Here is a 53,727-nt window from a genome sequence, read left to right on the forward strand (position 1 = left end):
TGCGACTGCCAGAACGTTGCTTTGTTTGTGCGCGCCGTCCATGTAACGAACTATAGGAGAGTCATCGGCGCGTTAGATTAGCCTTATCCGGATGGATTGTTCAATATTTTTGAATTTATGGGCAGGCGGCGCAGCGCGGTGCGGACACCGCTTCGGCGGTGGGGGTGCCATTAGGGCGCGGCTATGGACAGGCGCATGTAGCGCGGTCCGATGCTTCAAGCAACCCTGAACAAGCCGTATCTACGATGTAGATACAGGATTTGACGTCCGAGGCTGGCGTATCTACAATGGATATACGCTAACGGAGCCTGTTATGGAACTGTCGATTCAGAAGTGGGGCAACAGCGCGGCTGTGCGTTTGCCCGCTACGTTGCTTGAACAACTCAAGGTTGCTCTGGGCGACAAGCTCGCCGTCGACGTGCGCCCAGAGGGGATCATGCTCAAGCCGGCGCGGCACAGGTATGCGCTTGATGAGCTGGTTGCGCAGTGCGATCCCAATGCGCCGCTGCCCGCAGATCTGACCTCGTGGAACAACCTCGAGCCGGTCGGACGTGAAGCATGGTGAGGCGCGTCAAGTTTGATCGGGGTGACATCGTGCGGGTGAACCTGAACCCGACTGCGGGCCGCGAACAGCAGGGTGATTTCCGCCCTGCGCTTGTGCTGTCACCCGCCGCGTTCAACGCGCTCGGCGTCGCGCTGGTTGCACCGATCACGCAGGGGGGGGACTTCGCCCGTTTCGCCGGCTTCGCCGTGCCGCTGTCCGGTTCCGGTACCGAGACCCAGGGGGTCGCACTGGTGAACATGGTTCGCACGCTGGATCTTGAAGCGCGTGGCGCAAGGAAGGTCGAGCGGGCGCCGGCCGAAGTGGTAGACGACGCGCTGGCCCGTTTGCAAACGATCTTGGACTGATTGGGAGAGGACATCGGCGCGAGCGCCAACTTGGTATCAACTTCCCCAAACAAGGACGCATTGAATCCATCAGCTTGCAATCCGTAATGGCCTTCCTGACGCAACTCGCGCCCGAGTGCTAAAGGTCTTTGTCCTCATCCGTGGCGCCAAAGCGTGGCGGATAGAGCGGATAGCGCAGCGCCGCGTACACCAGCGCGACGGTGGCGATGGCGGTGATCCAGTCGATCAGGTCTTTCATGGCATTCCCTGGCTCATCCCTGGTTTGCTAGCGCCGGACCAGTCCAAGCAGCGCGTGGCTGCCGTCCTGCGCGGCGGTGGATGTGCGGCCGCTGCCCCAGCCTATTGCTGCGCGGTAGCTGCCGGCGTGGCGGGGCTGCGCGGTGGCTGCGTTGTCCGCCGGCTGACAGGCGTCGGCCAGCGGCGCCACGAAGAGTGCGTCTTCGGGGCAGTACAGCTCGCACATGAAGCAGGTCTGGCAGTCCTGCTGGCGCGCGATCGCTGGCGGCTGTCCGGGCACGATGGCGAAGACATTGGTGGGGCATACGCGCACACAGATATTGCAGCCGGTGCAGCGCGTGCTGTTGAGCAGTTCGATCATGCGGCTGCCTTCCAGGTGGTGCCAGCGATGTTCTCGCGCGCGGTCCAGACCTCGTCCAGCCCGCCGCTGATCACCCGGTGGCGCTGGCTTGCATCCTGGCCCGGATGATCGATGCGCCGGTGCATGCCGCGCGTCTCGGTGCGCGCCAGCGCGCTGCGGTACATCCAGCGCGCGGTGGCGAGCATGGCGATGGCCTCGCGTGTGCGCAAGGCATGCTCTGCGCCGGGTAGCGCAGCGGCGTCGCCCCATTGCCGCCACAGCGCATCGAGTCGCGCCAGTGAATCGGTGAGCGCCTCGCCATGGCGGAACCAGTTGCGCGCGTAGGGAAACACTTCGGCTTGCACGGCGCTGACGAGTGCCGGTGCGTCGGGCTCGGCCGGGGTCGCCTGCACGTGCGCCGGGTTGCCGTAGCCGGCGCTGTACAGGGTTTGCCCGGCGGTGAGGCGCGCATCCTGCGCGAAGGCGGCCGCACCCTGGCCGGCCCACCAGCCGGACGACATCGCCCATGCGGCGTTGTGGCTGCCGCCGCCGGTAAAGCCGCCGCAGATCAGCTCGCGCGTGGCGGCGTCGCCGGCTGCGTACAGGCCGGGCACGCTGGTGGCGCATTGCGCGTCCAGGATGCGCAGGCCGCCGGTGCCGCGCACCGTGCCTTCCAGCCGCAAGGTCACCGGGAAGCGTTGCGTGAAGGGGTCGACGCCAAGGCGGTCGAAGGGCAGGAAATAGTTTGGCTGGGCGCTGCGCATCCACGCACGCACCTTGACGTCCGCGCGGTCCAGCCGTGCGTACACCGCTTGCGTTTGCAGCGTGCGGGCAATCACGCTGCGGCCCTGCGCGGAGCCCGCGCCTTCCAGCACCTGGCCTCGTGCGTCATAGAAGGTCGCCCATTGGTAGAACAGCGATTTGGTCACCGACGAGAACGCGGGCCCAAGGCCATACGCATTGGAGAACTCCATGCCGGACAGGTCGGCGCCGGCCTGGGCCGCCATCAGGTAACCGTCGCCGGTCAGCACGTTGCAGCCCAGTGCGCGGCTGAGGAAGGCGCAGCCCCCGGTGGCGATCACCACCGCGCTGGCGCGCAGCGTCCACTCGCCCGGCTGGTCCGCGCGGGGCTGGCGGTGCAGGCCCCGTGCGCCGCGCACCGCGCCGCCGGCATCCACCAGCAGGGCCAGCGCCGGGCTGTGGTCGAGAATGCGCACGCCCGCCGCCTTGGCGCGCCGGCGCATCAGCCGCATGTACTCCGGCCCTTGCAGGGAGATGCGCTGCGCCTGGCCGGAGGCGTCTTGCGGAAATGGGTAGCCCCATTCGGCAAGTTGTTCGAGTCCCGCGTAGGTGCGGTCCAGCACCCGGTCCATCCAGGCCGGCTCGGCCAGTTCGCCGCCAAGTGTGTAGCGGCTGGCCTTGGCCGCCGCGCGCGCGGCAGGGTCAGGTGCAACGTGCCAGATGGCGGTGCCGGCTGCCGCCGTCGCGCCCGAGGTGCCGCAGAAACCCTTGTCGGCCAGCACGACGCGCGCGCCGCTTTCGGCAGCGGCAATGGCTGCCCAGGTGCCGGCAGGGCCGCCGCCGATGACCAGCACATCGGTCTGTGGCGCGGGCGTCCTGGCGCGGTACTCGGTTCCGATGGATGGCATGCGGCGATTCCTCCCGGCAGTGGAAATTGGCAATTGGCAATGGGCATATCGAATGATCGAATGACAGTAGCCAACTGGCGCGGGCCGCGCAACGAAGCTTTGGTGCAATCCATATGCGCTCGCCGCAGCGGCGGCGAGCGCGGCAATGCGTGCCGGTGGCAACGAGTTCAATCGGTAAGGTCAGTACTGACGGTCAGCGCTTCCCACTGGTTGATTTCATCCTGCAATGCCTTGAGCTTCTCGCGAACGAAGCCGAGCGCATCGGTGCCCAGCAGAAGATGCACCGGCGGCCGGTCCGACGCTACCACCTTGAGGATCGCCTGCGCGGCCTTGCGGGGATCTCCCGGCTGCTTGCCGGATCTTGCCGCACGCGCGGCGCTCAGCGGTTCCAGCGTTGCCGCGTAGTCCTCGATCGTGCGCACCGTGCGTTGCAGGGAGCGGCCTGCCCAGTCCGTGCGAAAGGCGCCTGGCTCGATCGCGGTCACCTTGATGCCGAAGGGACGCACTTCCTTGGAAAGTGCCTCGTTGATGCCTTCCAGCGCGAACTTGCTTGCGTTGTAGATGCCCACGCCGGGAAACGTCATGAGGCCGCCCATCGACGTGACGTTCAGGATGTGGCCGCTGCGCCGCTCGCGCATGAAGGGCAGCACGGCCTGGATCACGCCGATCGCGCCGAACACATTCACGTCGAACTGCGCACGGATGTCCGTGGGCGTGGCTTCCTCGATGCTGCCCTCGTAACCGTACCCCGCGTTGTTGACCAGCACGTCGATCGGGCCAACCTCGCGCTCGATCTGCGCGACCACGCGCGGGATGTCCGGGCCGGACCGCACGTCGAGCACGTAGCCGAAAGACTGCCCCGGGGACATCGCGGAGAAGGCCGCGCGCTGCGCTTGCTGGCGCAGCGTGCCGGCGACCTTGTCGCCCTGCGCGATCGCGACCTCGGCCAGCGCGCGCCCAAAACCCGTGCTTACGCCCGTAATGAACCAGGTTTTCATCATTTCTCCAGGAGAATCGTCAGGGGGAGCCGCCGTCCTCGGCGGCTCGGTACAACGGAGTATGGACGTTGCCGACCCTGTGAAGAAGGAAGATAATCGGCAAGGACTTTGCAATAAATTTGCATAATGAATCCAGCTGAATTCCAGGCCCTTTCGGTCTTTGCCCGCGTAGCGCAGGAGCAAAGCTTCAGCGCCGCCGCGCGCGCGCTGGGTATCCCGGTGACGTCCGTCAGCTATACGGTCAGGCGCATCGAAGAGCGCCTGGGAGCCCGCCTGCTTAACCGGACGACGCGCAGCGTCAGCCTGACGGAGGCCGGAGCGCGGTTCCTGACGAGGATCTCGCCGCTCCTGCAGGAACTCGAGCTCGCCATGCGCGATGCTTCCAGATCCTCCAGCGAGTCAATGGGCACGCTGCGCCTGAACGTGCCCCCGAGCGCCATCCCGCTGGTGATCCAGCCCATCCTGAAAGCGTTCCTGACGGCCTACCCCGACATCAATGTCGAGGTCATTGCGGATAACAGCCTGGTGGACATTGTCGGCAAGGGTTTCGATGCCGGCATCCGCTACGACAATGTGCTGGGCGAGGACATGGTGATCGTGCCACTCGTCACGCAGATGCGCTTTTGCGTGGTCGCGTCTCCGGCGTACCTGAAAGACAAGGCAAAGCCACGGCACCCGCGAGATCTGCTCAAGCATCAATGCGTGAACTACAGGAGCGCCGATACCGGCGCGTTGTATCGCTGGGAGTTCGAGAAAGCCGGTGAATCCATGCAGATCGCCGTGGCCGGGCGCATCGCGACCAATGACAACGGCTTGCTGCTGCAGTCCGCCCTGGACGGGTTCGGCTTTGCCTACCTGCAATACCGTAACGCCGAGCCGCATTTGCGGGCTGGCGCGCTGGTGAACGTGCTGGACGCGTGGATACCGCGCACGGGGCTCTACCTCTACTACTACAACCGGACGGGGATGCCGAAGAAGCTGCGCGTCTTTATCGATTTTGCCAGGATGGCGCTGGCGGATAGCAGGTAACGGGAACGCCGCCATCAGTGCCAGGCCAGCGTTACTGGCATTGCCATGCGGTGCGGGCGGCAATGGACAAGGGCGCTGGCTCGCGGCCGTGATGCGATTTACGCTGACATAGCCTGCCGCAGTGCCAGGAAGGTGCCATCCGGCTGGTAGAAGATGACCGCGTCCACGATGTCTGGCGAGGGACGGCGAAACGCGACCCGATACCCCTGGAGGCCTTCCAGGTCAAAGGTCCGCCCGTCAAATGGCCGCAATGGCCAACTCTGCTGCCCGCCGATGCGCAGCGATAGCTGGCCCGCCGCATCGAGCGTGACGCTGATCTCCTGCACGCTGTGCATGAAGCTGCCAGCGCAGAGGGCGCGGAACGCCGGGTCGAGCACGTCGCCGCCTGCCGCGCGGCGAAATACGATATCCGCCACCATCGGCTCCAAAGGCGCGCAGATCCGGTCGATGTTGCCTTCCCGGTCATAGCCGAAGCTCAGTGCGAGATTGTCGGGATGGATCTCGGCCGGCTTGTCGGGGGTGGTGAACACATCGTAGTGGCGGTGTTCGAGCTGGCCCGACATGCCGCGCCAGCGCCATGCCAGAGCGTTGTTCTCTTTGGTGATGCCGATCCGCCCGTAAGCCGGGTGTTCGTACTCGCCCGCATAGTCGTCAAGCGGATGGCTCGGCGCGGTGCCGGTCCGGCGCAATTCGCTGCGCGCCTGCTGGTCGACCTTCTGCTGGGCAAGCGCCTGGCGGCGCATGGTGCGGAACCGGTCGAACCAGTCGATCGGCTTGTGGCCGCAAAGCTGATCGAGCGCGGTGTAGGTCAGCAGTTCGGTGACGGCACTTGGGGCGCGATTGGTCAGCACCGCGACGCCGATCCGGCGTTCCGGCAGCATCGCCATTGAGTTGGCCCAGCCGACCCAGCTGCCGGTGTGGGAGACCTTCCGTTCGCCGCGATAGTGTTCCAGCGACAGGCCGAGCCCGTAGTGGAACTCACCCACCTCTTTGAACACGGAGCGGCCCACGTGCACGCGCGGGGTCATCATTTGCCGGATGATGTCTGCCGACAGCAGCGGCTTGCCATCCACGGAGCCTTCATCGATCAGCAAGCGCATCCACTTCGCCAGGTCCGACACGCAGGCATTGAGCCCGCCGGCGGGAAGAGCCCGGATAGGTGTCAGCATTGCACGCTGGCTTTCGTCGCCTTGCATGATGTGCGGATGCGCATGGTTCGGCGCGGCGGCGAGCGCTTCGATGGATAGCCCGAAGTGCGCGAAGCCCAGCGCACGGAGCAGGCGCTCGGTGGTGAAATCCTCCCAGCGCTGCCCGCTGATGCGCTCCGCGATATGCCCGGCCACGAGATACCCCAGGTTCTGGTACTGGTAGGCCTCGCGCACGTCCCGGCTCGGCTCCAGATGGCGCAAGGCCGCCAGGATCTGCGCCATGGACAGGTCGCCCGGCGAGTGGATCCAGTCGTGGCGCGGGACGCCGCTGTGATGGCAAAGCAAGTCCCGCACGGTCACGCGCTCGGTCGCAACCGCATCGTGCAGCCGAAACTCCGGTATGTAATCGCGCACGGGCCGGGTCCAGTCGAGCTTGCGCTCGTCCACCAGCAGGCCAAGCCCGGCGGTGGTGAAAGACTTGGTGAGCGAGCACAGCAGGAACTGGGTGTCCGCCGTCACGGGCGCCGGCGCTTGCGTGTCGCGCACGCCATAACCTTTTACCAGCACCGTTTCACCACCCCGGATCACGGCGAGCGCAAGGCCCGGCACCTTCCATTCTTGCATCGACGCCTGAACGAGATCATCGAAATCACTGAGCATGGTGCGGGGTCCTTGTCTCTGCAACGGCGGCTTACTGGAAGTCGGCGCGGCTTGCGTTGCGCGTTGCGCGCCGGATCGCCAGCGGGAATCGCAGCGTGCGCCAGACGTTAGCACCGCCCCAGCAATCTGCTATCGCCACCAAGGAGGGTGTGTTGTGGCCGCGCGACGGGCAGGCCGCAGCGCAATCCCGCACGGTTCCCGGCCGGATTGATTTACCGCCAGGATCGCGCTACGATATTTTGAACGTCGTTCAATAATATTCATCGTTCATTTATATGGATGAGATGGCCGCCCCCGACATGCCGGGCCGCCGCGCCCGAAAGCGCGCGCAAACGCTGGATCTCCTTGCCCGGACCGCCATGGGCCTGTTCGAGGCGCAGGGGTATGACGCCGTGACGATGGAGCAGATCGCGACCGGGGCCGACGTTGCCAAGGGAACGCTCTACAACCATTTCCCAACCAAGGAATCCGTGCTGGCGCACTGGATCCACATGCAATTGGCCGCCGATCTGGCGCATCTGCAGCCCGAGGTCGAACAGCAGGCAGGCTTCCGGCCGGCGATCTCGCTGCTGCTCGATGCCTCGGCCGCCTGGTGCGAGGCGCATCGCGCCTACCTTTCGCCCTACCTTCGCTTTCGTTTCCTCAGCCTGGAAGCTGCGCCACCGCCGGACGAGGCCGTGCAGGCCAGCGACATGACCGATGTGTTCGGGCTGCTGATCGCCCTGGGCCAGCGCTCGGGTGAACTGCGGGACGATCTCGATGCGGCGCATCTGGCGTCGCTCTTCCATCACCTCTATCTCGGCGCGCTGATGCGCTGGCTGACCTTGCCGGGGCGCACGCTGCGCGAGGAGTTAGCGGTGGTGGTGACACTGTTCGTGGAGGGAAGCGCCCGACCGCTGGCGCCGCGTGCAAGGAGCCGCAAGACACCGTGAAATTCATCGTCGCAACCTACGGCACGGAGGGCGACGCCCGCCCGCTGGCTGCACTGTGCCGCGCATTGATGGATGCTGGCCACCAGGCTCGGCTACTTGCCGACGACGCAACGCTTGGCACGGCCAAGGTCCTTGGTGTTCCGACAACCGCGCTGGCGGGGGACATCAAGGGCGCGTTGCAGCCGGAGCTTGCGATCGCCGGCGTGGTGGCGCGCAATCGCGGCTTCACCAGCACGGCGAGCGCGCTGGCGCGCATTGCCAATGCCAATGCCGAGGCATGGCTGCGGGAGATCGTGGCGGCGGCGGGCGAAGGCTGCGATGCCATCCTGGTCTCGGGCCTGGCGGCTTTTGCCGGCTTGTCGGCTGCCGAGCATCTGGGCGTGAGGGCGATCGGCACCGGGCTGATCCCGATCACGCCGACGGCGGGCTTCGCCTCGCCGTTCCTGGCGCAGGCGCGGCTGCCGGGCTGGCTGAATCGCACGAGCCACCACTTCGTCAACGGGATGCTGTGGCGGGCGTTTCGCAAGCAGACCAATGCCGCGCGCGCGGCCGTATGCGGGCTGCCGCCGCGGCGGCAGCTGTGGACCCGGCATCCGATGCTATACGGGGTTTCGCCCAGCCTGTTGCCCGGGCCGGCGGACTGGCCGGGCAATGCGCGTGTCTGCGGCCAATGGATCGCGCCGTCACCGGACTGGACCGCGCCGCAGCCGCTTGCGGATTTCCTCGCCGCGGGGGAGCCGCCGATGTACTTCGGTTTCGGGAGCATGGCCGGGTTTGACCGGCAGAAGATGCTGGACGCCGTGATCACGGCGTGCGCAGGACGGCGGGCGCTGTTCTATCCCGGGTGGAGCGGGGTGGACACCGCCGGGCTGCCGGCGAATGTGCATGTGGTTGGCGACACGCCGCACGACTGGCTGTTTCCCCGGACATCGCTCGTTGTCCATCACGGCGGCTCCGGCACGACCCATTGCGCCGCGCGGGCGGGCGTGCCATCGGTGGTGGTGCCGTTCGCGGGTGACCAGTTCTTCTGGGCGGACCGGCTCAGGCTGGCGGGCGTCGCCGGTGAAGCCGTGAACGGAAAGCACCTGCAAGCTTCGGCACTCGCGCGCGCCATCGCGTTCGCTCAAGGCGCCGAGGCCCGTTCGCGGGCGCGCGAGCTCGGCGCCAGGATGGCGGGCGAAAACGGCCTGGCCGATGCGGTCTCGGCCATCGAGGCCATGATGCGGGATGGCACCTGATGTTACTGGGGTCCGCGGGTGGCCAGGTATCGGGGTTTTTCCGTGTCCGCTAATTTCCGGATCGCTGGCGGGCACGACTAGAATGGATTGTCCGGAGCGAGGCGCTTCGCACTGAAGTGCCCGCCACGCCCCACATCGCTCACGTCGCTCACGCCGTTCACACCAGAGGAGCCGCCCATGTCCCTGCCTCATCTAGCTTCCGGCCAGGTGGCCAGCGTGCTGCCGCTAGGCGAGCGTCTCAGCAAGACGCCCACGACCGCCTTCTTCAAGGAAAGCCGCCTGGAGGTCATGCGCCTGGTGCTGACCGCCGGCAAGCATATGCCGGCCCATGCGGTAGCCGGGCCCATCACGGTGCAGTGCCTGGAAGGGGAGGTCGATATCGGCGTGGAGGGGGCGCACCGGCTGTTGCGCCAGGGCGACCTGATCTATCTGGAGTCCAACGTGATGCACGACGTGACGGCGATCAGCAACGCGTCGCTGCTGGTGACGCTGGTGCTGCTCTAGCGCAAACGCTCAATGCCTGGCCGGGCGCGCGTGCAATAACCAGAGGACTTCAAAATCCTCCGGCGCCATCGTTGCGCCGTCGAACTCCGGGTCTGCGTTGATCTCGGCCAGCGCCGGCACGGGTACCAGCCCGAGGTTCGTGCTCCCGGTGGCCGCATCGGCGCACGCGAAACCTACGGTTCCATCCCGGAAGAATTCCAGCTTCCGGGTTTCGAAGCGCTCGCCGTCAAGCTCCGACACGAGCCGAACCGGCTCGGAGGGAAGCTCGTGCCGCCAGATGACGTCGATGTATTCCATCTGGGTCTCCCCTCAAGCCGCGTGTCGCCAAACAAAAACCTAGTCCTTGGATAGCTCGCAGAACCGCAGGCGGTTGCCAAACGGATCCGCGACTTGCAACTGCCGTCCCCAGCCCACCACGTCGATGCCCGGTTTTGCATAGCGATACTGCCTGGCATCCAGTTCGCGATGCAGGGCATCGATGTCCTCCACGGGGACGAACACCGTTGAACCTGGCGTGGCGTCTCCATGGTGCTCGCTCAGGTGCAGCGTCAGGCCGGATCGCCTCACCTGGGCGTAGAGCGGAAATTCCTCACCGAAACGATGCTCCCAATCGAGGGAAAAGCCAAGATAGTCTAGATAGAATTCCTTGGCCTTCTCGACCGAGAAGATCCGGATGATGGGGATGGCGGGGGACAGGTTCATGGCATTGTGCCCGCGGCTTACGCTTCGACCAGGTTGGGAATCTCCACGGCAGGATTGACGTCGGCCGCATAGTCCACGCCGTCGATGCCGAACCCGAACAGGCGCAGGAACTCCGCCTTGTAGCCCGCAAAATCGGTGAGCGCGTAGATATTGTCGTTGGTGACCTGGTCCCACAACTGCGTCACGCGGGCCTGGACATCCGGGCTGAGTTCCTTCTCATCCGTGCGCAGGCGGCCTTCCGTATCCTGGCGTGGCGACTGGCTGTACAGGCAGTCCTGGTAGAGCGAGTAGACCTGCTCGATGCAGCCTTCGTGGGTGCCGGTTTCCTTCATGACCTTGAACAGCAGCGACAGGTACAGGGGCATCACCGGGATGGCGGAGCTGGCCTGGGTCACCACGGCCTTGAGCACCGCGACGCGGGCGTCGCCGCCGGTGGCGGCCAGCTTGCCGCGCAGGTCCAGCACCTTCTGGTCCAGGTCTTTCTTGGCGGCGCCGATGGAGCCGTTCCAGTAGATGTCGTGGGTGACCTTCTCGCCCAGGTAGGTGAACGCCGTGGTCTTTGCGTTGTTGGCGAGCACGCCGGCGGCGAGCAGGGCGTCGATCCACATTTGCCAGTCTTCGCCGCCCATCACGGCGACCGTGTGATCGATCTCTTCCTGCGTTGCCGGTTGCAGGGCGATTTCCTTGATCACCTCTTTGTCGGTGTCCAGGCCGCGCTGCCGGATTTCCTTGCCAATGGGCTTGAGCGTGGAATTGAAGATTTCCCCCGTCTTCGGGTGCTTTCGCCGCGGCGCAGCAAGGCTGTAGACGACCAGGTCGACCTGGCCAAGATCACGCTTGATGATGTCGATGGTTTGCTGCTTGATCTCGTCGGAAAAGCCGTCGCCATTGATGCTCATGGCATAGCGGCCTTCGGCCGTTGCCGCCTTGTGAAACGCCGCCGTGTTGTACCAGCCTGCGGTGCCAGGCTTGCTCTCGGTGCCGGCGCGTTCGAAGAACACGCCGAGCGTGTCGGCGCCGCAGCCGAACGTTGCCGTGATGCGAGCGGCAAGCCCATAGCCCGTGGAGGCGCCGATGACGAGGACCTTCTTGGGTCCGTTGGCAACCGGGCCGTTCGCTTTCACATAGGCGATCTGCTGGTTGACGTTGGCTTCGCAGCCGGCGGGGTGGGCGGTGACACACATAAAGCCGCGCACGCGGGGTCCGATGATCATGGTGGGTTCCTTGCAATTTTGGTGGATTGTAATGGAACCCTGGCCTGCGGCATGCGCCAGCTTGCATTGCCGCCTGTATCAATCGTCCCGCGTCAGCACCTCCAGCAACTCGATCTCGAAGACCAGGTTCGAGTTCGGTTTGATATGGGCGCCGACCTGGCGTTCGCCATAGGCAAGGTGAGCTGGCACATGGAGCTTGCGCTTGCCGCCGACTTTCATGCCCATCAGCCCCAGGTCCCAGCCCTTGATCACGCGCCCGGTGCCGATCACGCACTGGAAGGGCTTGCCGCGATCGTAGGAAGAGTCGAACCTGGTGCCGTCCTCCAGGTAGCCGCTGTACTGGGTGGTGATCAAGGCGCCTTTGACCACGGCCTTGCCGTCGCCGAGTTGCATGTCTTCAACCTGTAGTTCGTTGCTCATCCGCTGCTCTTCTTTCATGGTCATGGGTGCATTGACCGAGGAAGCAGAGTTTACATCCCGTGGCAGTGCCACCAGAAGGGGCGCGGGCGGATTTCTGCAATCGGGCCGGCTATCGCTGCTCGGGAGGAAGCCCGCGAATGGCGGCTGCAAACTGCGCATGCGTGGCCGGATCCACCGGCCGGTGCTTGGTTTTCGTGCTCGCCGGATCGTTGCCCAGGAAGTTGTTGCCCTTCCAGTTGCGCGCCGGCCGGATCGGCCTTGGCATGAAGCCGCCCCCACAATTTGGGCAGACATTGCCCAGGACATCGTCCACGCATGACGCGCAGAATGTGCATTCATAGCTACAGATGCGCGCTTCCAGCGACGCCGGCGGAAGCGCCTCGTTGCAATGCTCGCAGCTTGGCCTGAGTTCCAGCATGTTCAGTCTCCTCCGCTATGGCATGTCATATCAGTAAATTCCCTGCCATACTAATCACAAGGGAATATCGCGGCAATTCGAAAATATGACAGGTATGATAAAAATCATGCCATCCGAAGACGAACGATCGGGGGCAACGATGAAGCGCATCTTCCTTGTGCTGCCGCCGCAGGTGCACATGCTGGATCTTGGCGGGCCGATGCAGGTGCTGGGCTCCGTGGCCGCGCTCGGGATCTCGCCACTGGCGCTTCACTGTGTCGGGCCGCTGCAGGCGCTGACAAGCTTTCAAGGCCTAGCCTTGAGCGGGGTACAGGCCTTGCCGGCACGGCTGGCGCCCGGCGACGTGGTGATCGTGGTTGGTTTCAAGCTCGAGCTCAGCGCGCTGTCCACGCCGGAGTACCGGAAGATCGTTGACTGGCTCCAGGCCGTGGTGCAGTCCCGCCTTGGCGAGGTGACGCTGGCCAGCGTCTGCACCGGGGCATTCCTGCTTGGCGCGGCCGGCCTGCTCGACGGGCGCAGCTGCACGACCCACCACGAGCACCTGGCGCGGTTGCAGCAACGCCATCCGCACGCCCGGGTGCTGGCCGGCCGGGTGCTGGTCGAAGATGGCGCGCTGATCACCTCGGCCGGTGTGACGGCGGGCATCGACCTCGCGCTGCACCTTATCCGGCACGCGTTCGGTGCCCCGGCCGCGATCCAGGTCGCGCGCGAGAACGTCGTGCCGTTCCGCAGGCTGGGCCAGGATCCGGCGCTCGATGCGCAGCTGCGCTACCGCGATCATCATCATCCGGTCATCCACGCCGTGCAGGATTTCCTGACCAGGCAGCCTGCCTGCGAATTGTCGTACAGCGAGCTGGCCGGCCGCTTCGCGCTGAGCTATCGGCATCTGGCGCGGCTGTTCCAGCAGGAGTGCGGCGTCACGCTCAAGCAGTACCAGCAGCAATTGCGGCTGGATCTGGCACGCAGGTTGCTGAAGGACAGCGACTGGGCAGTCGAGCTGGTTGCGCAGCGCTGCGGCTTTGCCAGCCCGCAGGCGTTGCGCGCCGCGTGGCGGCAGGAAGAGGCCGTGCCGCCGTCGCGCTGGCGGTCACAGGCTTGAACGCTTCAGCGGCGCCTAATGCGGGATCGCCGCATAGAGTGCCTTGACGGCGTTGGCGAATGCCGCCGGAGATTCGGCCGGCCGGCGCTGGGTCGAGCCGGCGGACGTGGCGTTGGCGCTGGTGGGCCGCGGCGCGGTGTCGGGGCTCGACGAGAACTTGACGATGGTCAGCGCCTTCTTCGGGTTGATGTAGATCTTCTGGCCAAAGCGCCCGCTTGCCTCGATCGATCCGTCGCCATCGTTGACCTGGTACCAGTAGTCGCGGTAGGCGTAGTTGGCTCTGCCGGCTGCCAGGTTCCCGGTGGCAAACAGCGCCTGGTTGTCATTGGGCTTCAGCGCGAGGCGAACGGCTTTGCCGGCGATAGCGCCCGGGTTCTCGCCCGAGCTGGCCTTGCGAATCGCTTCGGCAAAGCGGGCAGCATCGCGCAGCGTGCTGTTCATGCCGCCACTGGCCATTTCCGTGCCGAGCTGGTCGACCTGGATATAGGCATCGTCCTCGGCAAAGCGGGACCAGATGCGCTGCGCAACCAGCTCGCTCCACGATTGGCCGGTGATCCTGCGCAGCGCCCAGGCAAGTGCCTCCGGGGAACCGTTCTGGTAGTACCAGACATTGGTCCCGGCAGCTGGCTGCGGGACCTGGGCGGCCTTCAGGAAGTCGTAGATATTGTCGGGCGCGCCGTCGCGGCGCGCAATCAGGCCAACGGCGCCAAACAGGCCCAGATCGGGCGGCAGGCTTGCCGGGTAGCTGACGGCCACCTCCATGTCCAGGTTCTTCTGGATCGTGGCTTCGCCGAACGGGTTGCCGGCCAGCTCCGGCACGTAGCTGGCCAGCTTCGCGTTGGGGTCCAGCTTGCCTTCGTCGATCAGCATGGCGGCAAGCAAGCCGGTGATCGACTTGGTCATCGAAGCCCAGATATGAGGCTGCCGGGGACCAAAGGAATCGAAGTAGCGCTCGTAGATGACTTGTCCCTTGTGCAGGACGATAAAGCCGTCGGTGTACGTATCGTGCAGGTAGCTCGACAATTTGACCTGTTGCCCCTCGAGGTCGAACGTCACATCGTCAAGGCGCGCAACCGGCGCAGCCGGCAACGCGTGCGGCGACGCGGCGCGCGTGATGCCGGCGGTGGGCGAGGTCTCCCGCGCATGGCGGAACGCCCATCGCAGGTTGGGGAGCTGGAACGCGTTCGCCTTGGTCACGCGCTTGTCCGGCGCGGGTGGAAAGCCCTGCATGATGCCAAGCCTGACCGGGTCGGTGGTCTCGGGCGGGTTTGGCGTTTGCGCGCCAGCCAGGGGGGATGCGGATGCGAGCATCGCGGCGATGGCGATCGATGCGCCGTAACGCGCCGCGCTGGCGCCATGCCTGCTTCCAGGATGCATGCCTGTCTCCATGTTCTATCGTTTGGCCTGAATTGCTACCCGTTGTGTTCGCCAAGCGCGGGAACGTGATCGTCGCTTGCTGGCAGCCCAAGGGAAAACTTGACCGGGAAGCTCAGCGCGACGGCGTTCTCCGCGGGCACCTCGCGCACCATGTTTCGCGCCTTGACGTGCGGGTCCGCGAATAGCTCCTGCGCGCTGAGCGCGGGAGAGAACGGCAGGTCGAAGGGCGCGAAGACTTCCGTCCAGTGCGCAAGGGACCGCGACCGGAAGATCCCGTTGAGCAGGCCGTTCACTTCCGGCTTGTGCTGCTGGCGGCCGGGCCGCGACGTGAACCGGGCATCGAGCAGCGCTGGAAAGTCCGCACCGATCGCCTCGCACAGGTTGAGCCAGAACTTGTTTTCCAGGATGCCCATGGCGAGATGGCGGCCATCGCTGGTCTCGAAGATATCGTTGTCCGGCATGACGGTTGGCGATTCGTGCGGGCGATCCTCGTACCCGCGCGCGGCCCAGGCGCCATGCGCGGTCCACGACAGGATGGCATCATGGATCGATACATCAAGATGCTGGCCACGTCCATGCTGCCGCGCGCTCATGACCGCCACGGCCAGCGCCAGCGCTGCATAGCCCGAGGCCGCGTAGTCGGAAACGCGCACGCGCGGCCGGGACACCTTGTCGTCCACCTGCACCGGCACGGACCAGTAACCTGCCAGCGCGAGATAGTTCAGGTCATGGCCGGCATGGTCCGCATACGGGCCGGTCTGGCCGAACCCGGACACGGAACACAGCACGATGGCCGGGTTCACTTGCGCGAGTGCGTCATAGCCCAGGCCAAGGCGCTGCATCACGCCGGGCCGGAAGCCTTCGACCACGGCGTCCGCCTCGGTCACCAGGCGCAGGAATGCCGCGCGGCCCTCGTCGGATTTCAGGTCGAGCGCGACGGATTGCTTGCCGCGATTGAACTGCGCGAACACGGCAGGCCCGAGCTGGCGGGCGGTGTCGCCCGTGCCCGGCTGCTCCACCTTGATCACGTCCGCACCCAGTTGCATGAGCAGGGTCGTGGCGTGCGGGCCGGGCAGGAGCTGGCTGAGATCGATGATCTTGACGTCCTTCAGGCAGGACCACTCGGGTTTCATTGCCGGCTCCCGGTACTTTAGCTGACGTCGCCGTTCATGCCGATCGAGTGGATCAGCTTGCCGTAGCGGGCGGTATCCGCAGCCACCATGCCGTTGAACTGCGACGGCGAAGCACTGCGGCGCAATTCCCCCGCGTTGGCCTTCAACTGCGCATCCAGGCGCCCGCTGGCCTGCAGCTCCGTGACCGCGGCAAAGAGCCGCTGGGTGAGTTCGGCGGGCAGGTGCGCGGGCGCGAACAGGCCGCTCCAGTTGTCCAGCACCAGGCCGGGGGGCAGGACCTCGGCAAGCGTCGGCACCTCCGGGAAATAGACGGAGCGTGTGGATGACGACACCGCCAGTGCCCGCACCTGGCCATTGCGCAGGTACTGGGTCGCCGTGCCCAGCACAGGCATGCCGAACTGGGTCTGGCCGCTGAGCATGGCGGTGATGATCTCCGTCGCGCCCTTGTAGGGGATGTGCACGGCATCGGTGCCCGTCTGGTGCAGCAAGGCCTCCACCGCCAGATGCGCGATGCTGCCTTTGCCGCCCGAGCCGTAGTTGAGCTTGCCGGGCGCGCGCTTGAGCGCGGCGATCAGGTCGCCGGCGGTCTTGTATGGCGCGTCCGCAGGCACGATGAGCGCGGTAGGGCCGCCGGAAATCGCCGCGATGGCGGTGAAATCGTGCGCGGGATCGTACGGCATGTTTCGGTACAGATGCACGTTGATCACATGCGTGTTCGCGAGAATGCCCAGCGTGTAGCCGTCCGCGGCGGCGCGCTTCAAGGCGCTCGCGCCGATCACGCCGCCCGCGCCGGGCATGTTCTCAACGACCAGCGGCTGGCCAAGCGTGCGGCCCAGTTCGGCCGACAGCGTGCGTGCGATGTTATCCGGCGCGCTGCCCGCCAGGAACGGGACGATCAGGCGCACGGGACGATTGGGATAGGGCGCGGCGGCGCGCACCGGCGTGAGCATGCTGCTAAGTGCGGCAGCGCCCGCGGTGGCGAGCCAGGTTCGGCGTTTCATAGAGGTGTCTCCAGTTCTTGGCTGCGCAGTTTGCCTGCGTCGGTCTGATCAACCGCTGCCGGCTCAGGCTTTCGCCTGCATGGGTTCGAGAATCGCGCGGGCGATGGTATTGCGCTGGATCTCGCTGGTGCCGGTGAAAATCCGGAACATGCGCAGCTTGCGGAAAGCCTGCTCCACCGGATGTCCTCGCGTCACGCCCACATTGCCGTGGATCTGTACGGCTTTGTCGGCTACCTCGAAGCAGCGCTCGGAGATGAACAGCTTGCATGCCGCGGCCTTCACCCGAAGATCCGCGCCACTGTCCGCCAGCGCGGCGGTTTGCGCGATCATGCTCTCGCAAGCCCACAGCGCGGCGGCCATGTCCGCCAGCATGTGCTGGATGGCCTGGAAGCGCGCAATGGGCCCGCCGAACTGGCGGCGCTGGCCGGCGTACTCCAGCGAGGACGCATAGGCCTTGGTGGCCAGGCCCAGCATGGTGGGGCAGTGCAGCAGCCGGTTGACGTTGATGCGCGACATGCCGAGCTTGAAGCCGTTGCCTTCGCCGCCAAAGATATTGGCGCGCGGCACCCGCACATTGACGAACTCGATGTCCCCATCGATATGCTGGCCCGACATCGGCACGTACTCGGTGCTGACCTTGACGCCGGGCAGGTCCAGGTCGATCAGCACGGCCGTGATGGCTGGGGGGGACGCAGTGGCGTCGGTGACGCACATGACGATGGCAAAGTCGGCAAACGGCGCGCCGCTGATGTAGTGCTTGCGGCCGTTGATGACGAGGTCATCGCCGTCCACCACGGCCGTGGTGGAGATGCTCTGGGCATCCGAGCCGGAATGCGGCTCGGTCAGGGCGAAGCAGGTGGACTTCTCGCCCCGGATGACGGGTTGGAAGTAGCGCACAAGCTGGTCCGGCGTAGCGTACTTGAGCATATTGCCCACGCGCGGCGGGCCGCCCAGGTCGCCAAGCACGTGCGGCGCCAGCACTGCGCCGCTGGCGGCAAGGTCTGCCTTCAGCGCGCATTGCTCGGCGATGTTCAGCCCCTTGCCACCGAGCTCGACGGGCAGGCAGGCGGCATAGAGCCCCAGTTCGCTGGAGCGGCGCCACACGCCGCGCAGCACATCGCGCGGCCAGGCATCTTCGGACCCCAGGCCCAGCTCGCGCTCCAGCGGCAGCAGTTCCTCATGGATGTAGCGCTGGATGCTGGCGCGGGTCTCGACCAGCACGGGATTGGTCAGGTTGTCGAACATGGCGCTTCTCCTTAATTCACACGACGGGATACGCCTTGCCAATACGGCTCGCGCACCAGTTTGCGAGCGAGCTTCCCGCTCGCGTTCTTGGGCAGTTCGGTGACGAAGTCGATGGTTCGCGGCGACTTGTAATCGGCAATGCGCGCGCGGCAGTGCGCGATGAGGTCTTCCGCAGTGCCTTGCCGGCCGGGCCTGAGGGCGACCACGGCCTTGACGCTTTCGCCCCAGGTGTCGTCGGGCACGCTGATCACGCAGGCTTCCATCACGTCCGGATGCTGGTAAAGCGCGGCCTCGACCTCGGTCGGATACACATTGAAGCCGCCGGAGATGATCATGTCTTTCTTGCGGTCGACCAGGTAGATGTAGCCTTCTTCATCCACCCGGGCCAGGTCGCCGGTACGCAGCCATCCGTCCACCAGCACTTCGCGCGTCAGCTCCGGCTCGCCCCAGTACCCATGGAAGACATCCTCGCCGCGGATCACCAGTTCGCCGATGTCGTCGCCGGCCACTTCCTGGCCCTGTTCGTCGACCACGCGGACCTCCGTTTCGCCAAGCGCCCGCCCGCAGGAGGCCAGCCGCTCGGGCCGGTGCGCCAGTGCGTCGGCATGATCGGCTGTGGAGAGGCGGGTCACGCCGGAGGTGGACTCGCTCGCGCCATAGCCTTGCGACAGGATGGGGCCGATGCGCTCCCACGCCTCGCGGATGCGCGCGGGCGCCATCGGCGCGGCGCCGTAGGCCAGGGTCTTGAGGCTGCTCAGGTCCGCGCTGGCCAGGGTTGGCTCGGTCAGCAGCATATTGATCATGGCCGGCACCATGAACACATGGGTGAGGCGCAGTCTGGCCACCTCCGCCAGGAAATGCGCGGGCTCGAACTTGTCGAACAGCACCAACGTTGCGCCGGTGTACAGATACGGCTGCATCAGCATGCCGGAGGCGTGGGTGATGGGCCCGATCAGTGCCAGGCGGTCACCGGGCCGTGCCGGCTTGTCCATGCTCTGCAGCATCTTGCGCAACGCTGCCAGGCGGTTGCCATAGCTTTGCATGGCGGCCTTGATCTTGCCCGTGGAACCCGAGGAAAAATGCAGGACGGCGAGGTCGTCGGGCTGCGGCGCGATGTCGAGCGGCGCAGGGCTCGCGCCTGCGAGCAGGGCCTCGTAATCGCCATAGCCGTGCGCGGGTTTGCCAATCGCGATGAACGTTTGCACGGATCCAAATCCCGCGGTTTCCGGCGAGTAGCCGGTATATCCGGGGCCGGCAAACAGGATGCGCGGCGCGCAGTTCTCGGCCACATCCGATGCCTCTGCCGCCGTGAAGCGCGGATTGAGCGCGGCCTTGACGAGCCCGGCCTTGTACAGGGCGCACTCGATCTCGACAAGCTCGGGGCGGTTGCGTGATTGAATCGCCACGCGATCGCCCCGGGTGAGGCCGAGGGCCAGCAGTGCATTGGCGAGGCGGTTCGAGCGCTCGTCCAGCTCGCGATAGGTCAGCACGCGGTCGTTGTAAAGCACGGCAGCGTGATCCCCCCAATAGCGCGCCGCGCGGCGCAGGAAGAAAGCGAATCCCATGGGTTGTCTCCTTGATGGTTCTTCGCCGTAGTCTGTAAGATGCGAGACATCACTACAATGCCGTACCGGCTATAAAGACATAACCAACGGGAATGTCGCGATGGAGACGAGAGATCTTGAATACGTGCTGGCCGTGGATGCGCATGGCGGCATCGGCCGCGCCGCGGAGTCGCTGGGCATCAGCCAGCCGGCCCTGACCAAGGCGGTGCAGCGTGTGGAAGCGCAGATTGGCCTGCCCTTGTTCGAGCGCACGGCCCATGGCATGACCCCGACGCAGGCGGGCATGCAATTCATGGTGCGGGCGCGCCGCATCCGGCTGGAGTTCGACGACGCGCTCAAGGAGATGCAAGGCATCCGCACCGGCGAGCAGGGCATGTTGCGCCTGGGCTATTCGCCTTCGATCCCCAATGCCCTGGTGCTGGACGCCTGCCGTCAGCTGCTGCGGGAGCGGCCCGTTGCCCGGCTGCGGCTGCGCCGGCTGCTGGCGCGGGACCTCATGGAGCTGCTGCTGGCGGGCGAGCTGGACCTTGCCATCGCCCCCACACCGAGGGAGCGCGCGAGCGAGTTCGCGGTGGAGGCACTGTTCGACGACCGGCTGGTGGTGGTGGCCGATGAAGCGCACCCGCTGCAGCGCCGCCGCAAGCTGACCCTTGCGGATCTGGTGGGTCAGGACTGGCTGCTGCCCGGGCCGCATATCATCTTGCGCCAGCAGGTCGACGCGGCGTTCCGCAAGCAGGGGCTGGCCGCCCCGAACCTGCGCATCGAGACCGATTTTGGCAGCTCCTCGCTCTTCGACCTGATGCGCGGCACGCAGATGCTGAGCATATCGGGCACGAACTCCAATGCGGTGACGACCGGGCTGCACCCGCTCGACCTGGGGCTTGAAGAACTGGACCTGCGCCGGCGCGTAGGCGTGATCACCCGGGCCGGCGCCTATCTCTCGCCGCTCGCGCAGCGCATGACGGCGCTGGTGCGCGAGCAAGGCGCCTGACCTGCCCGGCTATGCGCCACCGCCTGGGGCCGCCGGGGCCACCGGGGTGAAAGGGGCACGGAAATGGTCGACCAGGAAATCGATGAACGCGCGCGCCCGCGTGGTCTGGTCGCGCTGGCCCGGATAATAGACGAACAGGTCGGCCGGGGGCAGGGCGGCGTCGGGCAGCACCAGCCGCAAGCGCCCGCTCTCCAGGTACTTGGCCAGATCCCACTCGGAGCGCATCAAAATCCCATGCCCGTCGAGCGCCCAGCCCAGGACGATGTCGCCATCGTTGCTCGACAGCGTGCCATGTACCCTGACCATCTCGCCTTGGGTCCCTGCCATGAAGCGCCATATGCCATGTGCGTCGTCGTTCTGGCGGTGGATGATGCAGCGGTGATTGGCCAGCTCGGCCAGGCTCGCCGGGGTGCCATGCCGGTCAAGGTAGGCGGGTGACGCGCACAGGAAGCGCCGGTTCGACATGATGCGACGCGCGTTGAGGCGGCCGTCCGGCAGGGCGCCAAAGCGGATTGCGAGGTCGAAGCCGCTCTCCACGAGATCGATTGCCTTGTCGGTGACTTCGAACTGCACCTCCACGAACGGGTAGCGCCTGGCGAATTCGGAGACGAGCGGGGCGATGGTCGTCCGGCCGAAGCCGAGCGTGGCGTTGATGCGAAGCAGCCCGCGTGGCTCGGCGCGGCTGCTGGAAATGGCATCCTCCATCTCGCGCAGCTGGGCAAGGATCTGCGTGGCATGCACAAGGTAAATCTCGCCCTCGCGCGTCAGGCTGGTGCTGCGGGTGGTGCGGTTCACCAGCCGCGCGCCAAGCCGTTCTTCCATTAGCGCGAGCCGCTTGGTGGCTGCCGGTGGCGTCAGGTTCAGCGCCCGCGCGGCGGCCGAGAGATTGCCGTGTCTCGCAATCAGCACAAAGAACTCGAGGTCCGAGGTGATATCGGTTTTCACTGATGGAGAAGAGTGATGGGTGTCCCGGTGGATTTTAAGCGGGTTATTGCCGCCCGGAGCCGCACCAGTATTAACCATAGGTGAATAGTGAAATGCGTTCTGGCGAAACTCAGCCATGCGCCGCCTCGCTACGCTGGAGCCTTCCTACCACTCAGCGCACGCACCGCGTGCCACGCTCCAGGAGACGCTCCAATGAACATCGTGGAAATTCGCGAGAAGACGGTGCCCATCAGCTCGCCGATCCGCAACGCCTATATCGACTTCAGCAAGATGACGCTGAGCGTCGTCGCCGTGGTGACCGACGTCATCCGGGACGGCAAGCCCGTCATTGGCTATGGCTTCAATTCCAATGGCCGCTACGGGCAGGGGCTGCTGATGCGCGAGCGTTTCATCCCGCGCGTGCTCGAGGCTGACCCCGCAACCCTGATCGACGACAACGGCACCAACCTCGATCCCCACAAGATCTGGGCGGCGATGTTCGCCAACGAGAAGCCAGGCGGCCACGGCGAGCGCTCGGTGGCGATCGGCACCATCGACATGGCGGTGTGGGATGCGGTGGCAAAGATCGAGGGCAAGCCGCTGTTCCAGTTGCTGGCCGAGCGCTACGGCGATGGCAAGCCGGAGCGCAAGATCTTCGTCTACGCGGCGGGCGGCTACTACTACCCGGGCCAGGACCACGGCAAGCTCAAGGACGAGATGCGCAGCTATATCGATCGCGGCTATACGGTGGTCAAGAAGAAGATCGGCGGCGCCTCGCTCGACGAGGACCTGCGCCGCATCGATTCGATTCTCAGCGTGCTGCAGGATGGCCAGAAACTCGCGGTGGATGCCAACGGGCGCTTCGACCTGGACACCGCGATACGGTATGCGAAAGCCCTCTCGCAATACGATCTGTTCTGGTACGAGGAGCCGGGCGATCCGCTCGATTTCGAGCTGCAGGCCACGCTGCGCAACTACTACGACAAGCCGATGGCAACGGGCGAGGACCTGTTCTCCATGCAGGACGCGCGCAACCTGATCCGCTATGGCGGCATGCGTCCGGACCGGGACTGGCTGCAGTTCGACTGCGCGCTGAGCTACGGCCTGGTGGAGTACCTGCGCACGCTGGACATGCTGTTTGAGCACGGCTGGTCGCGCACGCGCTGCATTCCACATGGCGGCCACCAGATGTCGCTCAATATCGCGGCCGGGCTCGGCCTTGGCGGCAACGAGTCCTATCCGGACCTGTTCCAGCCCTATGGCGGCTTTCCCGATGGCGTGACGGTCGATAACGGCTACATCACCATGCCGGACCTGCCGGGCATCGGCTTCGAAGGCAAGGCCGACCTGTATCGCGCCATGCGGGCACTGGCGGGCGGGTGACAGTCCATAGGCCGGCTTGCCGGCCTATGTTGCGTACAGAATACAAATCCTTGGGAAATTTCTTACGGTCGTTGAGCTGGCATCCTGCTTTATGATAAAAAAGCGAACCATTCTCATTTTCATTCGTATTCGTGTTTGAGAATGGCTTGGCGCTTCGCACCACACTGCAGCCCAGGTTCCCGCCAGACCCAACCTTCCCAAGGACGTTTCCGCCGATGTTCAATCACCGCCGCTTGCCGCTGCGCGCCGCCGCATGCCAGGCAATGCCCCGCCTTTCGCCGATTGCCAGCGCTGTATTTGGCCTGACCGTCGCGTTCGCCACGCTGCCGGCCACCAGCCTGGCGCAGACCGCCACGCCGGCTGCCACGCAAGCCGATGCCACCTTGCCAGTGGCCACCGTCAAGGCCGAGCGGCTGACCGAGCCGGCCAAAGTGGAGAGGATTGATGGTGGGGCGCTGGGTGAGCGCAAGCCTGTCGACACGCCGTTCTCGGTGGTGGCGGCAAGCAGCGAGGAGATCCAGGACCGCATGGCGCAGACCGCCAGCGACGTGTTCAAGTACGATCCAGCGGTGTCCATCCTGGGCGAGAACGGCCGTACCGAAAACTCCTACTTCGCCGTGCGCGGCATGGCCATCGACCTGCTCAACGGCACCAAGGTGGACGGCCAGAACTTCGTCTCCTGGAACACCGACCTGCCGCTCGAACCGTTCGAGCAGGTAGAGCTGCTCAAGGGCCTGTCGGGCTTCATGTACGGCTTTGGCAGCCCCGGCGGCATCATCAACTATGTGGTCAAGCGCCCCACCGACGAGCCGTTGCGCCAGTTCACCGTGGGCTACCAGGCCAACAACGTGTGGAGCGAGAAGATCGACCTGGGCGGGCGCTTCGGGCCGGACCAGCGCTTTGGCTATCGCCTCAACGCGGCCCATGAAGAAGGCCGCACGGCCGATCCGGGCGTGCAGCTGCGTCGCGATGTGGTATCGCTGGCCGCGGATTTCCGCATGACGCCGGACCTGACATGGAGCGCCGACGTGATGTACTGGAAGCGCAAGACCAACGGCACCCTGTTTGGCCTGGGGTTCGACGCCAGCCTGCCGGTCGCCGATGCCAGCAAGGTCTCGCGCCGCTTCGTCCAGCCCTACAGCTTCCACGAGACCGAGACCACCACGGTGGGCACCGGCGTGGACTACCGCATCAACGACAAGTGGAAGACCAGCTTCAAGTACCGCTTCGCGCGCGAGAGCCGCTTCAGCGGGGACAGCTACATCTTTGTCAACGATGCCGCCGGCAACTTCTCCGACACCCAGTACAACTGGAAGTCGGCGTTTTACTACCAGGCCTATGACGGCATGGTGCAGGGCAGGTTTTCCACCGGCAGCATCCAGCACGATGTGGTGTTCGGCGTGGGCTACCAGTCCCAGGTGCGCGTCAACGATGCAGGCGTTGGCGCCACCGATGGCATCTTCCTGGGCGAGAACAATCTCTACAATCCTACGCTGCTGAGCAACCAGGCTTCCGGCCTGGTGTATGTACCGTACCGCGACTACAAGATTACGCAAAAATCCGTCTACGCCAGCGACACCATCCAGTTCACCCAGCGCTTCTCGGTCTTGGCCGGCCTGCGCTACACCGATTTCAGCCAGGACAATTTCGACAGCTCGGCCAATGTCACGGCGAGCTACAGCGCCAAGCCGGTCTCGCCCACCGTGGCCCTGATGGTCAAGACCGACAATGACTCCACCGCTTACGTCAGCTATGTGGAGTCGCTTGAGCAAGGCGGCTCGGCCAGCAACACCAACGCCAACTTTCCGAAGGTCTACGGCCCGCTCAAGAGCAAGCAGTATGAGGTCGGCTACAAAACCGAGCGCCGCGACTGGGGTGCCAACGTAGCGCTGTTCCGCGTCGACCGCGGCTACGAGTACACCAACACGGCCAACGTCTTCGTGCAGGACGGCACCCAGCGCTACACCGGGCTGGACACCAGCGGCTGGGTACGCGTGGCGCACGACTGGCGGGTGATGGGCGGCGTGCTCTGGCTCGACACCAAGGCCACCGGCATCGACGACCCCGCGGTCAACGGCAAGCGCATTTATGCCACCCCCAGCTACATCGTCAGCGGCCGCGTGGAGTATGACGCGCCCTTCCTGCGCGGCCTGACGCTGGCGGCCGGCGCCAAGGTCACCGGCGCCATGTGGGTGAATGCGGCCAATACCCAGTACGTGCCGTCGTACACCACCGCGGACCTCAGCGCCAGGTACACCACGCGCTACGCCGGCAAGACGGTGACGTTGCGGGCCGCGGTCAACAATGTGTTTGATCGTCGCTACTGGACTACCACCTACGGCGGTTTTGTATTGCCGAGTGCGGCGCGCACATTCCTGGCAAATGCCACCGTGCAGTTCTAAGGGGATGGGGGCGCGGTGCATGCCGTGCGACGACGCCCTTGCCTCTACCGCCCGCTTGCCCTGTAAGGCTCGCCGCGAGCCTGCTGGATGCTCTTCAGCTTCCCCTGCAACTGCACGATTCGGGTCTCCCACAGGCCGATGGCGCAGTTCATGTCGAACTGCCCGCCTCGCGCGCAATCCGTTGCCAGGCGGTCATCCCGCCAGCGGATCCAGCGCCGTTCGTCGTCCCTCACCTGGATGAATTCGGCGCTGTTCAGGAAGAAATGCAGGTTTTCGTAGATGGTCCCCAGCCGTCCGTCCGCGTCGCCAAGCCGGCGGTCATTGCAGATCAGTTTTTCCGGCCCGGTCCTGGCGTTGCTGCAGTTGAAGCTCGGCGGCAGCATCGCCGCTCCTGCGTTGTACGGCGCCGCCGCGCGCGGCGGCGCCGTATCGATCTGCGCCACGCGCGTCTTCAAGGCGTTCAGGTCGCGCTCCAGGGCGTCCAGCCTGCGCTCGTGTTCGTTGATCACGGTCAGGATCCGCTGCATGCTGTCCTCGACCTGGTCACGCAATTGCTTCGTATCGGCCGCGCTCAGGCGCTGGGTCTGCAATTGGCGCAGCGCCGCCAGCTGTACGTCGGCGGCGTGGAGTTGCTCGCGCAGCTCCGCCTGCTTTGCCGCGCTGTTCTCGGCGCTGGCGGCCAGGCTGGCCTCCAGCTGTTTTTCGAGTGTCTTCAGTTCTTGCTCATTGGCCTTGGCTTCGGTGATGCCGAGCGCGTCGAGCCCGAAACCGATGGCTTCGTGGACCGCGTATTCCCGCAACTGATGCACCAGCCATTCGCCGGTGCGCAGCAGCGTGCCCACGACCCGCCCCGAGGGCGCGGCATGCGCCACCGGTGCCACGGCGCATAGGGCGAGCAGGGCGATGACTGTCGCCCATGCGGCATGCCGCGCAAGTTGCGAGCACTGGCCGGTCCGTCGCGTTCGCGCGCCGCCGCCCGGCGCCATCAGGGAGGAAAGCATGATTGAGCACCTGCTGTTGCCGCACCGTTGTCGCCGGCACAGAACCGGGCGACCGCCGCGCCGATCGACTCGGCCATCATCTGCCTGTACGCGGGATCTCCAAGCCGGGCTTCCTCGGCGCGGTTGACGATCACCCCGGCTTCGAACAGCACCGCCGGCATCTTCGTGGTAGCCAGGACCTTGAGTGCATCGAACCTGTAGATGCCCAGATCCGGGTCGACCAGTTCCCTGTTCTCGCCTTCGATCTTTTCGGCATGGTGCAAGGTGGGGCGCAGGCAGTGCCCGTGCAGCTCGGACCCCAGCACGCGCGCGAACCGCAGGCTTTCGTCTGGCTGCTGGTTTTGGCCGGAGTAAAAGATCGAGTAGCCGCTGAAGTCGTCGCTGTAGCGCTGCGGCCTGGCCTCATAGGTCCATGCGGAAAGATAACGCGGCTGGACCGAGTCGTGATGGAGCGATAGGAACAGATCCGCCGCGCGGCGATTCGCCAGCTCGGAGCGGTCTGTCAGCGAGATATCCGCGCCGCGCTCGTTGGTCAGCAATACGTTGGCGAACCCCATGCCCGCCAGCACCGGCACCAGCGTTGCGGCGAGGCGCGTGTTGAACTCGAACTCGGGCACGCCGCGCGCGCTCGTTGCGCCCGGGTGGCTGGCTGTATGTCCCGCATCAATGGCAATCACGAAACGACTCCTGTCGCACTGTTGCGATGCCGGGCTTGCCGGGAGCGACAAAGCCAACGCCAGGCCGGCGAACACCAGCCGGGCCAATCGCACCGGAGTCAGAGACTGCATAGCTTGCATAGGCGCTAAAACCTGCGCTAAATCGATAGGCCCACGATTCTATCGGGTTGCCATCGGCCTACGCCATCAACAGCAATGCCGTGCCGCACCCCGTCAACGCCACCGTCCACACCCGGTCCAGGTTGATCCAGCCGGTGCGCAGGAAACCCACGCCGATGCGGTCGTACACCAGCAGCGCCACGGTGCCGATGGCAAGCAGCATGGCCAGCGTGTGAAGCCCGAGCGCCAGCAGCGCTGGCATGAGCGGTCCGCCTGCCGCCGGTGCGCCGGCGGCGCGGCACAACGGCAGCAGCACCGGCACCAGCATCAGCCCCGCGCCGTGCGTGCCCGCCATCAGGAACGACCATAGCGCCAGCCCGGCCATGCCGGCCTGCATGCCTACGCGGGGGCGCTGGCGATGCCCGCGCAGCGCATGCCAGGCGGCCCAGCCGATCAGCACCGCGCCGCCGGCGCGCGCCAGCCATTGGGGATCTAGCAGGCTGCCAAGCGTGAGCGTGGCGGCCAGCACCAGGGCCACCGCGATGGCGTGGCCGAGCGCGATCGGCAGCAGCGCCAGCAGCACCACCTTGCGCCGCCCCCGATGCAGCCCTAGCGCCACGGCAAACAGCCAGCCCATGGCGGGATTGATGCCGTGAAACAGGCCCAGCGCGGCGATGGCCAGCCATGGCCACCAGAGTGGCCACAGGGCGGACCACTGGGTGGCGAACTGCGTGCCCAGCGGCACGCCTGTGGTGGCAAACATGGCGGGGGCGCTCTCGGTGCGGCGATGTTATGGCGCTATGACGTTATGCGTCTATGGGTAGCAGTACGAATCCGACGAGCAGTCACCCCCTTCCAGCCTGACCTGGTGCGGGCGATGGCCCGCCGGCCAGCGCAGGAAGAACCGTGGGTCGAAGCGGATGCCGCCTTCGGGCGCGGCGTCGAGCTTGACCACCCAGCCCTCGATGCCCTCCGGGTAGAACTGCGCATCGACCGCGCCGTAAAGCGAGTTGGTGAAGTAGATGCGCCGCCCGTCGCGGCTGACCTCCACCATTTGTGGGCCGCCGTTGAGCGCGGCGCCACCTGCTCCCGGATGCGTGGCGCGCGAGACGATGCCGCCGATGCGCACGCAGCCGGTCTGCCTGGGCGCGAACGGGTCGGAGACGTCGTACTGCAGCAGGTCGCCGGTGCCCCAGCAGGACACGTAGAGGAAGCGGTCGTCCATCGACAGGTCGATATCGCTGACCAGCGGCGGCACCGCCTTGAAGCCCTTGAGGATGGGCGGCAGCAGGTCGGGGTCCGCAGCCTCCGCCGGGATATCGATGATCTTGCGGATCGCCCATTTGCCTTCGTCCCGATACCAGACCCAGATGGAGGAGGACAGGTCCTTCAGGCTGATCACGCAGTTGACGAAGCCGTACGCCTTGGTGGGGTCGTGCGCGGGGCGCAGCTCGAACACGAGCTGGTATTCCTCGCCGAAGTCGATCTCCTGCAGGTGCTTGCGCTTGGTCATGTCCCAGAAATGCAGCCGCCTGCCATAGCGCGAGCCGAGCAGGATCTCCGGCACCAGGCCATCCTCGATCATGTCCGGCGTGCCCCATTCGCTGGTCACCAGCGTGTCGAAGCCAAGGTGCCACCAGCCGTCATAGGCAAAATGCTGCGGGCCGCGCTCCACTTCCCATTGCCCGAGCGGATCAAAGCCCTGCTGGTCCAGCAGCATGATGCCGCCCGGCCCCTTGCCCTCTGCGTTGCCCAGCGCGGTCACGTAGATGCCGCCGGGGCCGCAATGCACGGTATGCGGGCGCGAGTAACCGGTGCGCTCGGCCAGTTCGCCCGGCTCGATGATCTTGGCAATGGCTGGCCGCAACGGATCAGGCTTGGTGTCGATGATGTAGATGCGCGACGAGCGCAGGCCCGGCACCACCAGGTAGCGCCGCTCCATATGCGGGTGCGGGGCGTTGGGGCACAGGCAGGACGAGCAGGCGTTCCAGCCGAAGTGATGCAGTTCGTCGCCCGCGTTGGGCACCATGACCTGGCCGACGATAGTGCCGTAGGCCTTGGAGGCGGGATCGACGTCGACTACGGCAATGCCGTCAGGCTGGGTACGTGTGGGATCGAACATCGCCACGTAGGCGAGTGCTTCGGGCGGCGCCTTTGCGGCCAGACGGGGCGACGGGTAGAAACTGGGATCGGGCTTCCAGGTTGCCATCATGCGTCTCCTTGTGCCTTGCCTTGCCGTGGCGCTTGCCGGCTGCCACTGGCTTTGAACTATAGGACACATCGCGGCGGACGTCGGGCGCCGGCTGAGGCATGCTCCAATGGCTTTACCTTGGCGCTACGCTTGTCTGCCGGCCAGGGACGCGGCAGGGCCGGCCCGGTAGCTATACGCCAGCGCCAGCAGGATGAGGATCGGCACGGCAAGGCACCAGTACGACGCCTGCACATAGGCATACGCGCCCGACACGGCGCCGGCCGCGAATGCGGCGATGGCGGGGACCATCTTGCGCAGCCGGTTCTTCGCCGCGGCCACCTTGTCGGCCGAGGCGCTGCGCAGCTCGACCAGGTCGATGATGACCTGCGTGCTGTTGCCCGTCATGATGGTGGTCGGCACATGGTCGGTCAGCACGATCCGGGATTGCGCGTTCTGGACCGCCATGGCGGCCACCCCCAGCATGCCGGTTGCAATGGCCGATGGCATGTCGGGCGAGGCCATGGGCGAGGCCACGCAGCCCGCCAGCATGAAGGCGGCAAGCAACAATCCTTGCGTGACCAGCAGCGGCGGCAGCGGTGGCCTGCCGCGCGCCTGCATGGCATCGACGGCGATCTTCGTCGCCGCCACCGAAAGCGCGAACACCGGCAGCGCCAGCAGCTTGGCCAGCACGCCACCGGTCGCGTGCGCGAGCGCCACGCCGAGCATGACAAAGTTGCCGGTGACGTGCGCGGTGAACAGGCCGAACAGGGCGATAAAGCCGACTACATCGACGTAGCCCGCTACCAGGCTGAGCATGGCGCCCTTGAACACCTGGCTGGCGATTGCCTGCGGTTGCGTGGGCGGCGAGGACTGTGGCGTGGTCTGCATGGCGGGGTTCATGTTTGTGAAGAGGAGGGCGCTCGCCCGTACTACAGCATAGGACGCGCGGGCCTGTCCAATTGCAAATGTTCTTGATTTTTCCAGAACCCGGCCCATAATGCAAACGTTTGCAAAGAATGGAACCCAGAGATGAATATGGAGACGACACTTGCCTCGAAGCTCGGCCGCGGCCTGTCCGTGGTGGACGACGAACACACGCTCAGCCAACTGGTCAAGCAGGCGATGCGCGATACCACCGACCCGCGCCTGCGGGAGGTCGTCGACGCGCTGGTCGATCATCTGCACGCGTTCCTGAGGCAGGTGCGGCCCAGCGACGAGGAGTTCGAGTTCGGGCTGCGCTTTGTTGCGGCGCTGGGCCATGCGACCAACGCAACCAACAACGAGGTAGTGCTGGCGGCCGATGTGCTGGGGCTGTCAACGCTGGTGACGCTGATGAACAACGGCATCACCGATGGCCGCACGCCGGGCGCCCTGCTGGGCCCGTTCTATCGCGGCGGCGCGCCCGCTTACGCGTGCGGGGATTGCGTGGTGCAAGGCGAGACGCCGGGGCTGCCATTGTTTGTGAGGGGGCAAGTGCGCAACACCGCCGGCGAGCCCCTGGCCGGCGCGCTGGTGGAAGCGTGGCAGGCTTCGCCGGTTGGCCTCTATGACAACCAGGACCCCTCGCAACCGGACAAGAACCTGCGCGGCGCCTTTCGGACCGATGCGCAAGGCCGCTTCCATTTCCGCTCGGTGCGCCCGGCGGGCTATCCCGTGCCGACGGGCGGCCCCGTCGGTCAGCTGCTGGCCGAACAGAACCGCCATCCGTACCGCCCGGCGCACATTCATTTCATCGCCGCGGCACCGGGTTATCGCACGCTTGTCACGCAGGTCTTCGCCGACGATTCCGAGCACCTGGAGTCGGACGTGACCTTTGGCGTGCACCGGGAACTGGTGGGCCATTTCCGGCGCGTGGACGAAGGCACAAGCCCATGGGGCGGTTTCCCGGCGCCGTTCTACACGCTGGATTTCAACTTTGTGCTGGAGCCGGGCGAGCAGACCTTCCCGACGCCGCCGATCGACTGATTACCGACCACGGAAGAACTGACGATGACCATTCAACAACAAGCTCCGACGCCGCAACTTGCTGGCAAGGTTGCCGTGATCCTCGGCGGCACCGGCGGTATCGGCATGGCGACGGCGCGCAAGCTCGCAACCCTGGGGGCCAGCGTGGTGCTGGTCAGCCGCGACGCGCAGACTGCCGCGCGAGCGGTGGCCGAACTGCCGCCGGGCAACCATCTCGCGGCGGTGGCGCAGATCAGCGATACCGCCTCGCTCGTGCGCCTGGCCGATGACGTGCAGCGCAAGTACGGCCGCATCGACATGCTGGTCAACAGCGCGGGCTTCACCAAGGCGATAGCGCATGCCGACCTCGACGCGCTGGACGACGCGCTGATCGATGAGATGTTCGCCGTGAACTGGCGCGGCCAGTTCGCCGCGATCCGCGCCATGGCGCCGCACCTGAAGGCCACGGGCGAGGGGCTGGTGGTCAACGTGGGGTCCATCGCGGGGCGCACCGGCATGGGTAGCAACGTGGCGTACTGCGCGGTGAAGGCGGGGCTCGACATGATGGCCGTATCGCTGGGCCGCGCGCTGGCGCCCGAGATCCGCGTGCTCAACGTATCGCCCGGCGTGGTCGACACCGATTTCGTGCCCGGGCGCGACAGCGCCTTCAACGAGCGCGCGGCCAGGACCACGCCGCTCAAGCGCATCGGCAAGCCGGATGACGTCGCCGATGCCATCGTGGCCTGTGCCACTTCGCTGCGCTTTTCCACCGGCACCACCATCGTGGTCGACGGCGGGCGCCAGCTTGGCTGATCCCGCCCCTGGCGCATTGTTCAAGACAGTAAGACACCAACACGGCAAGATACCAACGCGTTCACCATGCATAGCAGAAAGACCATCATTACCTGCGCCGTCACCGGCAATATCGTTACCCCAGCGCAACATCCCGGCCTGCCGGTGACGCCGGCGCAGATTGCCACGGCGGCGCTGGAGGCGGCCGAGGCGGGCGCGGCCGCAGCCCACATCCATGTGCGCGACCCCGAGACCGGACGCCCATCGATGGCGCTCGAGTACTACGCCGAGGTGATCGAGCTGATCCGCAAGCGCAACAAGGCGCTCATCATCAACCTGACCACCGGCCCGGGCGGGCGCTTCGTGCCGGGCGAAGACGAACCCCGCAACGCCGCCCCGGGCACCACCCTGGTCCGCCCGGAAGTACGTGTCGCGCATATCGCCGCGCTGCGCCCCGACGTGTGTTCGCTGGACCTCAACACCATGAATTCCGGTGCGGACGTGGTTATCAACACGCCCAGGAACGTACGCAAGATGGCGGCCATCATCCGCGAGGCGGGTGTCATGCCGGAGCTTGAAATCTTCGACTCCGGCGACCTCCACATGGCGCGCGACTTCATCCAGGAAGGCGTGCTGGACGGCCCCGGCCTGTGGACCTTCGTGCTCGGCGTGAAATACGGTTTCGCGGCCACGCCGGAGACGTTGTTCTATGCGCGCAATATGCTGCCGCCGGGCGCGCACTGGTCCGCCTTTGGCGTTGGCCGGGCGGAGTTCCCGATCGTGGCGCAGGCGTGGCTGGCGGGCGGGCATGTCCGCGTTGGCCTGGAGGACAACATCTACCTGGAGAAGGGCGTGCTTGCCCCGGACAACGCAGCGCTGGTCGCCAAGGCGCGCGACATCATCAAATCGCTGGGCGGCGCGCTGGCGTCGCCACACGAGGCCCGGGCCACGCTCGGCCTGCGGGCGGCATGAACGAGCAGGGCAGCACATACACAAGCAAATACACGAACACATACACAAACATCACATCATCATGAACACTATCCGCGTCTCCCAGAAGGCAGCGAACATCGACGCGCTGCAACTCGAGTTCGTCGGCATTCCCAAGCCCGTGCCCGGCTCCGGCCAATGCGTCATCGAAGTCGCCAGCGCGGGCGTCAACCCGAGCGATGTCAAGGCCACGCTGGGATTGATGCCGCACGCCGTATGGCCACGCGTGCCCGGCCGCGACTACGCCGGCGTAGTGGTGGACGGCCCCGCGCACCTGCTGGGCAAGGAAGTCTGGGGCAGCGGCGGCGAGCTTGGCATTCGCCGCGATGGCACGCACAGCCGCTACCTGACGCTCGACGTTGCCGCGGTACGCGAGAAGCCCGCCAATGTAACTTTGCAAGAAGCCGGCGCGGTTGGCGTGCCGTTTGTCACCGCCTATGAGGGCCTGCGCCGCGCCGGCCTGCCGAAGGCGGGCAGCGTGGTGCTGGTATGCGGCGGCAACGGCAAGGTTGGCCAGGCCACCATCCAGATTGCCACCGCGCTGGGGGCGCGCGTCTTCGCCGTGGAGCGCGAGGCCGGGCCGTTTCGCGGCCACGCCAGCAGCACCGTGCGCATGCTGGACGCCAGCCGCGACAACATCGCCGAAGTGGTGCGCGACGAGACCGACGGGCACGGCGCGGATATCGTCTACAACACGGTCGGCAGCCCGTACTTCGAGCAAGCCAACAAGGCCATGGCGATCGGTGCCGCGCAGATCTTCATCTCGACCATCGACCGCGCCGTGCCGTTCGACATCTTCGCCTTCTACCGCGGGCAGCATACGTATGTGGGCATCGACACGCTGGCCATGGACAGCATCGCTTGCGCGGCGGTCTTCGATCAGCTCGGCCCCATGTTCGCGGCCGGGCAGCTCAGGCCCTTCCCGGTGCACGCGGACTACACCTTCGCGCTGGCGCGCGCCGCCGAGGCTTACCGTACGGTGCTGCAAGGCGCCTCGGAACGTGTGGTGCTGATGCCATGAACACGACCCGGTTCGCCGCCGCGCCGGCCTATTTCCCGCCCGGCCACGAGGGCATGCGCTGCCTGCGCCTGCAGGGGTTTGAGGCCGGGCCGTCGGCGTCGCTCTGGCTCGGTGTCTCGGTGATCCTGCCGGGCGGCCATACCGGGCTGGATGCCTCGCCCATGGAAAAGCACTATGTGGTGCTGGAGGGGGAAGTCACCATCAGCACCGGGGCGCAGGTCGTGCATCTGTCTCAGTACGACTCGGTCTGCCTGGCGCCGGGTGAAGCCCGCAAGGTGGAGAATCCGGGCAACCGTCCCGCCATGCTGCTGCTGGCCATGCCGTACCCGCCTTGAACTTTTACTTTTAATGCAAACGTTTGCATATGCTTCAACTTGACCAGACGGACGCGCCACGCCGCGCCGCGAATCCGCAATAGGGAAGAGAGATATGGGAAATGCCTGGAGGCATAGGAGGCACCGGTTGCATGGGTGGCAGAAGACAACGAAGGACAGCGCGGCGAGCCCCGCGCCCCGGCACCCGTGGCCGGTTCTGATGGCTGGCGCCGGGGCGCTCGCCGTGGTGGCGGTGTGCGGGCCCGCGCATGCGCAATCCACGGTAACGGTCTATGGGCGGCTCAATACCAGCATCGAGTATTCCCGAGCCAGCACCGCCACCGACGGCGCCGTGCTGGGCGGCACCGGACGGCTGACCAATAACCGGTCGGTCTTCGGCTTGCGGGGCGAGGAGGGCCTTGGCGGTTCGCTCAAGGCAATCTGGCAGATCGAGAGCAACCTGTCGATCGATAACGGGGCCGGGCAGATTGCGGGACGAAACTCTCGCATTGGATTGAGCGGTGATTACGGTACTTTTTTCATGGGGCACTGGACCACGCCCTACACCGAAGCCACCATGGAATACGACCCCTATTACCCGACCACCGCCGGGTATATGGCGCTGATCAGCAACGGCTCGGCATCGAGCACCAACAACATCCAGGACACGCACTCCTTCGATCGCCGCGAGCAGAACATCGTGCAATACCGCAGCCCGGAATGGAGGGGCTTGCGCGCGGGCGTGGGCTGGGGCGTGCCCGAGGAAAAGCTCACCACGCCGCGCAACCCGGCGCTGTACTCGTTCGCCACCAGCTATGAGCGCGGGCCGCTCAGCGTGGCGCTGGCCTACGAGGTTCACCAGCACTACCAGACGGCGGGCCGCAACGACGATGCCATCAAGGTGGGCGTGTCCTACCAGCTTGCCAGCACCAAGGTCTCCGCCCTGTATGAGCGGCTGCACTACCGCACCGCCACGGGCGACCTGACGCGCAACGGCTACTACACCTCGGTGGTGCAAAAGCTCGGGCCCGGCAGCATCAGGCTGGGTTTCGCACTGGCCAGCAACGGTGCCGGCAATGCCACCGAGACGGTGGGGTTCTTTCGCAGCGGCGCGCAGACCGGCGCCACCCAGTTCACGGTCGGCTATGACTACCTGCTGTCAAAGCGCACCGCGCTCTTTACCTACTACAGCCGCATCAACAACAGGAAAAACGCTATCTACGACTTCGCCATCAACAGCCTCGGCGTTTCGGCAGGCGCCGATCCGCAGACCTTTGCGCTAGGCATGCGCCACAACTTCTAACCCTCGAACCTGACCATCGCGCCGCCCAGCCCGGCCGGACCACGATCCGGCCGGACCCGAGGCGGTGGAGGAGACAACCGTGATTCGAAACATCCTGCTGAGCGCCACCCTCGCGGTGAGCGCCGTGGGCGCGCTCGCCCAGCCGCCCCAGTATCCCGCCAAGCCGATCCGTCTGGTGGTGCCATTCTCATCCGGCAGCGCGACCGACATCCTCGCCCGCATCATCGGCAACAAGCTGGGCGAATCCGGCCGCTACCAGATGATCGTGGAGAACCGGCCCGGTGCGGGCGGCACGCTCGGCGCGGGGCTGGTCGCCAAGGCCGCGCCGGATGGCTACACCCTGATCCTGGTATCGGTCGGGCATGCCATCAATGCCACGCTCTATCCCAAGCTGTCGTACGACACCGTCAAGGATTTCGCGCCGGTGACGCTGGTGGCGACGGTGCCCAACGTGCTGGTGGTGAACAGCGCCAGCAAGCTGGGTTCGGTCAAGGATGTGGTGGCAGCGGCCAAGGCCAAGCCTGGCACGATGAACTTCGACTCCGCCGGGTCCGGCAGCTCGACCCACCTGAGCGGGGAGCTGTTCAAGATGGAAGCTGGCGTGGATATCGCGCACATTCCCTACAAGGGCACGGGCGAGGCGCTGACCGATGTCATGGCGGGCCGTGTCGACCTGATGTTTGCGCCCACTGTCTCCGCCATGCCGTTCGTGCGCCAGGGCAAGCTCAAGGCGCTGGCGGTCACCACGCCGAAGCGGGCTACCGCCTTGCCGGACATCCCGACGGTGGCGGAATCAGGCTTGCCGGGCTACGCCTTCGAGTCATGGTTCGGCGTGCTGGCGCCCGCGGGCACGCCCAAGGAGATCGTGGCCGCGCTCAATGGCGAGATCGCCAAGGCGCTGGCCACGCCGGAGGTACGCGAGCGGCTGTCGGTGCAAGGCGCCGAAGCGCGCACGTCCACGCCCCAGGAGTTCGAGCGCTATATCAAGGCAGAGATCGCCAAGCTGGCGCCGGTGGTGCGGCAGTCCGGCGTGCAGGCCGGGCAGTAGGAGGCGCGAGAGGGCGGTTGGCGAGGATGCGGGCGCGGCGCGTGCGTCTTCGCTTAAAATGGCTTGTTCTCACTCACTGCACACCAGCCTCCCTGCCCGCATGGACCAGCGCAAGCGCATTACCCTGAAGGACCTGGCGGCGAAGGCGGATGTCCATTACTCCACCGTTTCCCGGGTGATGAATGCCGCCACGCGGCACCTGGTTGCCGATGAGGTGGCCGAGCGCATCCTGCGCATGGCCGACGAGCTCGGCTTCCGGCCCAACCGCATCGCCGCCGGGCTGCGCACCAAGCGCTCCGGGCTCATCGGCGTGGTGCTGCCGGATATCTCCAACCCCGTGTTCCCGCCGATCCTGGCCGGGCTCGAGGGCGTACTGGCCTCGCATGGCTATGTGCCCATCGTGGTCAATGTGGGCGCCGACAAGACGCGCCAGCGCTTTGTCATCGACCAGATGATGGGCCGCCAGGTCGACGGCCTGATCCTGGCGACCGCCGAGCGCGAGGATGCCGTGCTGGACTACTGCGTCAAGCAGAACATCCCCGTGGTGATGGTCAACCGCGGGGAGGATATCGGCCGGGTGCCCTGCGTGGTCAGCGACAACCTGCTCGGGATGCGGCTCGCCGTCGATCATCTGGTGGCGCTCGGGCATCGCCGCATTGGCCATATCGCCGGGCCGGACTCGCTGTCCACCGGCCACCAGCGCAAGCAGGGTTTTATCGATGCGGTGCGGCGCAACAAGTTGCGCAAAGACGAATGGATGATCGTGGAAGCGGCAAGCTACGGCCGCGAAGCGGGGCGCGAAGCCTGCCGCGCGCTGCTGGCGCAGTTTCCCGCGCTGACCGCGATCGCCGCGGGCAACGACCTGGTGGCGCTGGGATGCTATGACTACCTGCGCGAGGCCGGGATTGCATGCCCGGCGCGCGTCTCGGTGATCGGCCACAACGATATGCCCTTTGTCGATGCGCTCACGCCTGCGCTCACCACCATCCGGATTGCCGTTCACGAGATGGGCGTGCAGGCGGCGACGCTGCTGCTGGCGCGCATCGAGAACGCGAAGGCCGAGGCTGCCAGCGTGGTGCTCCGCCCGGAGCTGATCGTACGCGGCTCGACGGCACCGCCGGCGCACTAGGTGCGCTCTCGCAGGTAGCAACCCGCATTTTCCGGGAATCGCAACGGTGGTCAACTACACATCCTTGTAGTGGGCACGGGCCGTCGGCTTCAAAGCCATGCGCAGCAAGGGCTGCAGCCCATTTCCGGATTGTGCGGACCCGGCGCGGCGGCGTTTTCGGCCTTGATCTTTCGGTGCTTTCATTCACAATGCAAACGATTGCAAAATCGACGCGAGGCAGCCGGAATCAGCCGGAGTTGTGAAGCTGGCGAGGTGTCCTTTGCATGGGCTCACGCCCCGGCTACACCCAGGGATGGGCTGTGCACACCCCTGGACAATGGCCGGCCTCATGCGGATAGGGAAGAATCGCGCTGCCCGCCATGCAGGTTGGCGCATCTCGCGTTGCCGCTTTTCCCGGAGTTTGAGAATAGAGGATTCAAATGATCGTCGCATGCCTTTTCTCCAGGTGCCGGGCATAGGACGCGGCATGGCGATATCCGGCAGCTATCCCAGTCCCGGCGGCGCCTGGCTCGTCGACGACGGCGTGGTGCTGGTCGTTGACGATGACGCGGCCTTGCGCGATGGCATTGCCAGCCTGTTCCGCTCGATGGATATCCAGGTCAGGACCTTTGCTTCCGCGGCCGAGTTCCTGTGCTTTCCGATTCCCGATGTGCCGTGTTGCCTGGTGCTGGATGTGCGCCTCAGGGGGGCCAGCGGGCTGGAACTGCAGGCCATGCTGGCCGAGGTGGGCTGCCCGGTGCCGGTGGTGTTTATCTCCGGCCACGCGGACGTTGCCATGTCGGTCATGGCGATGCGGGCCGGCGCAACGCATTTCCTGACCAAGCCGTTCCGCGACCAGGACCTGCTCGATGCGGTGACGGAGGCCATCGGCAGGGACGTGCAGCGGCGCGCTTGCGAACGGCGCGGGCGCGAACTGAAGGCTGCGTTCGAGACGCTGACATCGCGCGAGCGCGAAGTCATGGCGCTGGCGGCGGCGGGCCTGATGAACAAGCAGATTGCCGACGACGTGGGCCTGAGCACGGTCACGGTCAAGATCCATCGCGCGCAGGCCATGAAGAAGATGGGCGCGCGGACCTTTGCCGAACTGGTGGTGATGGCGCACGTGCTCGGCCTGACCAACGCGGCGGCGCAGGCGTGATCACGATGCGCAGACCCTATTCCCCGCGTCATTCGCTGCGCAAAGGCAGCTTGGGCAACGCCCGCGCGAGGCGGCGCGGCTTGCATGAAAGCGAGGCCTCCCTGGCCGAGGGCCAGCGCATCAGCAAGACCGGCAGCTGGCAATGGTGGCCGGCGCGGCGCGAGATGCGCTGGTCGGCGGAGATGTACCGGCTCTTCGGGCTCGACCCCGCGCCTGGCGCACCGGGCATGCACACCTTGGTGGCGATGATCCATGCCGGCGAGCGTGCCCGCGTGCTCGCCGGCATGGCCCGCGCGTGCAAGGAGGGCACGCCGTTCCAGCAGGAGTTCCGCATTCTGTGCCACAACGGCGAAGAGAAGCACCTCATCTGCGTGGGACAGCCGCGCCGGGGCAGCGAGCACAGCCTGGGCTTTGTCGGCACCGTGGTCGATATCACGGAGCGCCGCCGCGCCGAGGAAGTGCTGCGCGTGGCGCAGGCGGAACTGGCGCACGTGTCGCGCATCGCCGTGCTGGGCGAACTGACGGCATCCATCGCGCACGAAGTCAGCCAGCCGCTGGCGGGCATCATCACGCATGGGGAAGCCTGCCTGCGCTGGCTGGACCGGGCGCAACCCAACCTGGAGGAGGCGCGCAGCGCGGTGCAGCGCATGATCAGCGAGGGCCGGCGCGCCAGCGCCGTCATCGGCCGCACGCGCGCGCTGGCGGCCAAGAGCGTGCCGCAGCGCGCGCCCGTGGACCTGGGCGCCGCCCTGGCTGAATCCCTGGCGCTGCTGATGCCGGAAATGGGCAACCAGGGCGTGGCGGTGTCCGCCCATGTGGCGCCGGGCTTGCCGGCGGTGCTGGGCGATCGCATCCAGCTGCAGCAGGTGCTGATCAACCTCCTGCTCAATGCCATGCAGGCCTGCGCGGCGGTGCCAGCCGGCCTGCGTTCGATCCTGGTGCGGTGCGAACGGCTCGGCGCCGCGCCGCCGCGGGTGCTCTGCACGGTGCAGGACACGGGTCCGGGCATCGCGCCGGCGAACATCCCGAACCTGTTCGACGCATTCTTTACCACCCGGCCCGAGGGCCTCGGCATGGGCTTGTCGATCTGCCGCTCGGTGGTGGAGTCGCACGGCGGGCGCATCTGGGTTGACGAGCAGCCGGGTCCGGGCGCTACATTCCGCTTTACGCTGCCTGTGCGTGAAACGCGCTTATGATTGGCGTCTGACAGATGCCATCCCGCAGCAAGAGCGGCGGTTTTCACACATGCGTTCTCCCGATATTTCGCTTGGCGCCGCGATTCCCGCGGATGCGCCCTCCGCCCTGGCCGTGCTGCTGGGCGACATCGACCGTGCCCAGGATATCGAGGGGCTGGCGGGTGCTGTCTGCACCGCCGCCAGGTTGCTCGGGTTCAATCATTTCTATCTGCGTTACAAGGGGCTGCCGGGCTCCGGCGCGGCCCATGCCGGTTCGCTGACCAGCCTGCCTGGTGGCGCGAGCTTGGCGCTGGAAGCCCACGGCGAGGCCCTCGCGGCGCTGCTGGTCAAGGCGCGCGATTCCCTGGGGCCGGTGGTGTGCAGCAGCGCGGAACCCCTGGTGCGGCCCCCCGATGACGCGGCGCTGGCACGGGCCGAGCTGGACCGCCGGCTGACCGCGGCCATTGCCTTTTCCGCCAGCATGCCAAGCCACGAGATGGGCACGCTGGCGCTGCTGTCGCTCGATGGCAGCGCGGGCGACGACGAGGCCGCCGTCTGTCGCGCGCGCCTGTTCGGCCCGGCCATCACGCAAGCCGTGCTCGATCGTTTCTGCGCGATCGCGCGCGGGCGCGCCGAGCCGGCGGTGTCGCTGACGGCGCGGGAGCTGGAGGTGCTGCGCTGGGTGGCGCTGGGCAAGACTTCCTGGGAGGCCGGGCAGATCCTCGGCATCTCCGAGCATGGCATTTCCCACCACATGCGCAACGTGATGCGCAAGCTGGATGTGGGAAACCGCTTGCAGGCGGTGCGCACGGCGATTGCCCTGGGGCTGCTGCCAGGCGAATAGCGGGGCCGGCGCGGCCAGGGGCGCCCGCGTGATCCTGCGCGCTCCCGTGTCATCCAGCCCGGCGTTATTCGCCCACCGGCGCCATGGCCACCTGCCAGCGCGGCGGGCTGCCGATGCTGGCGCCAAGGTGCTCGCAGAACGCCCGCACCTTGGCGCTGGCGCGCGGCAGCGCGCGCAGCAGGTAGATGCCGGTTTCCGGTTGCGGGGCCAGCCCATCCATCTCCAGCTCGATCAGGCGGCCATCGCCGATATCGCCGCCGATCGACCAGTCCGGCATCAGGGCAATGCCCAGCCCTTGCAGCACCGATAGCCGCCGCGCATCGCAGTCGTCGCACTCGAAGGCGAACATGGCCTGCTGCGCGACGTCGCTGTCCAGCAACTCCCGCCAGCCGCGCATGCTGGTGCTGTGGCGGCGGTCGATCAGCCGGTGGCTGCCCAGCTCGCTGGCGTGCCGCGGCTTGCCATGGCGCGCCAGGTAAGCCGCAGAGGCGCAGATCACGTAGCGCTGGCTGGCCACGCGCTGGGCGATCAGGCTGCTGTCCGCCTGCTGGCCCACGCGGATCACCAGGTCGATGCGCTCCACCACGGGGTCGACGATGCGCTCGGTCAGGTCCAGTTCGATGGCCAGGCGCGGATACTTGTCATAGAGGGCGGCCAGGTGCGGCACCACGTGGCGCCGGCCAAAGGCGGGCAGGCAGCTTACGCGCAGCAGGCCGCTCACGCCCTGCTCCAGCGAGGTGACCTCGCTGCGCGCGTCGGTCATGTCGTGCAGGATCTTGACCGCGCGCTCGAACAGCAGGTTGCCGGCTTCGGTGCGGACCAGCGCGCGGGTGGAGCGGGTAAACAGCGCTACCTGCAGCTCGTTCTCCAGGGAGTCGATCTGGCGGGCTACCGATGAGGCCACCATGCCCTTGCGGCGGGCCACGGCGGAAAAGCTGCGCGCCTGCGCCACCTCGACAAAGATCGAAAGATTCTCCGCAAATTTTGCCGATTCCATTTGTGCGTCCTGTGCAAAGGCGTTTCGCGGCCGGACCGGATTGCCCCGGCCGATGCGACAGGTTAGCATCGAATCCACGCCTTTCGCCCGGGCTATCTTCGCAATTTTGGCAAAAGCACGCCATCGTGCACCTGCCTCGGCGTGCACGATGGCGAGGCGCGGTCACCGCAACAGGAAGAGACAAAATGACAACAAGACTGGAGACAAGCCATTCCGATCAACCCCACGCCGCACGCGGCCAGGCGCTGCTGCGGCGCCTGGCGGCCACCGCCGCGCTGGCGCTCGGCCTTGTTGGCGGCGCCAACGCGCAAACCTACCCGGCCAAGCCGGTCACGCTGATTATCCCGTTTGCGGCCGGCGGCACGGTCGACAAGGTAGGCCGCATGGTCCAGGAGGACTTCCGCGGCCGCCTTGGCCAGACGGTGGTCATCGAGAACCGCGCTGGCGCGGGCGGCACCATCGGCACGGGCGCCATCGCCCGCAGCGCGCCGGACGGCTACACGGTGGGGATGATCTTCGACTCGTTCGCCACCGAATCGTCGATGTACCCCAAGCTGCCATACGCGCCAGAGCGTGACCTGACCGGCGTGTCATACATGGTGCGCTCGCCCATGGTGCTGGTGGTGCCGGCCAGCTCGCGGTTCCAGACGCTGCAGGATTACGTGGCCGCCGCGAAGAAGCCGGCCACCGTTTCTTATGCATCGGTGGGTGCCGGCAGCTCCAACCAGCTAGCGGCCGAGTTGTTCCACGAGACCGCGGGCACCAGTGGCATCCACACCCCTTACAAGGGCGGCGGCCCGGCCATCTCGGATCTGCTTGGCGGCCACGTCGATTCGATGATCGCCAGCCTGCCGCTGGTGCTGCCGCATATCCAGGGCGGCAAGCTGCGCGCGCTGGCGGTGACCTCGCCCAAGCGCGATGCGCACCTGCCCGCGGTGCCGGCGATCGCCGAGACCTACAAGGGCTTCGAAGTCTATTCGTGGGTCGGCATGATCGCACCGGCCAAGACGCCGGAGGCCATCCTGAACCGGCTGGCGGCTGACATGAGCGCTACCCTGCGCGACCCCAAGGTGGCGCAGCGCCTGGCCGACGGCGGCTTCGAGGTGGTGGCGGGTGGCCGGCAGGAGATGAATGCACTGGTCAAGAGCGAGTCGCAGCGCTGGTCCCGCGTGATCAAGAGTCGCAATATCGTGGCCGACTGAGCATCGCATCATGAAATCCTTCGTCTACCAAAGCCATCCGCAGCGCGTGGTGTTTGGCGCCGGCGCGCTGGCCCGGCTCGGCGCCGAGATCGACGCGCTGGGCGCGCGTCGCGTCCTGGTGCTGTCCACGCCAGGCCAGCGCGGCCAGGCCGAGCATGTGGCGGACCTGCTGGGCGAGCGTGCCGCGGGCGTCTTCGACGGTGCCGTGATGCACGTGCCGATCGAATCCGCGCGCGCTGCCCGCGAGCAGGCCGCGCGCCTGGGCGCGGATGGCGCGGTGGCGATCGGCGGCGGCTCCACCATCGGGCTGGGCAAGGCTATCGCGCTGGAGTCGGGCCTGCCGATCGTGGCGGTGCCAACCACCTACTCGGGGTCCGAGATGACGCCGATCTTCGGCCTGACCGAAGGCGGCATCAAGCGCACCGGCCGCGACGCGCGCGTGCTGCCGCGCACCGTGGTGTACGACCCCGAGCTCACACTCGGCCTGCCGCTGATGCTGAGCGTGACCAGCGGCATCAACGCCATCGCGCACGCCGCCGAAGGGCTCTACGCGAGCGATGCCAATCCCGTCACCAGCCTCATGGCGCGCGAAGGCATCGCCGCGCTGGGCCGTGCGCTTCCCGCCATCCGCCAGGCGCATGCCAGCGGCAGCGCGCCGGACAGGCTGGCCGCGCGCAGCGATGCGCTGTATGGCGCGTGGCTGTGCGGCAGCGTGCTGGCCAACGTTGGCATGTCGCTGCATCACAAGCTGTGCCATACGCTGGGCGGCAGCTTCAACCTGCCGCACGCCGAGGTGCACACCATCGTGCTGCCGCATGCGCTGGCCTATAACGCGAGTGCCGCGCCGGGGGCGATCGCCACGGTAGCATCGGCGCTTGGCGTGCTCAGCGCGCCACAAGCGCTGTTCGATCTGGCCCGCGACAATGGCGCACCGGTTGCGCTGCGCGATATCGGCATGCAGGACTACGATCTGGATCGTGCTTGCGAGCTTGCCTTGCTGAACCAGTACCCGAATCCGCGCCCGCTGGAGAGGGCGGCGATCCGGCAGTTGCTGCAGGATGCGTTTGATGGGGCGCGGCCTGCCTGAGCGTGTTGCATGCGCGCTTGCGTGCATGCTTCCTGGGCAGCCCTGGCTAGGTTACTGCCGCACGCAGAGCGAGAACCAATCCCTCCAGCGCCCCCCTATGCTCCGCGCGGCGTAGCCAGATTGCTCCCACGGCAGGCAAATCCCACTGCAGCGCGTGAGGTAGCATGGCACTGCCTAGTGCGACCAGTTCTTCTGCCACGCCACGCGGCACGATGGTGATTGCCCGCGGCCGCATGCGCAGTAGTGCGGCCATTGTCTTGATCGAGAACGTTTCCACGATCGCGACCGGCGGAGCCGCGCCGGCCGTTGCGAACAGCGTATCGATCGTGCGCCGGATTGGCGTGTGGTTCGGGGGAAGGATCCAATCTAATCCCGCCAGTTGCGCCCAGTTCAGAGCCGACGCGTTCAAGCGCCGAGCCGCCGCCGCATGCACAACAATCGTGGGCTCCTCGGCATAGAGCTGCGTTTGCACGATATCTTCACCGGGAGAGCAGTAGATACGCGCAATGGCGCAGTCGAGCTCATGCGCGCGCAACGCTGCCACAAGTTCGTCAGTCGTCCCCTCATGCACCAGCACGGATACTGCGGGTGTCTGCCCCAGGCAGTGGGCGCAGACCGCATCCAACACCGCAGTGGACACGTACGGGATCACACCAAGACGTAGCCGTCCTTGCAGGCCTGCCTCAATGGCGGTCAGCTCGTGTCCCAGCGCCTCCGTATCCGCCATCACCAGGCGCGCGTGGGCCAGCACGGCCGCCCCGGTCGCGGTTGGCTCCAGCCCTCGCCGCGCGCGAATGAACAGCGGCGCCAGGAATATCTCCTCGACTTCGTGAAGCGCCTTTGTCACAGCCGGCTGCGACAGGTTCATCTCAGCCGCGACGCGCGAGACAGAGCGCTGCTTCTCCAGTGCAAGCAGCAAGGTCAGATGCCGGAATCTGAGCCGGGTGGCCAAACTGTGCTGAAGACGACCAGACGTTGTCATGATTCAAGTTCCCGATGTGAAATAACCGCAGGGTTATGCAACGATAATAAATATCAGTCAAAAAAATATGCGATTTCAATAAACTCAATCGCATTCACTATAAGTTCCATCTATTTCACGAAATCATCCTGAGTTATCCAAAATGCCACTGACGGACCTCAATCACTTTCTGGTTATCGCAAAAGATATCGAGGCGTCGCGTCGCTTCTATGTTGACGCCCTTGGCATGCGCGAGGGCGATCGTCCATGGGCGCCGTTCCCCGGGTACTGGCTTGCCATCGGATCCCACGTCTGCGTGCATCTGGCCTGCGCCAGCGATGACGAGCAACTGCTGGCCTACTTCGACCGTAAGCCCGGAGCGTCTCCGACCGGGGGCGGTGCGGTGGACCATATTGCTTTCTTCGCCTCGGGGCTCGTGGAGTTTGAAGAGCGGTTCACACGCCTTTCGATCTCTATGCGCCGGCGCAGCCTGCCCCAATCCGGCCTTGAACAGATCTTTATCTCCGATCCCGATGGCGTCTCGATCGAGCTCAATTTCCCGAACCGATAAGCCTCCAGTCCAACCTCACTATCCGAATCCAACATGAACAAACGCGCCGAAATTCCCTACGAGTTTTCCATGGTCAACGCTGATGAAGCTATGCAGCGCGCCAGCTCCCTGGTCGCCACGCTTAGAGAGCGCGCCCCGGCGTGTGAAGCCGCCCGGGTTCCCTTGCCCGAAACGTTGCGAGATCTGCATCAGCTAGGCCTGTTTCGTTACCATCAGCCGCAGTCCCGCGGCGGCATGGAGCTGGACTACGTCGCGATCATCGACATCTCCGCCGAAATCGCACGCGGGTGCCCGTCGACAGCCTGGAACGTGGCGAACCTTGGCTCGCATCACTTCCTGCTTTCGCTCTACCCGCAACAAGCGCAAGAGGATGTCTGGGGCGCGTCGCCGGATCACCTGATTGCCTCGGCCCTTGCGTTCCCGGCGGGACGCGGCAAAAAGGTGGACGGCGGCTTCGTCATCTCCGGCAGCTGGCCATTCTCCAGCGGCGTCGACGCAAGCGAATGGAACATGCTGGCCGTCACCATCAGGAGTGCTCCCGATGCGCCGCCTACCGATCACCGACTGTGCCTTGTGCACAAGCGCGACTACGAGGTCGTCGACAACTGGTTCGCGGCCGGCCTGAAAGGCACCGGCAGCAAGCAGGTCGTTTGCAATGAGATCTTTGTCCCCATGCACCGCGCTCTTTGCATGGCCGACATCCGTGGCGGCGAACATCCCGCGTCTGCGGCGAATCCGGGACCGCTGTTCCGGCTTCCCCTTGTGGCATTGGGTGGGCACACCCTTGCCGGCCCCGCCCTTGGCAACGCGCAAGCGGCGCTCGAGATCTTCCTGGAGAGCAACCGAAGCCGCAAGACGCACTACACGGCGGCCAAGATCAGCGATTTCCAGGCCGTGCAGATCAAGGTCGCTTCCGCCTCGGCGCAAATCGACGCAGCCCGCACGCTGTTGCGGGCGGACGCGGCCGAGGTCATGGCGATCGCCCGTGGCGGCCAGGTTCCTGACCTGCACGCGAAGCTGAAGTACCGCAAGAACGCGGCGTTCTGCGTGCAACTGTGCACGCAGGCGGTCGATACCATTTTCTCCATGACCGGGGCCAACGGACTCTATGAAAACAGTCCGCTGCAACGTTGTTTCCGGGACGCGCATGCTATTCAGTCTCATGTGAACTTTGCCTTTGATGTGGCTGGTAGCGCGTTTGGCCAGCATGCCCTGGGGGGGCAAGTCACGAATCCCATGCTGTGACTATGAGACAAGGAACCTCCATGTCGTCAAACGTCCAATGCCAACAATCGGCGCCGGGCGAGGATGCCGCGCAAAGCAAGCCTTCCGCGGAAGAAGCCAAGCGGTTGCGGATGGCCTTCTCCGCATTTGCCACGGGCGTCACCATCGTCACCACCACAGCGCCCGACGCCACGCTGGTGGGCCTTACCGTCAATTCATTCAGCTCCTTATCCATGAGCCCGCCGCTGCTAGCGTGGAGCCTGTTTGTCGATTCGAGATATCGCAGTGCTTTCCAGGCCGCCGATTGCTTCACCGTCAACGTGCTCAGCCACCGACAGGCCAGCCTCGCGCAGCGGTTCGCAAAGCCGACGGAGAACAGGTTCGACGGCGTTGCAAAACGCAGGCTCGACGGCGGGGGCATCGTCCTCGACGAGTCCATGGCTTGGTTCCACTGCCGACGCGAGCATAGTCTCTACCTCGGAGACCACATCATGTTTGTGGGCCGCGTCGTTGAGTTCCACGAAGAATCGGCGTCTCCCCTGATCTTCTGGCGAAGCCGATTCCTGGAAGACCGTCAATCGGAAGCCCGGCGCTGATCTGGTTTGTGAACACACTCGGTTGTTAGCCGCCACATCGCTGGACACTGAGGATGTCTCCTCCGCGTCCAGCGGATACCTGAACGCTTCCTCGTTCGAAACCTATTCCGTATCGAAACAACAATTCCGATCCACGCATCGGCAAGGGAGGATTTTCACCAAATTTTCCATCACGAGATAAGACATCAATTATTTAAATGATCACAACATGCCTTGGCTGGTAACAATGGAGGAGAATCATGATAAAAAAAATAACGCAAAAACGAAGCAGACGAATCCTCGCACTACTCCCGATACTCCTGGGATCCCAGGGGGCGGCGCATGCCGCAGGCGCCCAGCTTTACGGCGCCGTCGACACCTTCCTTGGCAGCAGCAAGGCCAGTGGCGATCCGAAATCCGTGCTCGGCGTCCAAAGTGGTGGCATGACGACGTCCTTTTGGGGCTTTGCCGGCAGTGAAGACCTCGGCAACGACCTGACAGTCAACTTCCGGATCGAGTCCTACTTTCTCGCGGATACCGGCGCCGGCGGACGCGCCGCGGGCGACGCGCTGTTCGCACGCAATGCCTACGTCGGCATGGAAAGCAAAGTGGGCGAGATACGCACCGGCCGGCTGGCTAACCCGATGTTCCTCGCTACCGCGCTCTTCGACCCCTTTGGCGGTTCGACCAAGTTTTCCCCTTTGCTCAATGTACTCTGGACACCATCGTATGGCCGCTATTTCGCAGCGGACACCGGCTGGAGCAATGCGGTCGGCTACTACACTCCCGAGATCAACGGCCTGTCTGGCCGCTTCGTCTATGGACTGGGGGAGGTGGCCGGGACCAACTCCAGCAACAATGCCGTTGCCATGCTGCTATACGACAAGGCGCCCTGGGGCGCGACCTTCGCGATCCAGCGCACGCGCGTGGGCGCTGGCTTTCTTGCAAAGAGCTGGGCACAGACCGCAATGGCTGCTGCCGTCTCCTACGACTTCAACTTCCTCAAGGCGTTTGTTCAATACGACAGCACGCGAAACAGCGGGGACAGCATCAAGACCGATACGGTACAGGTTGGGATGACCGTGCCCTACGGAAATGGAAAATTCATGGCATCCGCAGTGCGGACTGTCATCAGAGCCGACGGCGTTGCCACTATCCGGCGCAGCGATCTTGGGTTTGGCTATGACTACTTCCTCTCCAAGCGAAGCGACCTGTATGCCAACGTGCTCTACGACAAGTTGAGCCACCTGGGCAGCGGGACCGCTTTCGGCGTTGGTATCCGGCACAAGTTCTGATCGGGAGGCTGCCCGACCGGCAGCCTCCGTCATCTTGTCAAGCTCAGGGCTTCAGGGACTTCACGTCCATGGCTTCATCGAGCCAATCGAAGATCTTCCGCCCCCCCGCGGCTTCCGCACCTGCCTGGCAATGCTCACCGACGGCCTCCGACGACGGGAAGCGCATCAGCGTCTTTTCGCAAGTCAACGCGTCGTACAGTTTCTGCGGTTGCCCTTCGAAGAATCCCTCCTGCTCAGAATCGATCACCAGGGTGGCCGCCCGCACCTGGGCGGCATCGGCAGCCACATAGGGCTTCGTGCTGTTGACGTAGTCAAAGGCGTTGTCCACGCCGAATACCAGCTTGCCGTGGTTGACTGCCCATCGGGACATCGTATCCGTCTTGATGGCAGCGTTCACGGCCTGGTCGAAGCGTTCGCGGTTGGCAGGCACGGCTTCCGGGAAGCGAGCGGATACGACGTCGTGGAAGCTGTAGAGCCCGCCATTGGCAACCAGCGCCCGGATCCGGTGATCCTTGGCTGCGGCGATGGGGGCGAGCACGCCCCCGAGGCTGATGCCGAGCAGCGCGATACGGGAGGGGTCGACGTCCGCGCGCGTGAGCGCGAAGTCGATCACCGGGGAAACGACCTTGTCCCAGTCGGGACGGAACGCGCGCCGGGTCTCGCGCACCACCTCGCCCTGGCCCGGTCCGTCGAATGCCACGACCGTGTATCCGCGCTCAGCCGCGGCCATGCCGGGAAACACCACCAGTTCTTCCTTGTTTCCGTCGAATCCCGAGTGGCAGATGAGTGTCGGGCGCTTGCCGGCCGGCGTACCCTTCTTCTTGACGACATAGCCGGGCAGCCACGCGCCTTCATAGGGAATCTCTACGCGCGTGACCTCGAAATCCAGGCCGGGAATCGCGGCTGTGAACGCGGAGCGACTGGCGCGGCCCGATGCCAGGATGCGGGGATCGTCCGTGTTCGCATGCAGATAGAAGTCCGCGATCATGAAGTACATCGCCGCGCGCAGATACGTCTGCGACGCGCTCTTCAGATGCCCTTTTTCCTGCGCTTCGTCCGCAGTCGCCTTGAGCCTTTCTGCCAGAGTGTTCCAGGCCTCGTACCAGCCTTCATCGTCGCCCGGCGTCAGGCGGCCCGCAATCTGAAGGACTTCCTGCACATCCGAGCCTCCATAGTAGGCGTGGCCAAGAATGCGAAGAAGCTCGAAATGGTACGAGTGATCGATAGATAGTTTCATTGTGCCGGGTGGGTTGGTGGTGGCGAGAGCCCCCGCGTTGCATGCGAGGGGAGTCTGGTCAAGCAACAGGCGGCCCGGTGCCTTCCCGGGGGGAATGCGTTGCTAGCGTGCACCTGAATCATCTTGTTGAAGATGAAAAATCGAAACACCTGTTGCTAACCGTAGTTTCCTATAGGAAACTGCCGTTGGCAAGGCCTCGCTTGCAACGGCCTTGCCTAGGCTGTCGCCGCGACCTTTACCGCGAAGGTGTCTACAGCTTCGTCAAAGCACCAACGCAGCACCACCACTGGAATTCAGTCTTGCTTCCACCAGACCATCAGCGCTTCGCATTCCTCGTCTCCGGCTGCCTCGTAGCGGTGTGGGAGCGAGCTGGAAAAATGCAACGAATCACCCGGATTCAACAGCAGCTTCTTGCGGCCCCGGATGCTGATCTCCAGGCCGCCACGAATGACGTAGATCAGCTCGTTGCCAACATGGCCCATCTGCTGGAGCTCCGGGGCATGAGGGCGATACACCTGCCGCATGATCACGATGTTGCCGTGCTCCGCGCCGCCGAGAAGGATGTCCCGGTGGACCGCGGGATGCTCGATGCCGACCTGGCTTCCGGCTCGTACCAGCTTGACGAAGGGCTTCGCACTCTCGGCATCGGCCTCGAAGAACCAGTCACCGGGGTTGGTCTGCAGCGCCGCGAGCAGTTTTGAGAACACTTCCACCGTCGGCACCATCTTGTTGTTTTCGATCTTCGAGATGGTGGAGATGGCAAGCCCGCTATGGGCCGCAAGATGCCGCACCGACCAACCGCGCTCCAGGCGTTTCTGCTTGATGCGCTGACCGTCCGCTGCTGGGCGCGCTTCGGTGGCCGGGGCGGGCCTGGCCGGGGTTGATGCAGGTGAGGTTTTGGGGGTGGTCTTCTTACTGGTAGTCATGGCAGCGAGTTTTCAGATCGTCTGCAATTGTTGCACATCCCGTTTTTTCACCACCACAGGGCCATCAAGAGCCCTCCAACTTAGCCATATCAACAAGAAGGAGACTGAATGAAACGCCTGAAACGCCATTCCCTGTGCCGCATTGGACTTGTGGCGACCGCGCTTGTGGTTTCAGCGGCGAGCGCCCAGCCGAGCCCGGATGTGGTTCGCATCGTTGTGCCGTTTCCTGCCGGAAACGCGCTGGACGCCAGTGCGCGCATGCTCGCCGAGAACCTCCGGCGAACCACCAAGCGGCAATATTTCGTCGAGAACAAGCCCGGGGCTGGTGGCCTGATCGGCACGGCCGAAGTTGCGCGCGCCAAGCCAGATGGCAGCGTGCTGCTTTTCACAACAGGCGGACATTCGACCAATGCTGTCTTGTACACGAAGCTGCCCTATGACTCTCTACGCGACTTCACGCCGATCACGCTGCTGACCACCGCACCAGGGTTCGTGGTTCTTGTGCGCACGGACTCGCCGTATAAGGACCTGAGGCAGTTGATCAAGGACGCGCACGCACGGCCGGGCACGGTGAGCTATGCATCCTGGGGCACTGGCAACACCACCCACTTGATTGGCGAGCTGTTTGCACGCTCGGCGGGCATCAAGGTATTGCACGTGCCCTACAAAGCTTCGCCGATCAGCGACATCCTGGGTGGCCACGTCGACTACACATTCATGGCGTCGTCCCTGGCCGCTCCGTTGATCCAGGAGGGCAAGGCACGCGCGCTCGCGATTTCAAGCGCGCAGCGTGTCAAGGAAATGCCTGCGGTCCCCACGCTACGCGAACTCGGCATCAGGGACGTCGACATTCCTGCCTGGTCCGGCCTGCTTGCGCCGGCTGGCCTGTCACAGCAGGCTGCCGCTGAGCTACAGCGCGAGGTGGCGGTTGCTGCGCAACGTCCCGAGTACCAGGCCTTCTTGAAGACGTCGGGCGGCCAGCTGGTGCTGTCCACGCCAGTGCAGTTCAGCAGCTACTTGTCTAGCGAGATACAGCAATACCGGAAACAGCTCGCGCCCCTGGGCATCAAGATGGACTGACCTTCCCGATCGCCTGCCGCTTCGATGAGGGCCGGCGATATGTTTGTAATCAGTGCGCCAGCGCCGCCACGCGCTCACCCACGTATTCACCCATCGCCAGCGATGCCGTCAGCCCGGGCGACTCGATGCCAAACAGGTTGATCAGGCCGGGAATCCCGTGCTCGCTCGCGTCTTGCACGATGAAGTCGGTTGCACTGTTGTGCATCGACGAGCCTGGGCCCGCCAGGCGTGGGCGGATGCCGGTGTAGCCGGGCTGCAGGTCGCCGTCGCGCAGGGCGGGGTAGTAGCGGCGCACAGCCTGGTAGAACACGGCTTCGCGCGATGCGTCGAAGCTGTAGTCCACGCCGTCGCGCCAGTCCAGGTCGGGGCCGAACTTGCACTGCCCGCCCAGGTCCAGCGTAACGTGCGCGCGCAGCGCGCCTTCGCGGCCGGTGGGATAAACCAGGCGGCGAAAGGGCGAGGGGCGGCAGAGCGTGAAGTAGTGGCCGATGGCGTAGTAAAGCGGCGGGATCTTGCCGGCAGGCATGCCGGCGATGGCCGCGGCCACGCGCTGCGCGCCGAGGCCGGCGGCGTTGATCACGGTGCCGCACCGCAACTCCATCGGCTCTGCCCCGCCCACCTGCAGTACGATGCCGTCCGGCGTTGGCCGTCCCGCCAGCACGGGGCTGTTCAGCGCCAGCGCCGCGCCGTGGCGCTGCGCGTCGCCCAGGTAGGCCAGCATCAGGCCGTGGCTGTCGACGATGCCGGTGGAGGGCGACAGCAGCGCGCCCGCGCATGCCACCTCGGGTTCCAGGTCGCGGGCCTCGTCGGCGCCGATGAGGCGCAGGTCGGTGACGCCTTGGGCGGCACCGAGCTGCACGTACTTGTGCAACTCGGGAATGGCGGCCTCTTGCACCGCCACGATCAGCTTGCCGATGCGTTGGTGGCCGATGCCGCGTTCGGCGCAGTAGGCGTATAGCGCTTGCTTGCCGGCTACGCAGAGCTTGCCCTTTAGCGATCCCGGGGCGTACGAGATGCCTGCATGGATGACTTCTGAGTTGCGGGCGCTGGTGTGGGTGCCGAAGGTGTTCTCGGCTTCGAGGATGATGACTTCGCGGCCGGCGGCGGAGAGGGTGCGGGCGATGGCTAGGCCGGTGACGCCGGCGCCGATGACGGCGCAGTCAACTTGTTCCATTTTGGTTTGGTTCTGGTTGATGGGGGATTGGGTTGTTGGTTGTAACTGCAACTGCTTTAAGTCAAAGGCAGCTGCAGTTTCACCACCCCTGCGGGGCGGCGACCTACTTTTTTGTCTCGCCAAAAAAGTAGGCAAAAAAGGCGCGCCGGATGGGGCGACTACCTCCTCGGGCTTCGACGAAAAGAGCGGCCGGGACCCAAACTCGCATCGCCTT

At 65.5% G+C, this 53,727-nt stretch carries 53 protein-coding genes; 28 read left to right on the plus strand and 25 right to left on the minus strand.

The features are described from left to right. Positions 1 to 313 precede the first annotated feature (313 nt). Both AC1RQK_RS37220 and AC1RQK_RS37225 read left to right on the plus strand, forming a co-directional pair. Positions 314 to 565, plus strand: a complete 252-nt coding sequence (locus AC1RQK_RS37220) for an AbrB/MazE/SpoVT family DNA-binding domain-containing protein (RefSeq protein ID WP_492370933.1) — start codon at positions 314 to 316, stop codon at positions 563 to 565. Further along, on the plus strand, positions 559 to 909 hold the full coding sequence (locus AC1RQK_RS37225; RefSeq protein WP_492814459.1) for a type II toxin-antitoxin system ChpB family toxin: 351 nt from the start codon (positions 559 to 561) through the stop codon (positions 907 to 909). Before AC1RQK_RS37220 ends, AC1RQK_RS37225 begins: the two co-directional genes overlap by 7 nt. A 265-nt stretch (positions 910 to 1,174) precedes the next feature. Here the strand turns inward: AC1RQK_RS37225 and AC1RQK_RS37230 are convergent, their stop codons facing one another. The 3 genes from AC1RQK_RS37230 to AC1RQK_RS37240 all read right to left on the minus strand — a co-directional run bounded on the left by AC1RQK_RS37230 (position 1,175) and on the right by AC1RQK_RS37240 (position 4,133). Further along, complete coding sequence (locus AC1RQK_RS37230) at positions 1,175 to 1,507, minus strand: 4Fe-4S binding protein (RefSeq protein ID WP_492814461.1); 333 nt, start codon at positions 1,505 to 1,507, stop codon at positions 1,175 to 1,177. Continuing rightward, complete coding sequence (locus AC1RQK_RS37235) at positions 1,504 to 3,135, minus strand: FAD-dependent oxidoreductase (RefSeq protein WP_492814463.1); 1,632 nt, start codon at positions 3,133 to 3,135, stop codon at positions 1,504 to 1,506. The genes AC1RQK_RS37230 and AC1RQK_RS37235 overlap by 4 nt, the downstream gene beginning before the upstream one ends. 167 nt (positions 3,136 to 3,302) lie before the next feature. Next, on the minus strand, positions 3,303 to 4,133 hold the full coding sequence (locus tag AC1RQK_RS37240) for an oxidoreductase (RefSeq protein ID WP_492814525.1): 831 nt from the start codon (positions 4,131 to 4,133) through the stop codon (positions 3,303 to 3,305). 126 nt (positions 4,134 to 4,259) lie between these two features. Between AC1RQK_RS37240 and AC1RQK_RS37245 the strand changes: the two genes are divergently transcribed. After that, entirely contained in the window at positions 4,260 to 5,162 is a 903-nt protein-coding gene (locus AC1RQK_RS37245) for a LysR family transcriptional regulator (RefSeq protein ID WP_492814465.1), read from the plus strand. Positions 5,163 to 5,260: 98 nt separating this feature from the next. Here AC1RQK_RS37245 and AC1RQK_RS37250 read toward each other — a convergent pair whose 3' ends face one another. Beyond that, entirely contained in the window at positions 5,261 to 6,970 is a 1,710-nt protein-coding gene (locus AC1RQK_RS37250) for a serine hydrolase (RefSeq protein WP_492814467.1), read from the minus strand. Between the two features lie 284 nt (positions 6,971 to 7,254). On the opposite strand from AC1RQK_RS37250, the gene AC1RQK_RS37255 reads away from it, so the two are divergent. From AC1RQK_RS37255 to AC1RQK_RS37265, 3 genes are all read left to right on the plus strand, one after another. After that, the gene (locus AC1RQK_RS37255; protein WP_492814527.1) at positions 7,255 to 7,902 is read left to right on the plus strand and encodes a TetR/AcrR family transcriptional regulator; all 648 of its coding nucleotides are present in this window, start codon (positions 7,255 to 7,257) and stop codon (positions 7,900 to 7,902) included. After that, positions 7,899 to 9,140 carry a glycosyltransferase gene (locus tag AC1RQK_RS37260; RefSeq protein ID WP_492814469.1) on the plus strand — a complete coding sequence of 414 codons (1,242 nt, stop codon included), beginning with the start codon at positions 7,899 to 7,901 and terminating at the stop codon, positions 9,138 to 9,140. Before AC1RQK_RS37255 ends, AC1RQK_RS37260 begins: the two co-directional genes overlap by 4 nt. 177 nt (positions 9,141 to 9,317) lie before the next feature. Continuing rightward, positions 9,318 to 9,644, plus strand: coding sequence for a cupin domain-containing protein (locus AC1RQK_RS37265; RefSeq protein ID WP_492370924.1), 327 nt, complete (start codon positions 9,318 to 9,320; stop codon positions 9,642 to 9,644). Positions 9,645 to 9,653: 9 nt separating this feature from the next. Here the strand turns inward: AC1RQK_RS37265 and AC1RQK_RS37270 are convergent, their stop codons facing one another. The 5 genes from AC1RQK_RS37270 to AC1RQK_RS37290 all read right to left on the minus strand — a co-directional run bounded on the left by AC1RQK_RS37270 (position 9,654) and on the right by AC1RQK_RS37290 (position 12,398). Next, the gene (locus AC1RQK_RS37270) at positions 9,654 to 9,941 is read right to left on the minus strand and encodes a DUF6881 domain-containing protein (protein WP_492370923.1); all 288 of its coding nucleotides are present in this window, start codon (positions 9,939 to 9,941) and stop codon (positions 9,654 to 9,656) included. Between the two features lie 39 nt (positions 9,942 to 9,980). Beyond that, positions 9,981 to 10,346 carry a glyoxalase superfamily protein gene (locus AC1RQK_RS37275; protein WP_441640699.1) on the minus strand — a complete coding sequence of 122 codons (366 nt, stop codon included), beginning with the start codon at positions 10,344 to 10,346 and terminating at the stop codon, positions 9,981 to 9,983. Positions 10,347 to 10,363: 17 nt separating this feature from the next. Beyond that, positions 10,364 to 11,560, minus strand: a complete 1,197-nt coding sequence (fabV, locus tag AC1RQK_RS37280; protein WP_492814472.1) for an enoyl-ACP reductase FabV — start codon at positions 11,558 to 11,560, stop codon at positions 10,364 to 10,366. Positions 11,561 to 11,638: 78 nt separating this feature from the next. After that, positions 11,639 to 11,980 carry an FKBP-type peptidyl-prolyl cis-trans isomerase gene (locus tag AC1RQK_RS37285; protein WP_150984937.1) on the minus strand — a complete coding sequence of 114 codons (342 nt, stop codon included), beginning with the start codon at positions 11,978 to 11,980 and terminating at the stop codon, positions 11,639 to 11,641. 109 nt (positions 11,981 to 12,089) lie between these two features. Then, positions 12,090 to 12,398, minus strand: a complete 309-nt coding sequence (locus AC1RQK_RS37290; protein ID WP_492814474.1) for a DUF1272 domain-containing protein — start codon at positions 12,396 to 12,398, stop codon at positions 12,090 to 12,092. A gap of 106 nt (positions 12,399 to 12,504) precedes the next feature. Here AC1RQK_RS37290 and AC1RQK_RS37295 point away from each other — a divergent pair, with 106 nt between their 5' ends. Beyond that, positions 12,505 to 13,497: a GlxA family transcriptional regulator gene (locus AC1RQK_RS37295; RefSeq protein ID WP_492814476.1), complete on the plus strand. Its 993-nt coding sequence runs from the start codon at positions 12,505 to 12,507 to the stop codon at positions 13,495 to 13,497. Between the two features lie 15 nt (positions 13,498 to 13,512). On the opposite strand, the gene AC1RQK_RS37300 is transcribed toward AC1RQK_RS37295, so the two are convergent. The 5 genes from AC1RQK_RS37300 to AC1RQK_RS37320 all read right to left on the minus strand — a co-directional run bounded on the left by AC1RQK_RS37300 (position 13,513) and on the right by AC1RQK_RS37320 (position 19,818). Continuing rightward, positions 13,513 to 14,874 (minus strand): serine hydrolase domain-containing protein, encoded by a 1,362-nt coding sequence (locus AC1RQK_RS37300; protein WP_183034918.1) that lies wholly within the window; start codon positions 14,872 to 14,874, stop codon positions 13,513 to 13,515. 35 nt (positions 14,875 to 14,909) lie between these two features. Beyond that, positions 14,910 to 16,007 (minus strand): CaiB/BaiF CoA transferase family protein, encoded by a 1,098-nt coding sequence (locus AC1RQK_RS37305; protein WP_492814478.1) that lies wholly within the window; start codon positions 16,005 to 16,007, stop codon positions 14,910 to 14,912. Between the two features lie 17 nt (positions 16,008 to 16,024). Continuing rightward, positions 16,025 to 17,008, minus strand: a complete 984-nt coding sequence (locus AC1RQK_RS37310; protein ID WP_492814480.1) for a Bug family tripartite tricarboxylate transporter substrate binding protein — start codon at positions 17,006 to 17,008, stop codon at positions 16,025 to 16,027. A 63-nt stretch (positions 17,009 to 17,071) separates the two neighbouring features. After that, positions 17,072 to 18,253 (minus strand): acyl-CoA dehydrogenase family protein, encoded by a 1,182-nt coding sequence (locus AC1RQK_RS37315; protein ID WP_492814482.1) that lies wholly within the window; start codon positions 18,251 to 18,253, stop codon positions 17,072 to 17,074. Positions 18,254 to 18,264: 11 nt separating this feature from the next. After that, on the minus strand, positions 18,265 to 19,818 hold the full coding sequence (locus tag AC1RQK_RS37320) for an AMP-binding protein (RefSeq protein WP_492814484.1): 1,554 nt from the start codon (positions 19,816 to 19,818) through the stop codon (positions 18,265 to 18,267). A gap of 100 nt (positions 19,819 to 19,918) precedes the next feature. Between AC1RQK_RS37320 and AC1RQK_RS37325 the strand changes: the two genes are divergently transcribed. Next, the gene (locus AC1RQK_RS37325; RefSeq protein ID WP_492370916.1) at positions 19,919 to 20,809 is read left to right on the plus strand and encodes a LysR family transcriptional regulator; all 891 of its coding nucleotides are present in this window, start codon (positions 19,919 to 19,921) and stop codon (positions 20,807 to 20,809) included. Between the two features lie 9 nt (positions 20,810 to 20,818). Here the strand turns inward: AC1RQK_RS37325 and AC1RQK_RS37330 are convergent, their stop codons facing one another. Further along, on the minus strand, positions 20,819 to 21,754 hold the full coding sequence (locus tag AC1RQK_RS37330; RefSeq protein WP_492370915.1) for a LysR family transcriptional regulator: 936 nt from the start codon (positions 21,752 to 21,754) through the stop codon (positions 20,819 to 20,821). Positions 21,755 to 21,946: 192 nt separating this feature from the next. Here AC1RQK_RS37330 and AC1RQK_RS37335 point away from each other — a divergent pair, with 192 nt between their 5' ends. Beyond that, positions 21,947 to 23,116, plus strand: coding sequence for a mandelate racemase/muconate lactonizing enzyme family protein (locus AC1RQK_RS37335; RefSeq protein WP_492370914.1), 1,170 nt, complete (start codon positions 21,947 to 21,949; stop codon positions 23,114 to 23,116). Positions 23,117 to 23,331: 215 nt separating this feature from the next. Continuing rightward, positions 23,332 to 25,518, plus strand: coding sequence for a TonB-dependent siderophore receptor (locus AC1RQK_RS37340; RefSeq protein WP_492814486.1), 2,187 nt, complete (start codon positions 23,332 to 23,334; stop codon positions 25,516 to 25,518). A gap of 44 nt (positions 25,519 to 25,562) precedes the next feature. Here AC1RQK_RS37340 and AC1RQK_RS37345 read toward each other — a convergent pair whose 3' ends face one another. From AC1RQK_RS37345 to AC1RQK_RS37365, 5 genes are all read right to left on the minus strand, one after another. Then, entirely contained in the window at positions 25,563 to 26,519 is a 957-nt protein-coding gene (locus tag AC1RQK_RS37345; RefSeq protein ID WP_492814488.1) for a lysozyme inhibitor LprI family protein, read from the minus strand. Further along, positions 26,504 to 27,196: an N-acetylmuramoyl-L-alanine amidase family protein gene (locus AC1RQK_RS37350; protein ID WP_492814490.1), complete on the minus strand. Its 693-nt coding sequence runs from the start codon at positions 27,194 to 27,196 to the stop codon at positions 26,504 to 26,506. Before AC1RQK_RS37350 ends, AC1RQK_RS37345 begins: the two co-directional genes overlap by 16 nt. Before the next feature lie 178 nt (positions 27,197 to 27,374). Beyond that, on the minus strand, positions 27,375 to 28,058 hold the full coding sequence (locus AC1RQK_RS37355; protein WP_492814492.1) for a hypothetical protein: 684 nt from the start codon (positions 28,056 to 28,058) through the stop codon (positions 27,375 to 27,377). Between the two features lie 51 nt (positions 28,059 to 28,109). Continuing rightward, complete coding sequence (locus AC1RQK_RS37360) at positions 28,110 to 29,504, minus strand: selenium-binding protein SBP56-related protein (protein WP_492814529.1); 1,395 nt, start codon at positions 29,502 to 29,504, stop codon at positions 28,110 to 28,112. A 126-nt stretch (positions 29,505 to 29,630) separates the two neighbouring features. Then, positions 29,631 to 30,374: a YoaK family protein gene (locus AC1RQK_RS37365; protein WP_492370909.1), complete on the minus strand. Its 744-nt coding sequence runs from the start codon at positions 30,372 to 30,374 to the stop codon at positions 29,631 to 29,633. A gap of 147 nt (positions 30,375 to 30,521) precedes the next feature. Between AC1RQK_RS37365 and AC1RQK_RS37370 the strand changes: the two genes are divergently transcribed. The 11 genes from AC1RQK_RS37370 (at position 30,522) to AC1RQK_RS37420 (ending at position 41,184) form a co-directional block, all read left to right on the plus strand. Further along, complete coding sequence (locus AC1RQK_RS37370) at positions 30,522 to 31,451, plus strand: dioxygenase family protein (protein ID WP_492814494.1); 930 nt, start codon at positions 30,522 to 30,524, stop codon at positions 31,449 to 31,451. A gap of 24 nt (positions 31,452 to 31,475) precedes the next feature. Next, complete coding sequence (locus AC1RQK_RS37375) at positions 31,476 to 32,243, plus strand: SDR family NAD(P)-dependent oxidoreductase (protein ID WP_492814496.1); 768 nt, start codon at positions 31,476 to 31,478, stop codon at positions 32,241 to 32,243. A gap of 66 nt (positions 32,244 to 32,309) precedes the next feature. Next, the gene (locus AC1RQK_RS37380) at positions 32,310 to 33,194 is read left to right on the plus strand and encodes a beta-keto acid cleavage family enzyme (protein WP_492814498.1); all 885 of its coding nucleotides are present in this window, start codon (positions 32,310 to 32,312) and stop codon (positions 33,192 to 33,194) included. 61 nt (positions 33,195 to 33,255) lie between these two features. Beyond that, the gene (locus AC1RQK_RS37385) at positions 33,256 to 34,233 is read left to right on the plus strand and encodes a quinone oxidoreductase family protein (protein ID WP_492814500.1); all 978 of its coding nucleotides are present in this window, start codon (positions 33,256 to 33,258) and stop codon (positions 34,231 to 34,233) included. Continuing rightward, positions 34,230 to 34,568: a cupin domain-containing protein gene (locus AC1RQK_RS37390; RefSeq protein WP_492814502.1), complete on the plus strand. Its 339-nt coding sequence runs from the start codon at positions 34,230 to 34,232 to the stop codon at positions 34,566 to 34,568. The genes AC1RQK_RS37385 and AC1RQK_RS37390 overlap by 4 nt, the downstream gene beginning before the upstream one ends. Before the next feature lie 199 nt (positions 34,569 to 34,767). Continuing rightward, the gene (locus tag AC1RQK_RS37395) at positions 34,768 to 35,850 is read left to right on the plus strand and encodes a porin (protein WP_492814504.1); all 1,083 of its coding nucleotides are present in this window, start codon (positions 34,768 to 34,770) and stop codon (positions 35,848 to 35,850) included. A 79-nt stretch (positions 35,851 to 35,929) separates the two neighbouring features. Beyond that, the gene (locus tag AC1RQK_RS37400) at positions 35,930 to 36,898 is read left to right on the plus strand and encodes a tripartite tricarboxylate transporter substrate binding protein (protein ID WP_492370903.1); all 969 of its coding nucleotides are present in this window, start codon (positions 35,930 to 35,932) and stop codon (positions 36,896 to 36,898) included. Between the two features lie 100 nt (positions 36,899 to 36,998). Further along, on the plus strand, positions 36,999 to 38,027 hold the full coding sequence (locus AC1RQK_RS37405) for a LacI family DNA-binding transcriptional regulator (protein ID WP_492814506.1): 1,029 nt from the start codon (positions 36,999 to 37,001) through the stop codon (positions 38,025 to 38,027). 466 nt (positions 38,028 to 38,493) lie between these two features. Further along, a complete protein-coding gene (locus AC1RQK_RS37410) occupies positions 38,494 to 39,165 on the plus strand; it encodes a response regulator transcription factor (RefSeq protein WP_492370962.1) in 672 nt (223 codons plus the stop codon). Positions 39,166 to 39,245: 80 nt separating this feature from the next. Continuing rightward, entirely contained in the window at positions 39,246 to 40,361 is a 1,116-nt protein-coding gene (locus AC1RQK_RS37415) for a PAS domain-containing sensor histidine kinase (RefSeq protein WP_492370901.1), read from the plus strand. Between the two features lie 49 nt (positions 40,362 to 40,410). Then, complete coding sequence (locus AC1RQK_RS37420; RefSeq protein ID WP_492814508.1) at positions 40,411 to 41,184, plus strand: helix-turn-helix transcriptional regulator; 774 nt, start codon at positions 40,411 to 40,413, stop codon at positions 41,182 to 41,184. 64 nt (positions 41,185 to 41,248) lie between these two features. On the opposite strand, the gene AC1RQK_RS37425 is transcribed toward AC1RQK_RS37420, so the two are convergent. Then, the gene (locus AC1RQK_RS37425; RefSeq protein ID WP_492814510.1) at positions 41,249 to 42,181 is read right to left on the minus strand and encodes a LysR family transcriptional regulator; all 933 of its coding nucleotides are present in this window, start codon (positions 42,179 to 42,181) and stop codon (positions 41,249 to 41,251) included. A gap of 185 nt (positions 42,182 to 42,366) precedes the next feature. On the opposite strand from AC1RQK_RS37425, the gene AC1RQK_RS37430 reads away from it, so the two are divergent. Beyond that, complete coding sequence (locus AC1RQK_RS37430; RefSeq protein WP_416050847.1) at positions 42,367 to 43,383, plus strand: tripartite tricarboxylate transporter substrate binding protein; 1,017 nt, start codon at positions 42,367 to 42,369, stop codon at positions 43,381 to 43,383. Positions 43,384 to 43,393: 10 nt separating this feature from the next. After that, a complete protein-coding gene (locus AC1RQK_RS37435; RefSeq protein WP_492370898.1) occupies positions 43,394 to 44,470 on the plus strand; it encodes a maleylacetate reductase in 1,077 nt (358 codons plus the stop codon). Positions 44,471 to 44,516: 46 nt separating this feature from the next. Here the strand turns inward: AC1RQK_RS37435 and AC1RQK_RS37440 are convergent, their stop codons facing one another. Beyond that, entirely contained in the window at positions 44,517 to 45,452 is a 936-nt protein-coding gene (locus AC1RQK_RS37440; RefSeq protein WP_492370897.1) for a LysR family transcriptional regulator, read from the minus strand. Between the two features lie 142 nt (positions 45,453 to 45,594). On the opposite strand from AC1RQK_RS37440, the gene AC1RQK_RS37445 reads away from it, so the two are divergent. The 4 genes from AC1RQK_RS37445 (at position 45,595) to AC1RQK_RS37460 (ending at position 49,096) form a co-directional block, all read left to right on the plus strand. Then, positions 45,595 to 46,002 (plus strand): VOC family protein, encoded by a 408-nt coding sequence (locus AC1RQK_RS37445; protein WP_492814513.1) that lies wholly within the window; start codon positions 45,595 to 45,597, stop codon positions 46,000 to 46,002. 33 nt (positions 46,003 to 46,035) lie between these two features. Beyond that, positions 46,036 to 47,247 (plus strand): acyl-CoA dehydrogenase family protein, encoded by a 1,212-nt coding sequence (locus tag AC1RQK_RS37450; protein ID WP_492814515.1) that lies wholly within the window; start codon positions 46,036 to 46,038, stop codon positions 47,245 to 47,247. 20 nt (positions 47,248 to 47,267) lie between these two features. Continuing rightward, positions 47,268 to 47,822: a flavin reductase family protein gene (locus tag AC1RQK_RS37455; protein ID WP_492370894.1), complete on the plus strand. Its 555-nt coding sequence runs from the start codon at positions 47,268 to 47,270 to the stop codon at positions 47,820 to 47,822. Between the two features lie 239 nt (positions 47,823 to 48,061). Beyond that, positions 48,062 to 49,096 carry a porin gene (locus tag AC1RQK_RS37460; RefSeq protein ID WP_492814517.1) on the plus strand — a complete coding sequence of 345 codons (1,035 nt, stop codon included), beginning with the start codon at positions 48,062 to 48,064 and terminating at the stop codon, positions 49,094 to 49,096. 43 nt (positions 49,097 to 49,139) lie between these two features. Here AC1RQK_RS37460 and AC1RQK_RS37465 read toward each other — a convergent pair whose 3' ends face one another. Together AC1RQK_RS37465 and AC1RQK_RS37470 are read right to left on the minus strand one after the other, a co-directional pair. Beyond that, on the minus strand, positions 49,140 to 50,399 hold the full coding sequence (locus AC1RQK_RS37465; protein WP_492814519.1) for an alpha/beta hydrolase family protein: 1,260 nt from the start codon (positions 50,397 to 50,399) through the stop codon (positions 49,140 to 49,142). Positions 50,400 to 50,626: 227 nt separating this feature from the next. After that, positions 50,627 to 51,259, minus strand: coding sequence for a helix-turn-helix domain-containing protein (locus AC1RQK_RS37470; protein ID WP_492370891.1), 633 nt, complete (start codon positions 51,257 to 51,259; stop codon positions 50,627 to 50,629). A gap of 108 nt (positions 51,260 to 51,367) precedes the next feature. On the opposite strand from AC1RQK_RS37470, the gene AC1RQK_RS37475 reads away from it, so the two are divergent. Then, a complete protein-coding gene (locus AC1RQK_RS37475; protein ID WP_492814521.1) occupies positions 51,368 to 52,339 on the plus strand; it encodes a Bug family tripartite tricarboxylate transporter substrate binding protein in 972 nt (323 codons plus the stop codon). A 49-nt stretch (positions 52,340 to 52,388) separates the two neighbouring features. On the opposite strand, the gene AC1RQK_RS37480 is transcribed toward AC1RQK_RS37475, so the two are convergent. Continuing rightward, positions 52,389 to 53,513, minus strand: coding sequence for an NAD(P)/FAD-dependent oxidoreductase (locus AC1RQK_RS37480; protein WP_492814523.1), 1,125 nt, complete (start codon positions 53,511 to 53,513; stop codon positions 52,389 to 52,391). Positions 53,514 to 53,727: the final 214 nt, after the last annotated feature.

It is taken from the genome of Cupriavidus sp. GW822-FHT02D05 (assembly GCF_058802485.1).

Coding starts and splice junctions, on each gene's coding strand:
- AC1RQK_RS37270 (WP_492370923.1), bottom strand. CDS start 9,941: ATGGAATACATCGACGTCATCTGGCGGCACGAGCTTCCCTCCGAGCCG.
- AC1RQK_RS37385 (WP_492814500.1), top strand. CDS start 33,256: ATGAACACTATCCGCGTCTCCCAGAAGGCAGCGAACATCGACGCGCTG.
- AC1RQK_RS37325 (WP_492370916.1), top strand. CDS start 19,919: ATGGAGACGAGAGATCTTGAATACGTGCTGGCCGTGGATGCGCATGGC.
- AC1RQK_RS37410 (WP_492370962.1), top strand. CDS start 38,494: ATGGCGATATCCGGCAGCTATCCCAGTCCCGGCGGCGCCTGGCTCGTC.
- AC1RQK_RS37435 (WP_492370898.1), top strand. CDS start 43,394: ATGAAATCCTTCGTCTACCAAAGCCATCCGCAGCGCGTGGTGTTTGGC.
- AC1RQK_RS37395 (WP_492814504.1), top strand. CDS start 34,768: ATGGCTGGCGCCGGGGCGCTCGCCGTGGTGGCGGTGTGCGGGCCCGCG.
- AC1RQK_RS37455 (WP_492370894.1), top strand. CDS start 47,268: ATGTCGTCAAACGTCCAATGCCAACAATCGGCGCCGGGCGAGGATGCC.
- AC1RQK_RS37275 (WP_441640699.1), bottom strand. CDS start 10,346: ATGAACCTGTCCCCCGCCATCCCCATCATCCGGATCTTCTCGGTCGAG.
- AC1RQK_RS37320 (WP_492814484.1), bottom strand. CDS start 19,818: ATGGGATTCGCTTTCTTCCTGCGCCGCGCGGCGCGCTATTGGGGGGAT.
- AC1RQK_RS37355 (WP_492814492.1), bottom strand. CDS start 28,058: ATGTTTGCCACCACAGGCGTGCCGCTGGGCACGCAGTTCGCCACCCAG.
- AC1RQK_RS37245 (WP_492814465.1), top strand. CDS start 4,260: ATGAATCCAGCTGAATTCCAGGCCCTTTCGGTCTTTGCCCGCGTAGCG.
- AC1RQK_RS37390 (WP_492814502.1), top strand. CDS start 34,230: ATGAACACGACCCGGTTCGCCGCCGCGCCGGCCTATTTCCCGCCCGGC.
- AC1RQK_RS37310 (WP_492814480.1), bottom strand. CDS start 17,008: ATGAAACGCCGAACCTGGCTCGCCACCGCGGGCGCTGCCGCACTTAGC.
- AC1RQK_RS37240 (WP_492814525.1), bottom strand. CDS start 4,133: ATGAAAACCTGGTTCATTACGGGCGTAAGCACGGGTTTTGGGCGCGCG.
- AC1RQK_RS37285 (WP_150984937.1), bottom strand. CDS start 11,980: ATGAGCAACGAACTACAGGTTGAAGACATGCAACTCGGCGACGGCAAG.
- AC1RQK_RS37230 (WP_492814461.1), bottom strand. CDS start 1,507: ATGATCGAACTGCTCAACAGCACGCGCTGCACCGGCTGCAATATCTGT.
- AC1RQK_RS37470 (WP_492370891.1), bottom strand. CDS start 51,259: ATGACTACCAGTAAGAAGACCACCCCCAAAACCTCACCTGCATCAACC.
- AC1RQK_RS37480 (WP_492814523.1), bottom strand. CDS start 53,513: ATGGAACAAGTTGACTGCGCCGTCATCGGCGCCGGCGTCACCGGCCTA.
- AC1RQK_RS37255 (WP_492814527.1), top strand. CDS start 7,255: ATGGCCGCCCCCGACATGCCGGGCCGCCGCGCCCGAAAGCGCGCGCAA.
- AC1RQK_RS37405 (WP_492814506.1), top strand. CDS start 36,999: ATGGACCAGCGCAAGCGCATTACCCTGAAGGACCTGGCGGCGAAGGCG.
- AC1RQK_RS37425 (WP_492814510.1), bottom strand. CDS start 42,181: ATGGAATCGGCAAAATTTGCGGAGAATCTTTCGATCTTTGTCGAGGTG.
- AC1RQK_RS37295 (WP_492814476.1), top strand. CDS start 12,505: ATGCCATCCGAAGACGAACGATCGGGGGCAACGATGAAGCGCATCTTC.
- AC1RQK_RS37450 (WP_492814515.1), top strand. CDS start 46,036: ATGAACAAACGCGCCGAAATTCCCTACGAGTTTTCCATGGTCAACGCT.
- AC1RQK_RS37370 (WP_492814494.1), top strand. CDS start 30,522: ATGGAGACGACACTTGCCTCGAAGCTCGGCCGCGGCCTGTCCGTGGTG.
- fabV (WP_492814472.1), bottom strand. CDS start 11,560: ATGATCATCGGACCCCGCGTGCGCGGCTTTATGTGTGTCACCGCCCAC.
- AC1RQK_RS37365 (WP_492370909.1), bottom strand. CDS start 30,374: ATGCAGACCACGCCACAGTCCTCGCCGCCCACGCAACCGCAGGCAATC.
- AC1RQK_RS37305 (WP_492814478.1), bottom strand. CDS start 16,007: ATGAAACCCGAGTGGTCCTGCCTGAAGGACGTCAAGATCATCGATCTC.
- AC1RQK_RS37315 (WP_492814482.1), bottom strand. CDS start 18,253: ATGTTCGACAACCTGACCAATCCCGTGCTGGTCGAGACCCGCGCCAGC.
- AC1RQK_RS37445 (WP_492814513.1), top strand. CDS start 45,595: ATGCCACTGACGGACCTCAATCACTTTCTGGTTATCGCAAAAGATATC.
- AC1RQK_RS37220 (WP_492370933.1), top strand. CDS start 314: ATGGAACTGTCGATTCAGAAGTGGGGCAACAGCGCGGCTGTGCGTTTG.
- AC1RQK_RS37345 (WP_492814488.1), bottom strand. CDS start 26,519: ATGCTTTCCTCCCTGATGGCGCCGGGCGGCGGCGCGCGAACGCGACGG.
- AC1RQK_RS37250 (WP_492814467.1), bottom strand. CDS start 6,970: ATGCTCAGTGATTTCGATGATCTCGTTCAGGCGTCGATGCAAGAATGG.
- AC1RQK_RS37380 (WP_492814498.1), top strand. CDS start 32,310: ATGCATAGCAGAAAGACCATCATTACCTGCGCCGTCACCGGCAATATC.
- AC1RQK_RS37440 (WP_492370897.1), bottom strand. CDS start 45,452: ATGACAACGTCTGGTCGTCTTCAGCACAGTTTGGCCACCCGGCTCAGA.
- AC1RQK_RS37460 (WP_492814517.1), top strand. CDS start 48,062: ATGATAAAAAAAATAACGCAAAAACGAAGCAGACGAATCCTCGCACTA.
- AC1RQK_RS37420 (WP_492814508.1), top strand. CDS start 40,411: ATGCGTTCTCCCGATATTTCGCTTGGCGCCGCGATTCCCGCGGATGCG.
- AC1RQK_RS37360 (WP_492814529.1), bottom strand. CDS start 29,504: ATGGCAACCTGGAAGCCCGATCCCAGTTTCTACCCGTCGCCCCGTCTG.
- AC1RQK_RS37375 (WP_492814496.1), top strand. CDS start 31,476: ATGACCATTCAACAACAAGCTCCGACGCCGCAACTTGCTGGCAAGGTT.
- AC1RQK_RS37340 (WP_492814486.1), top strand. CDS start 23,332: ATGTTCAATCACCGCCGCTTGCCGCTGCGCGCCGCCGCATGCCAGGCA.
- AC1RQK_RS37225 (WP_492814459.1), top strand. CDS start 559: ATGGTGAGGCGCGTCAAGTTTGATCGGGGTGACATCGTGCGGGTGAAC.
- AC1RQK_RS37265 (WP_492370924.1), top strand. CDS start 9,318: ATGTCCCTGCCTCATCTAGCTTCCGGCCAGGTGGCCAGCGTGCTGCCG.
- AC1RQK_RS37430 (WP_416050847.1), top strand. CDS start 42,367: ATGACAACAAGACTGGAGACAAGCCATTCCGATCAACCCCACGCCGCA.
- AC1RQK_RS37300 (WP_183034918.1), bottom strand. CDS start 14,874: ATGCATCCTGGAAGCAGGCATGGCGCCAGCGCGGCGCGTTACGGCGCA.
- AC1RQK_RS37475 (WP_492814521.1), top strand. CDS start 51,368: ATGAAACGCCTGAAACGCCATTCCCTGTGCCGCATTGGACTTGTGGCG.
- AC1RQK_RS37290 (WP_492814474.1), bottom strand. CDS start 12,398: ATGCTGGAACTCAGGCCAAGCTGCGAGCATTGCAACGAGGCGCTTCCG.
- AC1RQK_RS37235 (WP_492814463.1), bottom strand. CDS start 3,135: ATGCCATCCATCGGAACCGAGTACCGCGCCAGGACGCCCGCGCCACAG.
- AC1RQK_RS37335 (WP_492370914.1), top strand. CDS start 21,947: ATGAACATCGTGGAAATTCGCGAGAAGACGGTGCCCATCAGCTCGCCG.